Consider the following 57,671-nt stretch of genomic DNA (forward strand, 5'->3'; position numbering starts at 1 on the left):
TACTAACTACTAACTACTAACTACCACCACACCACGAAAAATTTTTCAAATTCAGTATTTGTTTTTTTCATCCATAGCATGGGGGCATTTTGGTTCAGGGTTCGTAGGTTTACGTCCATCAAAGTTTCAAAATGAGATGAATATCTTACATTTTTGTGTGGAGTAACGACCCATTCGGATTTGCTGGGTATATAGTATTTGTACTTTTTATAATCACCATTTTCAAAGTCCTCGAACCTTAACCAATAGCCGTAGATGCAATCTCTATTTAGAGGAGTAATGTCTACATGGGCATTAGTATGGGGCATAAAGAGTTGGGCTTTGTAACAGGCTTGGTGCGTTATATCGTCATGGTTAATTTGATTTTCGGATAACGTTCTAATTCCATTTGTAGAGTGCAAAAGAGGAAACTGCTTGTCCCTGATTTTTTCCATTTTGGTAAAGAACATATCCCTACGGTTGGGACCTATTAACCGGTGTATGGGTTCTGATATGCTTGGGTCAATGATATAGAACTTATAAGTCAATTCAACATGTAGGAGTCTTTCCGTTTCTCTATGCTTTAGTATAAAATCAATTTCACCAATGGTACGGTTTTCCTCTTTTACAGCTTTGTTATGAAGAACAAGGTCGTATGTGTTATTTCTGACGAGCAATTGGGTGAAAACATGTTCCATTTGGTGACCCAAACGTAATTTTTTTGAAATGGGTTTTGGTAGAAACCGTTTCATATGAAGCTCAGGGAAAACAAACTGTTCTATACCAAATTGTTCACCTGTCCACAGTGGTGGTGTTTCTAAAAAGCCAAGACATTGTTCTTTTATCATCTTACACGAAGGTATGATCTCTTTGTGGGTTGTCAAAAAAATAATGCATCATTGTAAGACTATGTTAATAGCAGAGGCGAGCGTGTTTAAGTTCCCTAAAACTTCTTTATATTGTAGTTTCATTTCAACAACAACTCACAAAACAAACACAAATGAATTCCAACAGAAGAAACTTCCTAAAAAAAACGTCATTGGTAGGAGCTGGTATTGCCCTAACCCCAAATATTTCAAAAGCTAACTTTTTAGGAACGGAACGGCCTTTTTCTGCACAATATATGGGAGGTTTTAAAGCTCCTAAATTGGATAAGGTACGTTTCGCGTTTATAGGTGTAGGGGCAAGAGGTTCAGGTCATGTGGCACAAATTGCCGCGATTGAAGGCACTGAAGTGGTTGCCATTTCAGATCTTTATGAAGATTGGGCCAAAAAATCTGCAGATGTCTGTAAAGAGGCAGGAAAGGGACAGCGACACAAAAAAGTAAAACTGTATACCAATGGGGAGAACGATTGGAAAAAAATGCTAGAAGAACAAAAACCGGACGCAGTTATTATAGCAACACCTTGGGGTTTGCATGCGCCAATGGCCATTGCAGCCATGAATGCCGGTAGCCACGCCTTTGTAGAAGTCCCATTGGCCTTGACTTTAAAAGAAATGTGGGATATAGTTGACACTTCCGAAAAGACAAAGAAGCATTGTATGATGATGGAGAATGTTAACTACGGTAGAGATGAACTATTGTACTTGAACATGTGTCGCGAAGGGGCTATAGGCGAACTTTTACACGGAGAGGCAGCTTATATTCACGAGTTACGTTTTCAAATGAATGAGGTAGACCGTGGTACGGGTTCTTGGAGAACACCGCATTATGCACACAGAAACGGAAACCTTTACCCAACGCATGGTTTAGGGCCTGTGGCGCAATACATGAATATTGGTCGGACTGATGATAACTTTAAATTCATCAATGCTTTTTCATCGCCTACCAAAGGAAGGCAATTATATGCTGAAAAGAACTTTCCTGTAGACCACAAATGGAACAAACTGGATTATAAAGGAGGAGATATCAATACATCCATTATAAAAACGGATTTAGGTAGAACTATTATGGTGCAATGGGATGAAACTAGTCCACGACCATACACCCGCCATAACATGATTCAAGGAACAAAAGGTACTTTGGCAGGTTTCCCAACCCGTGTGGCCTTGGAAGGTGGGGTTGAAGGTGCTACGGAAGACCACCATCATTGGGCACAAGGTGATGCCTTGGCAAAAATCTATGAAAAATACGAACATCCTTTGTACAAGCGAGTAGGTGATCTAGCCACTAAAATGGGCGGTCACGGCGGAATGGACTTTATGATGTTGTTCCGTATTGTAGAGTGTTTAAGAAATGGGGAGCCTTTAGACCAGAATGTGTACGAGGGTTGCTTATGGAGTGCGGTTTCTCCTTTAAGTGAGACTTCCGTTGCTGCAAATGGAGCACCACAGGAATTCCCGGATTTCACCCGCGGTGCTTGGAAGACTACGACGCCATTAGGAATCATCAGTTAAAAAGACCATTTCTTTACAAAATAGCAAAACAGCAATGCTTTGTGAAAGGCAATAGCCCATAACCGTTAACATTTCCTAAAAAGGGAGGTGTTGACGGTTTTATTAACTAATTTTATAGTATGGCTATGAACACAAGAAAAGGGTTTCGGTTTTCAACCTATGAAGCACCGGAACAAACTCCTTTTGAAAAACTTTTTGATATTTTTCAGGAACTCATTACCCATACATCGGGAGATTTTGATGAGGCCATTGATTGGTTGCGTGAACTGGATAAGGAGTATGAGCTAACAGATGATGAATATACGATTGATGATTTCATAGAGGAGTTAAAAGCAAAAGGATACATTCAAGAAGAATTTGACGATGATGCTGCAGGTGGAGAAGGGGAAGAAGGCGATGAAAACGGCAGAAAGGGAAATATTTCCATTACCGCTAAAATGGAACGCTTGATTCGCCAACGTGCGCTAGACCAGATTTTCGGTAAAATTAAACGTAGCGGCTCAGGTAACCACAAAACCGGAAAATCCGGTCAAGGAGATGAGCATACGGGTGATTTAAGAGAATACCGTTATGGTGATGGTTTAGAACATATTTCAATGACGGAGAGCCTTAAAAATGCCCAGATCAACCATGGTATGGGTAGCTTCACTTTAAACGAAGATGATTTAGTAGTTGAGGATACGCAACACAAGGCACAGATGAGTACGGTGTTAATGATAGACATTAGTCATAGTATGATTTTGTACGGCGAGGACCGTATTACACCAGCTAAAAAAGTAGCGATGGCACTAGCGGAGCTCATTACTACACGCTATCCAAAAGACACCTTGGATATTCTGGTTTTTGGTAACGATGCTTGGCCCATACCTATAAAGGACCTTCCGTATCTGAAAGTTGGACCCTATCATACTAACACGGTAGCGGGACTTCAATTGGCAATGGATATGCTACGCAGGAAGCGTAATACCAATAAACAGATTTTTATGATTACGGACGGAAAGCCTAGTTGCTTGCGGCTACCTGATGGAACATATTATAAGAATAGCGTAGGTCTGGATGACTATATTGTTGAGAAGTGCTATAATATGGCACGCCAGGCTAGAAAATTACATATTCCTATTACCACGTTTATGATAGCCCAAGATGCTTATTTAATGCAGTTTATTCGCCACTTTACGGAAGCGAACAAAGGCAAGGCATTTTTTACCGGGTTAAAAGGTTTGGGTGAAATGATTTTTGAAGATTACGAAGCGAATAGAAAAAAACGATTGAAATAAGATAGACCAATTCCTCTTCATTTCAGACGGACTTGATTTTAAAAGAAAAAGAGATTGCTATATATGAAATTAGATAACAAGAAAATAAAAACACTTGGCGAGTTAAAAGAAGCTTGCTATAAAGTAAAAAGTGTTAAGGACGAATTACGTGACAATCTTATTCAAAGGATAAAAAAAGGAGAAGAAACTTTTCCTGGAGTTTGGGGATATGAAGATTCCGTTATTCCAGAGTTGGAGCGAGCTATTTTATCTAGGCATAATATTAACTTACTAGGTTTACGGGGACAAGCTAAAACACGTTTGGCTCACTTAATGGTCAATCTTTTGGACGAGTATATCCCTGTGGTAGAAGGTTCGGAAATTAACGATGATCCGCTTAAGCCCATGTCAAGATACGCCATGGAATTGATAAAGGAAAAAGGGAATGATACCCCAATTTCTTGGTTGCACAGAGATGCTCGTTTTGCTGAAAAACTAGCAACACCAGATGTTACCGTAGCCGATTTAATTGGCGATGTAGACCCCATTAAAGCGGCAAACCTGAAGTTATCCTATGCAGATGACAGGGTTATTCATTTTGGAATGATCCCACGGGCCAACAGATGTATTTTTGTAATTAATGAATTACCGGATTTACAAGCTAGAATTCAAGTTTCACTTTTTAATATATTGGAGGAAGGAGATATACAGATTCGTGGGTTTAAATTGAGGCTGCCGTTGGATATTCAATTTGTGTTTACGGCAAACCCTGAAGATTATACCAATAGAGGAAGTATCGTTACCCCACTTAAGGATAGGATTGGCTCACAAATATTAACGCACTATCCGGATGATATTGAAACCGCTAGAAAAATTACTGAACAGGAGGCGAAATTAGATTCGCGCCAAACGGATTCAATTTATGTGCCGGACTTGGCCAAGGATCTTTTAGAGCAAATTATTTTTGAAGCAAGGGATAGCGAGTACGTAGATGCAAAAAGCGGTGTCAGTGCAAGAACAAGTATAACCGCGTTTGAAAATCTTTTGAGTACAGCGGAAAGAAGGGCCTTAGTAACTGATGCCGATAAAACCATGGTACGTTTGAGTGATTTTATGGGTATTATTCCGGCCATTACCGGTAAGATTGAATTGGTTTATGAGGGGGAGCAAGAAGGTGCTGATGGCGTAGCCGAAATATTGATAGATGATGCGGTAAAAAGTTTGTTCCCTAAATATTTCCCGGCCATAAACAAGTTGGAAAGAAAGGATGCAAAAACTCCTTATGATGATTTGTTAAGTTGGTTTTTTCAAGGAGAAGGTTTTGAACTTCTAGATGAATTTACAGATGAAGAATATAAAAGAACCTTAGATAGTATTCCTGAACTTAGCCAGTTGATAAAAGAACATCAACCTGATTTTCCTAAAGAAGATATGTACTTTTTAAAGGAATTGGTTTTATGGGGGTTGGTATCACATAAGAAACTTAGCAAAAACAGATTTGCAGAAGGATACCAATTCAAGGACCTTTACGGAAGTTATATAGACGGGTTGTAGAAATTCACAATCCTAATAAAAGTAAAAAGCCCCTGCATATTTTAAAGGGGCTTTTTCATTGTCATAAAATGTAGTTACTCAATGACCCAAATATCATTGTAATGAGTTCTACTTGAATCTTCTTTGTTAATATTCAATCCTCCAGAAATAAGTATTTTATTCTCAAAAACTACAGAGGCATGTCCCATTCTTGGTTGGTATAAGTCATTGGTAGTTAACTTATTCCATTCGCTACCGTTTTCGGAATACCAAACGTCTGCAAATGTGGTAAGCTCTTGCTCGGTAGTTTCTTCATTCGTTACCGCTTGCCAACCTCCAATGACCCACATTTTGTGGTCATAGATTAATGAGGAATGATTGGCACGAATTTCAAATACAGATTCTGTAGTTACTTCTGTCCAGTTTACACCGTCTGTAGACGTGTAAATGTCATTGTAAAACAGTGGTGAAAAACCCTTTACGGCAGTTCCTCCCATAACATACATCTTACCATCAAACACTACGGTAGTATGGTCTGTACGTGGAGAAAATTGAGCACTTTCGGTAGCTTGATTCCAAGTAGCTCCATCTTCGGAATACCACACGTCGTTCATTTGCTCAGAACCTTTGTTACCGCCAATTACCCAAAGCTTATCATCATAAACAACTGTTGTATGTCCTTCTCTAGAACCGAATGCACCAACATTTTCGTTTCGCACCCAGTCTTTTCCGTTCGTAGAAGACCAAATATCACTAAAACCACCACCTATTATCCAAAATTTTTCTTTGAATACAATAGCAGTGTGATTGTTTTTGCTAAAAAAGTCAAAAGGATTTTCTACTTCTAACAGCCAATTTTCACCATCAATAGAGGACCACACATCCTTGAAGCCAGACGAGTCGTTTCCTCCACCGATCATCCAAAGTTTCCCATTAAATTCAGTAATGCTATGATTTCTTCTGGAACTAAACCCGGCATTAGCAGTCAAAGCCGATTCGGAAAAAGATAGACCTTTAGTACTAAAGCTAAAAGTTTGTGCGCTTTCCGTTGCGCCTCCGTTAGTATCACTAGCAACAACTTTCCAGTAGTAAACCTTATTTTTTTCTAAACCTTCAACAATATTAAATTCTGGAGTTGTAAGGTTTTCTGCAAGAATACTTTGCGGTGTTTCTTCTTCGTCTAAAAGAAGAGTATATGTAATATCATCTCCATCAGAATCAATAGCTGCTGACCAAGATAGTGTAGGGTTTAGGCCAACATCGGCCGTGCCATCTTCTAACATGGTTAGACTAAAAGAATCCGGAGCGGCATTTTCAGGTTGTTGTTCTTCTTCCTTTGGCTGTTCTTCCTCTGATTGTTCTGTTTCCTTTTCGGGGATTTCTAACGGTAAATCGTCATCGGAACAGGCATTAAGGGCGACTAAGGAGATGCCGATTAAAAAGAAATTTTTAAAAGTCATAATAGGGGTTTTTAAGTTCAACAACATAACTGTGGTGGTATAGTAATATTGCAGTGGTTCAATGCGATTAGACCAAGTGTTCATTATTCTAGATTTAGGTCGTGTTTACAATCCAGAAGAAAATTTTAGCAAGTTAAAGTCTGTGATATTTCTATTTAATAAAGGCGATAGTCTGTAAATAATTTGTTTGGTATGATTAAATGATTATATTTGGTAAACCAGTTTGGTAAACCAATTGAAAATTGCAGCTTAACACTGTGCATTCTCAACAATGTAAAGTATCCAATTGAACTACATCTCAACACATCTGAATAATGAAAACTAACCTGATAATCATAAGTGCAGCGCTTTTATTTCTCTCTTTTTCACAACCCCCAAAACAAGAAGGGGCTTACGTAAAAGATATTATAGAACTCCATAAGGCAATAGGCAATGCAGGTCCTGGTGACGAAATTATCATGGCCAATGGAGATTGGAACAATGTTCAAATCCGTTTTGTGGGTTACGGAAAAGAAAATGCGCCAATTACCTTACGTGCCGAAACAGCAGGTAAAGTGGTTATTGGCGGAAAATCCGATTTAAAACTGGGCGGAGATTATCTCGTTGTTAGTGGTTTAAACTTTGTTAATGGTTCATCTCCTTCTGATGCGGTCATTGAATTTGCCATTAGTGAAGATACGGTGGCCAATCATTCTCGGGTTACAAATTCCGTGATTCTGGATTTTAATAAGTCCCAAAAAAACCAGACAGATCTCTGGGTTCTATTTAAAGGGAGACATAATGAGTTGGATCATTGTTATATAGCGGGTAAATCCAATAGAGGACCTACTGTACGGATTGATCTTGCAGGGAATAACAGTATAAAGAATTACCATAAGATACACCATAACTATTTTGGGCCTAGACCTCCTAAGGGTGGTCCTAGTGCAGAAACCATACAGCTTGGCAATAGTTTTACCTCCATGGCGCCTAGTTATACCCTTGTTGAAAACAATTTTTTTGATAAATGTAATGGTGAAGTAGAGATTATTTCCAGTAAATCAAATTTTAACGAGTTCAGGAATAATGTCTTCTATAAAAGTGAAGGCTCATTGGTAACGAGACACGGGAACTACTGTATTGTTGACGGCAACTACTTTATAGGTGATGCGGATTCTGAGCAAATTGGGGGCGTACGTTTAATTGGTACGGGACATTGGGTAACGAATAATTACTTCTACAACCTAAAAGGAAAAACATTTAGGAGTCCACTTGCTGTAATGAACGGTATTCCAAAATCACCACTTAACAGGTACATACAGGTAACCGATGTGGTAGTGGCCTATAATACTTGGGTAGATTGCGATTCACCATTACAGTTTGGGGTAGGTTCCAATATTGATCAGAAAGATATTTTGCCTGCTTCTGAAATAAGGTCCGAGAGGCCTATTAGGACCATTGTTGCCAATAACCTTATTTATAATAGCACGGGGGATGAACAGCCGGTCGTGGCCCATGACTCATTAGATGGAATAAATTTTAAAAGCAATCTTATAGATAATCAAGGGGTTTCGTTTAAGAAAATTCCTGGCATTAAAACTAAAGATTTTGCCGTTTCAGAATTAGAAAAAAACATATGGATTCCTAAAAGTGACTTAACCGATTCAGAACTTTATAATGGTTTTGAGTTCGATTTAATTAAGACCGACCTTTTTGGTAATTCTCGAAAGGAGGTAAACTCGGTAGGAGCCGTAGTTAAAGCACCTGCTGAAAAGCCAAATCTTATGGATGTATCTCAATATGGTCCAGATTGGTATCCAGCTAAATCTTCAAAAAAGGCTTCGCCTAAAACCTATTCAGTAAGTTCAACGGCCAAGTTGGTCAACGCCATTCAGAATGCGAAAAATGGAGACACCATAGTATTGACTTCCGCTAAGTACAAAGTGAAAACGTCTTTAAAGATTGATAAACTTCTCACGATAAAATCTACGGATGCCAATAAGAAAGCGACTATCCATTACGCGGGCGCACCGGAAACCCCGGCATTTGAGATGAATCCTAAAGGCGAATTGACTCTAAAAGGAGTGGTTCTAAAAGGAACAAAAACTCAATATGCTTTTGCCGGTTTAAAGAATAATATGTCCAGTTTGTACAACCTAACTATAGTTGATTCCGAAATATCTGATTTTGACTTTGTTTTAAAGGCTTACAAGCATTCTTTCTCGGAGTATATTCAACTGAAATCTACGGTTATCAAAAATTGTAATAACGGTTTGGAACTGTCCGAGGAAACAGATGATAAAGGTGAATACAGTGCAGAGAATATTGTTATTGCCAATTGCACGTTTAAAGGAGTGGATAAAAATGTAGTGGATTATTACAGAGGAGGATATGATGAATCTACTGTTGGGGGTAACCTTGTAGTCACCAATAACAGTTTTACTCAATGTGGAGCCAAAGAAGAAGATGGAATTTTATTGAATACTTACGGTATTATAAATGTGGAAATTTCAGGGAATACTTTTGCAGATAACCCGGTAAAGTTTGTTGCCCGCTTGTGGGGCGCCAAAAACAATACCCATTCCAACAACGATATTAAAAATTCAGGAGAGCTGATTGTAGAAGAAAACCTTCCGCTTAAACTCATGTATTAATTAATCTCAATTAGAAAAATATCAATTCATAAATGAAAAAATCAGTAATTACGGTAGTCATGGTTTTAGCGCTGATCGGGTGTAAAAACAACTCCAAGTCTACCTCTTCAAATAGTTTGGAGCCCACAGTTTCAACTGAAAATAAAATAAAATACCCGAGTGATGTAATACCGTTTATGGAAGAATGGAAAATTCTTTTAGGTGATGGCACTCGCTCCGAAGAACTTTTAAATTTTGAAAAAAAAGATTTTTTCTATGTTGAGAATGAAGGTGTAACGGATTGGGTAGTCTATAAAACCCCAAACTCTGGGGTAACTTCACGCACATCTAGCAATACACGAACTGAATTGGGACAAAAGAAACACTGGATTCCCGAGACAGGAGGTAAACTAACCGGAACGCTTAAAGTGCAACATGTTTCTACTTCAGGAGACGCTAGGGTTGCTGCGTCTTACTCCGTAGTAGTGGGGCAGATTCATAGTGATGAGGGTCATGAGAACGAGCCTATCAAAATCTTTTATAAGAAATTTCCGGGGCATACCAAGGGGTCCGTTTTTTGGAACTATGAAATAAACACCAAAGGAGATAATTCAAAACGATGGGATTATTCTACGGCAGTTTGGGGTAATGATATGTCCGTTGTTGGAGCTACGGCTACTTCATATCCAGAGGAGCCAAAAGACGGTATTGCACTGGGCGAAGAATTCAGTTATGAAATAAACGTCTACAAAGGTATAATGTACCTTACTTTTTCCAGTGATGGGCATGAGACGGTAAAATTCACGAAAAACTTATTGGAATCCGATTTCACTAAAAAATCAGATATTCCCGAACAAATAAGAGCCTTGTACGCGTCTATTGGTAGGGACGGAGTAGAGCGCGAAAATGCTTATACCGGAGAAATACAGTATTTCAAACAAGGTGCTTACAACCAAACTAATGGTAAAAACCCTGAAGACAACATGGTTTGGAGTACCGGTTCCGAAACTTACGGAGGAGATATTGCCAAACAATATGAAAATGGCTGTTATGCAGAGGTTTGGTTCAAGGTAGCAACTGTGGGAGCAGGAACACCTCCCCAAAAAGAATAAACGGTAAAGCGCCAAAGTAAATTTTAAAACTCAGCTTAGACCGAAAAATAGAAGTAAAATCAAATCACAAGAAATGAATACAAAAAAAACAGTCTCTCTAACAACGTTTTTAGTCTTTAGTTTTTTTCTAATACTTAGCAGTTGTAAAACCGAAACAAAAAAGAAGGACACTGAAGGTGCACCTGATACGGGTAAAAAGGAAGAAACAAAGACAGTTTACGCAAGTGATGTGATTCCATTTTTTGATGATTGGAAATTGATTTTGGGTAATGGTTCAAATGTGGGACATGCCAACAACTTTGAGAATAAGGATTTCTTCTTTACTACAAATGATGGCACCAATGAATGGGTGGTTTTTAAAACACCCAATGGGGGCAACACCCATGGAACTTCAAACAACACCAGAACGGAATTGGCGCAAGTAAAAAAATGGTACCCCAAAACCGCAAATGATAAGCTGACCGCAACTTTAAAAGTAATGAATGTCTCTGCTACCGGTGATGCTAGAGTTGCGGCCACCCATGCTGTTGTGGTAGGTCAAATTCATAGTGCCGATGCACATGAGAACGAACCGCTCAAAATATTCTATAAGAAATTTCCGGGCCATACAAAAGGTTCTGTCTTTTGGCATTATGAAATAAATACGGCTGGAGAAGACAATTCAACTAGGTGGGACTATTCAACTGCCGTTTGGGGCAATGATTTTTCCGTTGTGGGCACAGATGCAAGTACTTATCCTGAAGAACCTAAGGAGGGTATTGCTTTGGGAGAGGAGTTTAGCTATGAAGTTGAAGTTGTTAACGGTATCATGAACTTAACCTTTACAAGTAAGGGCCATGAAACCAAAACATTTACCAAAAACTTAATCGAATCCGAATATACAACCACTGCGGATATACCGGAGCAAACTCAAAAATTATTTGTGCCAATTGGCCAAGATGGGGTGGAACGTAAAGAAGCGTATACAGGCGAAGGTTGTTTCTTTAAACTAGGCGCTTACAATCAGACTAATGGAAAGTCTCCCGAGGTGAACAAAAACTGGTGTTCTGGAGCAGAAACTCATGGTGGTGATGTCCAAAAACAATATGCGGACGGTAACTATGCCGAGGTGTGGTTTAAAACTGCAAGTATAACTGTAAGTGACAATGCTGTTTCTAATGAAGGCTACTTTGCCAAAAACGATAAAATCAAATAGTAAAAAATAGAATGGGGAAGAATACAAAATTAACCGGTAAGAATGTGCTGATAACAGCTGGTGCACAAGGAATAGGAGAATCCATAACCCAACACTTTATTGATAGTGGCGCCAATGTTGCCATTCATTATTTTTCTAGTGCTGATACCGCCAATAAGTTGGTTGAATACGCAACTGCGAAAGGCCAAAAAGCAGTGGCTATATCAGGAGATTTAACTAAGGAGGCCGATGCAAATACTCTTGTTGGGAAAACGGTAGAAGTACTTGGCGGTCTTGATATATTGGTCAATAATGCCGGCTCACTTGTAGCACGTAAAATGCTGGGTGAAATGGAGGCCGAATTTTGGAACGAGGTAATGGATATTAACCTTACATCTATGATGTTCGTAACGAGGGCTGCAGCACCATATCTTGCTAAAAACGATAACAGTAGCATTGTTAATTTGGCTTCGCTCGCAGGACGAAAAGGAGGGCATCCGGGGTCATTAGTCTATTCAACAAGTAAGGGAGCAATTTTAACTTTTACCCGTGCATTATCTTCGGAATTAGGCCCACAAGGCATTCGGGTCAATGCGGTGGCTCCTGGGCTTATTTTAGGAACTTCCTTTCACAATACCCATACGACCAAAGAGTCGGCAGCAGAAACCGTTGCCGGTATTCCAATTCAACGCGCCGGTAATGCCGCTGATGTAGCACGGGCGGTTACCTATTTAGCATCTGAGTACGATGGTTTTATAACCGGAGCAACACTGGATATTAATGGAGGGGTATACAATATGTAGGCCCTATTAACTACGGATTATATATTCATGAAAGCAATTTCTTGAGCATTTGGGTTTTTGACCACTTTACTCAAGAAATTGCGATATGAATTTTTAGGTAATCGGTTAAGAGTTAAACCTGATAAGCAGGAAGATTGAAGATAAAAGAACTTCCTTCTTTTGGTTTACTCAAAACGGTGATGGTAGTATCATGCAGATCCATGATTTTTTTAACGATTGCCAAACCAAGTCCATATCCTTGCTTTTTGGCGCTTTTGTCTACCTGTTTGTAACGGTCAAATATAAAAGGCTGCTCGTTTACGGCAATTCCTGTACCAGTATCCGTAATATTTATCTCTACGTTTTTTCCTTTCTTTTGGAGTGATAAGGTCACTTTACCTTTGGCTTGAGTATATTTTAAGGCATTTTCTATTAAGTTCTGCAGAGCTCTTTCTACAAGGCTTACATCGGCATATACCATACAATTTTCTTCCGGATTGTCTAGTTGAAGGTCTATCTGTTTCTTTTCGGCCAAAACCTTGAACTTGGCTATCAGGTCATGGGAAAGTTCCGTAATGGAGAAGGGTTCTTTAACGGGAGTAACTTGCTCGGCTTCTAATTTAGAATACTCAAAAAGTTGGTTGATTAAGTTGGACAATTTATCTACGTTGTCATGCGTAATCTGCAGGTATTCTTGTTTTTGTTCCTCGGTTAAGGTTTCGTTTTTAATCTGTAGGGTTTCAATATACCCCTTTAGAATTGCCAAAGGTGTTCTAAGATCATGGGAAACATTGGCAATCAACTCCCTGCGCAATAAATCAACGGACTGCATTTTATCCATATTCCCAACAATACTATCTGCCATTTCATTAAATGATTTTGCAAAGACTTCAATATCCGAATTTTCAGGATTGGCAATTCTTGCCTGTAGATCTCCGTCATGAAATTTCCTGACCGTCTTTGTAATCAGGCGTAAATTCTTAGTTAAGAACCAAATGGCCAAAAGACCAATTATGAGCGAAAAAAGCATGGTGAGCATGGTAGCGCCAATGCCTAATTTGGTGAAATATTGACTCAAAAGGTTGTCGCTAACTTCTTGGAATTTTTTCCCGGCAAGTACAATATAGATATAGCCGTTCCTACCGTCTACGGAGTAGGGAGCTACGGAGAATATTTTTTTCTCTCCAGAATTCCTCGGGTCATCACCAAGTACAAAACGCTCTCCATTATTTTTAATGAAAAACTCTATTGGGGCCAATGAAACACTCTTTATGGAACTTTTATCTCCATGATCCAAAACCACGGAATACAGAACTTCGCCAGTTTCATTTAGCAGATAAACCTCAATGCCTTGGTTTACGGCCATCATGTCATGCATTAAGTCACCAAAAAGAGGTTTGTTAACGCTGCCATCTTCAAGAAACGGGGATGCGTCCTGAAATTTTTCGGCAATTACATGATGCGCAACATCTGCGTTAAGACGTTGTGTTGTTTCTTGGCTGTATTTATTGGCAAAGTAACCGGTAATGAATATGTAGGATGCCCCCATGAGTAATACAAGTAGGACAAAGGCCAACCAAAGTTTCTTGATCAGCTTGGGGGTCAAGGTTTTTTCTTTCTGGCTCATAATGAGATGTCTTCGTTAAATTTATAGCCTACGCCCCAAGTCGTAAGAATATAGGTAGGATTTGCCATATCTGATTCGATTTTGGCACGTAAACGGTTAATATGAGAATTCACCGTGTGTTCATAGCCCTCAAAGTTATAGCCCCAGATCATATTCAACAGTTCTGTCCTGGAATAGTTCCGTCCTGGGTTGGATGCCATAAGGACCAAAAGCTCAAATTCCTTGGGAGAGAGTTCAATTTTCTTGTCGTTCAACAGTACTTTTCTCTTATCGATATCTATAAAAAGGCCTTCGTACCCAATAGTTGCCGTATTCTCCTCTTTAACCTGTTGTGCATCTGTTCGCCGCATAACCGCTTTAATTCGCGCCAGCAACTCTCGTATACTAAATGGTTTTGTAATATAGTCATCCGCACCTATCTCTAGACCAAGTACACGGTCTATTTCTTCGGACTTGGCAGTAAGCATAATAACCGGAGTATTTTTTTCTGCTCTTAGTTTTTTACAGATTTCAACACCGTCCATGCTCGGGAGCGTAAGGTCTAGAAGTATTAGGTCATAATCATGTTTTAGGGCCATTAATAATCCTTGGGCACCATCCATGGCCTTGGAAGTCTTATAAATGAGATCGGTAAGGTGTATCTCTAACAATTTGATGATTTCTGGATCATCTTCTATAATCAATATTTCTTTCATAATTCAGAGTACGAATGAAGTTAAAAAGTATCACACAGTTATCACAGGATATTTAAAATAGATAAACGGTAAGGAAAAGCCCATAATCGTCTTTACAATCCTAATATTATTGATAACCTGAAGGTTAAGTCGTAAAAGTTCACAAAAGTATCACGGAATTAGAGAAAAAGTTTAGCATTTTGTGATTTCTCATATCAATATAACAATTAGTTTGGATACGAATTAAAAACACGTAATTATGGAAAGAAAATTACTTTTTTGTTTGAATGCGAACAACAGACCACGGGCATTGTCTTGGTCTGCACTTTTGCTAACGTTAGCAACTTTGTTGGTTGTACCTAATGTTTTAGCGAATGATATAGATACAGCATCTAATGGGGGAACAATTAGTGGAGGCCCGTTTGAATTCTGTGTAGGAGATGATTATCCGGACCATGTTTCTGGAGTTACGGTTAGCGAGAATAGTGGAGAAAATTCACAATGGGTAGTTACCGATGAAGCCGGGAAAATACTAGGACTTCCACCTAATCCCGAAGCTGTTAACTTTGATGTAGCTGGTGCTGGCACCTGTTTTATTTGGCATTTAAGTTATATGGATGGATTAAAAGGCCTGGAGGGCGGCATGAATGTTTCCGATTTAAAGGGTGATTATGATTTTTCCAATTCTATAGCTGTGTACCGAAACCAACCGGATGCAGGCACCTTAACAGGCGGACCTTTCGAATTCTATGTGGACGGTACCCCTGACATGGTCAGCGGGATAGCGGTCACGGGCAAGCGCTCGGGCAAGAACAGTACGTTCGTTATCACGGACGAGGAAGGCAAGATACTCGGCATTCCACCATCTTTAACGGCCGTAGAAGGAGTGGACTTCGATGGAGCGGGAGCGGGCACCTGTTACATCTGGCACTTGCGCTACGAGGACGGACTGCAAGGTGCAGAAATGGGGCTCAACGCCAATGACCTTGTTGGGTGCTACGACCTGTCCAACCCTATTGAAGTGGTGCGCAAGGAGAAAACGATGGTAGAAGCAGGCGAGCTTTCCGGGGGTCCTTTCTATTTCTGTGTAGACGGCACGGAGGATATGGTCTCGGGAATTACCTTGGGCGGCGATGCCATGGGAAGCAACAGTTCGTTCGTAATTACGGACGATACGGGCAAGATATTGGGACTTCCGCCAACACCGGAAGCAGTTGAAGGCGTAAACTTTGACGGTGCCGGGGCGGGTACCTGTTATATCTGGTACCTGAGATATGAGGACGGACTTGAAGGCGCCGAAATGGGTATGAACGCACACGAGCTGAAAGGCAACTTTGACCTGTCCAACCCCATTAAAGTAGTACGAACGGAAACGGATGCAGGCACCTTAACGGGCGGACCTTTCGAGTTCTATGTGGACGGTACCCCTGATATGGTCAGCGGAATAGCGGTCACGGGCAAGCGCTCGGGCAAGAACAGTACGTTCGTTATCACGGACGATGAAGGCAAGATACTCGGCATCCCACCATCCTTAACGGCCGTGGAGGGAGTGGACTTCGATGGAGCGGGAGCGGGCACCTGTTACATCTGGCATTTGCGCTACGAGGACGGACTGCAAGGTGCGGAAATGGGACTCAACACCAATGACCTTGTTGGGTGCTACGACCTATCCAACCCTATTGAAGTGGTGCGCAAGGAGAAAACGATGGTAGAAGCAGGCGAGCTTTCCGGGGGTCCTTTCTATTTCTGTGTAGACGGCACGGAGGACATGGTCTCGGGAATTACCCTGGGCGGCGATGCCATGGGAAGCAACAGTTCGTTCGTAATTACGGACGATACGGGCAAGATATTGGGACTTCCTCCAACACTGGAAGCTGTTGAAGGCGTAAACTTTGACGGTGCCGGAGCGGGTACCTGTTATATCTGGTACCTGAGATATGAGGACGGACTTGAAGGTGCCGAAATGGGTATGAACGCGCACGAGCTGAAAGGCAATTTTGACCTGTCCAACCCCATTAAGGTAGTACGCACGGAAACGGATGCGGGAACCTTAACTGGCGGACCTTTCGAGTTCTATGTGGACGGTACCCCCGACATGGTCAGCGGGATAGCGGTCACGGGCAAGCGCTCGGGCAAGAACAGTACGTTCGTTATCACGGACGAGGAAGGCAAGATACTCGGCATCCCACCCTCATTGAAAGCAGTGGAAGGAGTGGATTTCGATGGAGCGGGAGCGGGTACCTGTTACATCTGGCACTTGCGCTACGAGGACGGACTGCAAGGTGCGGAAATGGGACTCAACGCCAATGACCTTGTTGGGTGCTACGACCTATCCAACCCTATTGAAGTGGTGCGTAAGGAGGCTCCAATAGTTGAAACAACATCAAAAGCATACCCTATTCCTGCCTTAGATGTATTGAATGTTTCGTTACCGGATTTTACTTCTAGAAGCGTAGATGTTTCATTGTTCGATACGGCGGGAAACCCTGTTAAAAGAGGAGTAAGTCAAGTAGAGGATAAGAAAATAGCTTTTAATGTGCAATCGGTGCCGGGAGGTTTATACCTTCTACGAATTAGCCAGCCAAATGGTAAGACGTTTACAAAGAAGATTGTAATCAAATAACCATTATGATTGCCATTAAATTTTGAACACTTTAGAACTGTTCAGAAAAAAGAAACCCCGTTGAAAAACGGGGTTTTGTGTTTCTATAAAAATAGTTTGGTCGTTATTCCCAAGAATCTATGTGTTGGTTCATGTCGTCAAAAACGTATGGCCCCACCATATCCCTACGGTATTTAATAGCAAGTAAGGTAAGACCTAATAATAGTACGTGTAATAGAAAAATCAATATTCCAACCGGAAAAAAACTTGCAGGAATAATATGGTTTTCAAAATCAGAATAACTGGTAAGAATATATAAAGATTCAAAAGTCTTAAAAACGTATACGGCAAAAACAACATACAAAATGTATTCTATATTTCTCATTTGAGGGTCGGTCAGCTCGTCTTCTTTAATTTTAAACCACAGCACGTATAAAAAAGTAATGTGGGATAACGTCAACAACGGAAAAATGTAGTTATTGGGTTTAAAGAGGTGAAAAGTGTTGGTGTATAGGCCGTAAAAACTAAATATAATCAAGACAGCTATAACGGCAATAGAAATGTGAATTGTTCTTTTCCAGGGGAATATTCTTAAAATGAACTTCATAAAAAGTTGTTTTCCAGAGGTTGGGGGTTAAAAATAGGAGACTAAAAAACGTCTTTTTTCCTACTTTATTCAAAAAAATCGTTAAAACGCAGCATGCTTTGTTCATCTCAATAAAAACAACAGTTTTCAATTAAGCATTAAGGGGTTACAACCTGTAATTTACGAATGCTGTTCTGACGTAATTAACTCTTGCTTACAATATTATGAAATCCACCCTTTAGAAGCACTAGATTTTGCAAATAAATAAAGTGCGATACTTACAACAATAATCATTATTGGTAGGTATATGGCACTAGGCCCGTAAACTTCAAAAGTATTGCTCAAGAAAAACTGATACACATTTTGAGCCAGCACGCCAATTAACGAGAGTAGCAGAAAAGTTTTTGCCCATTTTTTTCGTAGCAATAGAGCTATACATCCTAGTGCACCCGCCCAAACGGCAATGGCATAAGCAGACGTAACCCATATGGGCCTTGACTCATAAAGTAGTCTTTGGTCTTGTGTTAGTTTTCCTAAGTCTTCTACACTCATAAATGCTTCCATTAAATAGGCGGAGACGCCCATTAGGTTCCACAAAAGAGCAATTACGCTGATTATCCAAAACCACGCCGGTGGTCTAATTTCTGTATTTAAAGTCATTTTTGGTGGTTTTAAAAGGTTGTTCATTACAAAATACAAAAAAAATAGTAGCTTGGTCTTAAAGAGAAAATTGCATGCAAGTTGCCCGTTATTGTTATTTGGTACGTCTACAATATTTAGGTTTCCGCTATAGCGGATGGCAAAAACAACCTGGTCAAAAAACAATAGAGGCCATGTTGACCAAAACCTTAAAGTTTGTATTACCTGCGCAAAAGTTTAAAATTTTAGGAGCTGGCCGTACGGATGCTAAAGTTTCGGCGCTGTCTATGGTCTTTGAGTTGTTCATAGAGGATGAGCCAATAGTTCATAAGGATGAGTTTTTGGAAATCTTTAATAGAAACCTACCACCGGACCTAAGGGTAATGACCATTACGGAAACGGATAGCTCCTTTAATATAATTCAGGATGCCAAAGTAAAGGAGTATGTGTACCTTTTTTCCCATGGGGAAAAAAACCACCCTTTCTGCGCTCCATTTTTGGCTAATATCTTGGATAAGTTGGATATTGATATAATGAAAAAGGGCGCGAAATTATTTGAAGGAAGTCACAATTTTAAAGTGTATACGGCAAGACTTCAGGAGAACACAAAAACCGAACGTACCATAATTTCTTGTGAGTTAAAAGAGAATGAACTGTTACAAGCCAATTTTTTTCCTGCCCAGAGCTATGCACTGAATGTAGAAGGAAAAGGCTTTATGCGTTACCAAATCCGTATGATGATGGGCGCGCTAATTCAGTTAGGTAGAGGGGATTTATCCTTAGCGGATATAAAAGATTCGTTGCAACCGGATAGCGGAATAAAACTTACGTATGTAGCACCGGGTTCGGGGCTGCTTTTGCACGATTTGCAGTTTTCAAATCATAAAATATAGTTGTACGCTTCTTAGTATATTTATAAAAATAAATCCGTTCATGGCGAAACGAAAAAGGTCAGGGAAAATACTTCCCAAGAAAACATCAAAATTTCAGAAGAAAATGGGCAAGGCCCCAGGAACTATTACCTATATGGGGCGTAGGGAAGGAGGAACCAGCGAAGTTAATATTTTGGAATACAATGAAAACGTCTATAATGAACATATTCCCGGAGATATTGATGCCATTGTAGCACAGAAAGAATTACCGGAAATTTCATGGATAGATATTGTAGGTATTAGTGACGAAGCATTTATTGATAGAGTAGGTAAACGTTTTGGGCTCAACCCCTTGGTTCTTGAGGATATTGTAAACACCCACCAGCGGCCCAAAATAGATGAATATGAAAATTACATCTTTGGAGTGTTCAAAATGCTTTATATCAATGACGAAAATCAAATTGTCTATGAACACGTTGCCATGGTGCTTTTAGACAATTGCGTTCTTGTTTTTCAAGAAATGCAGGACGATGTTTTTAAAGGAGTACGCCAGCGTATTACCAATAAGTCCGGAAGAATTAGAACGCGAGGAGCAGATTATCTATTCTTTGCACTTTTAGATGCCATAGTAGATAACTATTTCGTGGTTTTGGAGCACATGAACCACAGAATAGAGAGTTTAGAAGAAATCGTATACGATAATCCCACACCTGAAATAGCTCACGAAATCCAACAAATAAAGAAAGAAGTGCTAAAAATAAGACGCTGGATCTTTCCTGTAAAAGAATTGGTCAGTAGGTTGATCGATACTGAAAATCCTTTGATTACAAAAGATACAAAAGTATTCTTAAGGGATGCTTTGGACCATTCCTTAGAAATAAACGAGAGCATTCAGATTTATCGTGAGATGTCTATGAGCCTTATGGAAATGTACATGAGCAACATGAGTAATAAAATGAACGAAGTTATGAAGGTACTTACCATTATGGCTTCAATCTTCATTCCATTAACGTTCATTGCCGGTATTTATGGGATGAACTTTGACCATATGCCAGAACTACACTATAAAAACGGATATTACTACGTTTGGGGAGTTATGATTGTCCTCTTTATTGGTATGATGGTTTATTTTAAAAGGAAAAATTGGTTGTGATAGCGTTAACCACATTCAATTGCATATTTGTATTTTTCCAGAAATAAAAGGTAGTTATAAAAATTCTGTAGTTCATGCGAAGATTAAAAAAATGGGGCATTATACTTGTAATCGTATACGTTTTAATAGCCTTTTTGGCGTACACTTATCAAGAACGATTGGTTTTCTTCCCTTCTAAAATGCCTCTTAATCATACCTTCGATTTTTGTCAGGATTTTGAGGAATTCAATTTAACTACGGATGATGGTGCTAAACTGAATGCCGTTCATATTAAGCAAGATAGCAGTAAAGGTTTAATTCTTTACTTCCATGGAAACTCTGGAAATATATCGCATCTTATTCACGTAGCTAATCTCTTTTCAGCAAAGGGCTACGAATCCATTTTGGTAGATTACAGAACTTATGGTAAGAGCACGGGTAAGGTAAGTGAGCCGGCATTGTACAAAGATGCTCAGTTATTCTATGACTATGCCAAACAACGGTATCAAGAAAAGGAGATTATACTGTACGGGCGCTCTTTTGGTACGGGAATAGCCACATGGTTGGCTTCTGAAAACGAACCCGAAAAACTAGTTTTGGAATCTCCCTTTTATAGTGCGGTGGCACTGGGTAAGCATCGCTTTCCGTTTTTACCCATAGATTGGTTGTCAAACTTCAGGTTTCCGTCCAATGAATATATAAAACAGGTTGAATGTCCCATTTATATTTTCCATGGAAAAGAAGACAACGTAATTCCTTATGAGTCAGCGGAAAAACTCTTTGCCGCCATTCCAGGTAATAACAAAGAGTTTTTTAGTATAGCAAACGCGGGACATAATTATCTGCAAGACTTTAAAGTCTTTAAAGAAGGTATGAACAAGGTTTTGGATTAGTGTTCAATCCTGAATATCCTAATCAAATAAGTCCGAAGAAAGGTAGCGGTCTCCCCGATCACAGACAATAGAAACTATGACGCCACTGTCAAGTGTTTCGGCCAATCTTAATGCAGCTGCGGCTGCGCCGCCACTGCTCATACCTGAAAATATACCTTCTTCCTTAGCTAGTCTTACGGCCATTTGTTTGGCTTCTTCCTGACTCACCTCAATGGTTTGGTCTACCTTTTTTGCATCAAAAATTTTGGGTAAATATTCTTTCGGCCATTTTCTAATGCCCGGTATACTAGAGTTATCCGTAGGTTGAACGCCTACAATCTGAATATCCTTATTTTTTTCCTTCAAAAAAGTAGAAGTACCCATAATGGTTCCTGTAGTGCCCATAGCCGAAACAAAATGAGTGACTTTTGCATCCGTGTCTCTCCAAATTTCGGGACCGGTAGAATGGTAATGTGCCTTCCAGTTATCATTATTGGAAAACTGGTTGATCATTACATAACCTTCGTTCTTAACCTTGGCTTCGGCATAATCCCTAGCACCTTCAATACCAACATCGGCAGGGGTAAGGGTTACCTTTGCGCCATAGGCCTTCATGGTTTGTACGCGCTCAATGGTGCTTTTTTCCGGCATTACCAGCTCAATGTCCAGACCATAGATTCCTGCAATCATGGCAAGAGCAATGCCTGTATTACCACTGGTTGCTTCGATCAATTTGGAATTTTTATCAAAATCACCACGTTCAAGTCCGTTTTTTATCATGTTGTATGCAGCACGATCTTTAACGCTACCACCCGGGTTGTGCCCTTCCATTTTAAAATATAGCTTAACATTGGGGTTCTTGTTCAATACTTTCGATTCTACCAATGGGGTATTACCGATAAGATCTAGAATACTATGAGACATGCGGAAGTGTTTTTATTTTTATTTCAGGTGTGTGAAAAACAGTTGAATTAGGAGGTACCGATGCTGTTAACCAAGCATTACCCCCAATAATGGAATTCTCACCAATGATAGTTTCGCCGCCCAATATGGTGGCGTTTGCGTAAATGGTAACGTTATTTTCAATGGTCGGGTGTCTTTTTGTGCTTTGTAAGTGTTTGGCAACATAAAGACCGCCCAAGGTAACTCCTTGGTATATTTTTACGTGGTCTTTGATTATGGCCGTTTCGCCAATTACTACACCCGTGCCATGATCAATATGAAACGAATTACCTATTTGCGCCCCAGGATTGATATCTACACCGGTTTGTCTATGTGCATATTCTGTCATTAGTCTGGGAACCAAAGGAAAACCTTCGGAATATAGCTCATGTGCCAAACGATAGATGGCAATGGCATAAAACCCCGGATACGCCATATATACTTCCTCGACGGACAATGAAGCGGGATCACAATTAACGGTAGCTTCGGCATCAAGATTCAACCTTTGTAATATACTGGGCAACTTGGCTACATAGTTTTCCCAGACTTTTTTACAGGGTTTATTGGTATCCCAGCAGGCCAAATCCACAACATCGTCAAACAGGAGTTCTAGTTTGTCAAGATTTTTTTCCACGGGCGTATCAATGTCAAAGAGGGTGTAGAAGAGTAAATTTGTAAATTCTTCAACCTTCTCTTTAAGCTTGTACCTTAAATTGGGTTGTTTCTTGTGCTTGTTTATTTTATCAATAATAGAGGTATGGTCCATATGTTTTTGCTGAAAGGGCTAAATTACTCATAAATCTAAAAGACGATTTCCTAAAAAGGTTAACTTTATCTAAAATAACAACATTTAGGTCGTATGTTAGATCCCATAATTACGAAAGAAACACTTAGTTTTTTAATTGAGCTTAAAAATAATAATAACAGAGAATGGTTTACTGAAAATAAAGTAGAATTTAAACGTCATGAACAGAATGTAAAAGGTTTTTTTGATGCCGTAGCGGGTAAATTGGGTACTCATGATGAGATTGAAAGGGTAAAGATGTTCCGTATTTATAGGGATGTACGTTTTTCTAAGGACAAAACCCCTTACAAAGCCCACCTTGCAGGTTCTTTTTCACGTGCAGGAGCTCAGCGTCGTGGCGGCTATTATCTACATATAGAACCTGGCAAGTCTTTTCTGGCCACTGGTTTTTGGAACCCGAACAAGGAAGATTTACTCCGTATCCGGAAAGAATTGGAGCAAGACGCATCTGAGCTTAGGGAAATCATGGATCAGGAAGATTTTAAGACCATTTGGGGACAACTTGAAGGCGATGAATTAAAAACAGCGCCTAAAGGGTTTGATAAGGAGCATATGGACATCGACTTGATTAAGAAAAAACAATATATTTTCACCAAAAATTTTACGGATAAGCAAGTGCTCTCAGCAGGCTTTGCTGATGACGTTAATGAATCGTACAGGGCGATTAGGCCCTTTTTTGATTTCATGAGCGATGTGCTTACAACTAATTTAAATGGAGAATCGCTCTTAAATTAGAACGGGCTCTTCAAAAAGTTGTATTTGATCTTTTAGTCGATCAATCACCATGTTCATCATTCGTTTGTTCAAGGCAGAGGAGTTTTTAATGTAAATTTCATACTCTTCCACGGTAAAATGCCCGATTACAATTCCCTTTAATGAATTGCGGAACTTAATGTCTTTCTGAATGGCGTTTTCAATGAACTCAAAACGTTTTTCTAAAGAAAGCTCGTAAAAACTGTTCTTGTGCTTGGCTATGTAGTTCTTGAAAACGGCTATAAAAATGGCGTTCTGCAGTTTTAAAATAGGACGAAAAGTTAGGTTTTGAAACCTTTCGTTTTCGCTCATGTCATCTGTAATTTTTGCAGTGGGAATTTCGGGACGAATACGTAAAAGACTGTGAGATCGATCGCTCATAATACAGGTTTTTATAAAGGTAAGGATAAAGAGGTCTAGCCTTTTTTGTGTCAAAATTAGTTTTTAACGAGGTTATGAACAGTGGTGTAAATCTGTTATTTTGTAATTGAAGTTCATCTGAACAAAACACAAAGTAGATTTTAAAGAAAATAGATATAATGAAAGAGTCCATAAACCCATTTAACGGAGAGAAAATATATGAGTTTAATGAATTGTCTAGTAGTGAGTTAGACGATAAAATTAAAGTAGCGCATGAATGCTATGAAAATTGGAAGAATGTCACTTTTAAGGATAGGTCAAAATTAATGCGTAATGCTGCAAAGGAGTTAAAGAACAATAAGGACAAGTATGCTGAAATAATCACCAAGGAAATGGGGAAACCTATTTCTCAGGCTATTGCAGAAGTAGAAAAATGTGCGTGGGTATGTGATTACTATGCAGAGAATGCTGAAGACCAATTACAGGATGAAATCATAGAAACCGATGCAGAAACCAGTTTTGTTAAGTATCAGCCCTTGGGGGTTGTTTTGGCTGTAATGCCTTGGAACTACCCTTTTTGGCAAGTGTTTCGTTTTGCGGCGCCAAATCTTATGGCCGGTAACGTTGGTATTCTTAAACATGCTTCAAACGTTATGAAATCTGCGGAAATGATCCAAGAAGTGTTTGAAAATGCCGGGTTTCCAAAAGGATGTTTTCAAAATTTAATATTGAGTAGCGACAAAATCAAATCGGTAATTGAACATGAACTGGTACAAGCGGTAACCTTAACGGGAAGCAAACCTGCGGGGGCTTCCGTAGCCTCTATTGCAGGAGAAAATATTAAGAAATCGGTACTTGAACTTGGGGGGAGTAATGCACTGGTTGTTTTTGATGATGCCAATATGGAAGAAACTGTTGAAACCTGTGCTAATGCCCGTTTTCAAAATACGGGCCAGAGTTGCATTGCGGGCAAACGCCTATTGGTACATGAGAACATAGTTGATGAGTTTACCCAAAAGTATCTTGAAAAAGTTAAAAGCTTAAAGGTGGGAGATCCTATGGATAAGGAGACTTATATAGGTGTTATGGCTCGGGAAGATTTGGCAGAGGATTTAGAAAAACAAGTTCAAGGTTCTGTTAAGATGGGAGCAGAAGCTATTTTAGGAGGAAGTAGAAAACGAACCTTTTTTGAGCCTACCATACTTACAGGAGTTACCCAAGATATGCCAATTTTTAAAGAAGAAACATTTGGCCCCGCAATAGGAATAACCACTTTTAGTACGGATGAAGAGGCAGTAGAACTTTCCAATAATTCCATATTTGGGTTAGGGGTGAGTATGTTTACATCCTCTAAAGACCGAGTTAAAAACCTTGTTCCAAAATTTGATGAAGGCGCGGTTTTTGTGAACGAACTTGTAAAGAGTGATCCAAGGTTACCATTTGGAGGAATTAAAATTTCCGGATATGGCAGAGAGCTTTCTTCGCATGGTATCAAAGAGTTCGTGAATAAAAAAACGGTATTTATAAAACATTAACTATCAGTTTAAGTTTTGTTTTTAGTATTTTGATACATAGTTGTTTATGTGTTTATTTTTCATTGACGTTTACAGTTTGAAAAGGATGACTTTTCATAAAATTGATACAGTACACGAACATCTGTATTGACTTTAAAAACTCCAGTTTGTATTAAAAATAATGTTGGAAAAAAGAATAATGTTGTACATTTTTCAAACCTTCGTATCTTGTAAGAATATTAACCAATTAACTATATTCAGATGCGTAAGTTCGTAGTAATGGCATTATTGGTCGTATCGGCCAACTCTTTTGCCCAAAAAATGAAAGTAAGTAAAGGCGACATTAAAAACCTAAAAGATATCTCGGTCTATACTTTAGAATTTGATTACAGTAACCTTGAGATTCCTAAGTATGATTCCGAAGATGATTTCCTTGAGGATAAAATGGCAAAAAGGGAAGAAAAGGAAGCAGGTAAAGGCGAAGAGTTTAAAAAATCGTGGTTTGCAGACCGCCAAGATCGGTACGAGCCCAAATTCATTGAATCTTTCAATAAGCGTTTTGACGATGGAGAAGTGAGTGTTTCTATGGAAGACGCGGATTACACAATGAAGATTCATACCAACAAAATTTATGCAGGGTACAATGTGGGCGTAGTTCGCAAAAATGCAGAAATTGATGCTACTATTACAGTGTATGAAACAGCAAACCCTAGTAACGTGTTGTTGGAAGGCAAATACTCAGATGTTCAAGGTTACGGAGCCATGGGTAATGATTATAACAGCGGGTACCGTATTTCGGAATGTTACGCTAAACTAGCGAAGAACATGGCCGGTTTTATTATAAAGAAGGCGTTGAAGTAATTTTTAAGTTTAATGAGTGAAAAGCGACTATTAAAATAGCCGCTTTTTTGTTTTAATAAAGGCAGGGTATTCGCGTTATAGGAATAATTGCGTGACAAATGAAAATAATATTAGATGAAATTCGGAAAAGTAGAACACCCGGAACATGTTGATTTTACACTACCGGCCGACCATATAGATACAGCTGGTGTACTGGCCAAAAAGGCTAAAAGTCAACCTCTCAATATTTCTGTGGGTTGCGCCAAATGGAACCGTCAAGATTTAAAAAACTTCTATCCACGGGGAACAAAAGATGAGTTGGTGTATTATAGTTCCCAATTTAATAGTATTGAGCTGAATGCTACGTTTTATCGCATCTTTCCGGCGGAACAATATGAGAAGTGGTATGACAAGACTCCGGAAGGATTCAAATTTTACCCTAAGATTTCTAGGGACATAAGTCATTTAAGACGCCTAAACGAGGCTTCACTTCCCATAGTTGATAGATATTTAGAAGTTACTTCAAACCTCAAAGAAAAGTTAGGAACCATCTTTTTACAAATGCACGATAATTTTGGGCCTAAGAATTGGAATAGGGTGGTACGTTTTGTAGAATATTGGCCAAAAGAGTTTCCCCTAGCTATGGAGTTTAGGCATACAGATTGGTTTAATGATGAAAAAGTAAGTCAAGAGTTGTATCACCTTTTGCAAGAAAACAACATTGCCAACATTGTGGTAGATACGGCAGGAAGAAGGGATATGCTGCATATGAGGTTAACGAATAACGAGGCTTTTGTACGCTATGTTGGTGCAAACCACGTTACCGATTATGACCGTTTGGACGATTGGATCGAAAGATTGGATAGTTGGAAAAATCAGGGTCTTAAGAACATTAATTTCTTTGTGCATCAAAATATGGAATTGGAATCCCCTTTATTATCGGCACAATTTATTGCCAAATTGAATAAAAAATGGAGTACTCATCTTCAAATTCCAAAAACGTTACAAGATTCTACAGGTAAACTATTTTAGGGTTTCTTTCTTTCCTAATTTTATAAAAAATTCAACACACTTAAACTATAAACATCATGAGATTTCATTCTAGAAAATGGGTTAAACCCGGAGATTTGAATGCTAACGAGACCTTGTTCGGTGGGCGCGTACTGGCGTGGATAGATGAAGAGGCTGCACTGTACAGTATTATTCAGTTAGAGAACAAAAAGGTAGTTACCAAATACATGTCGGAAATCAACTTTATGAGTTCTGCCGTAAAGGGAGACATAGTAGAGATTGGTATTGAAGTAGTAAAGTTTGGAAAATCTTCGTTAACCTTAAATTGTGAAGTAAGGAACAAGATGACCCATGAGACCATTGTAACGGTAGATAACATCATCATGGTAAACCTAGATGATGAGGGTAAACCAAAACCACACGGAAAAACAAAAATTGAATATGTTGTAGACCGTTTGGCTTCCGAAGAGGATTAGGAAGTTTGCATGGTTTTAGCAATAGCTTCAACCTCATCTAGAACGCGTAATAGGTTTTCGCCCCAGAGTTTGGCAATTTCTTCTTCGGTGTAGCCACGTTTTACGAGTTCTAAGGTTACGTTGAAGGTTTCAGAGGCATCTGACCATCCTTTAATACCGCCACCTCCATCAAAATCAGAACTGATACCTACATGGTCGATTCCTATTAAATCGACCATGTAATCTATATGATCAACAAAATCTGATACATCTACCATAGGAGGCGCATCAGGAGATTTATCGGCAATGGAAATCCCTATTTTCTTAACCTTAGGATAGTTTTTTATAAAGGCTTCTTTCTGTGCATCGGTTAAAGAAGGAAATTGTTCTCTTGAATACCACTCGAGTCCCATGGAGTCTGCTACTTTCTTCAAAATGGTTTTAATATATGCGTTGTAAGCTTCGTCTTTCTCGGTATTCAAATACGAACTAAAAGCAACCGTCTGTACAACGCCGCCATTTTTTTTCATGAGTTTTAACTGTTCATCGTCTAGGTTTCTGCTATGGTCGCATAAGGCTCTGGCAGAAGAGTGAGAGGCAATTATAGGGGCTTTGGAAAGGGTAATCATCTGTTTCATAGCCTCTTTGGACGGATGGGAGACATCTACTATAATCCCTAATCTATTCATCTCTTTTACAGCTCCTTGGCCTAATTTACTTAAACCGTTATGTAGCCATACATTATCTTTTTCTCCGGTGTTGGAATCGCTAAACTGACTATGTCCGTTGTGGGATAATGAGATGTAACGGGCACCAAGGTCATAGTACTTTTTAAAATTTGCCAAATCCGTACCCATAGGATATGCATTTTCAACACCAATCATGGCTACCTTTTTCCCCGAAGCATGAATACGTCTTACATCTTTGGAATTTAGGGCCAGTTCAATATCGTTTGGTGCAATGTCTTCACATAAACGGTGTATGGCATCAAATTTTGAAATCGCATTTTTTTCGGCTTTGGCGTACCCTTTTTCTGTTAGGGAATCTTGCCCTGTATAAACTATAAGCCAGGTAACATCTAATCCCCCTTCATCCATTTTGGGCAAATTAATTTGTGTTTCTAGCCGTTGGGTATAGTTTATGCTGTCTGTGAAGTTGTTGATATTGATGTCGTTATGTGTATCTATCGTAATTATTTTTTCATGTATACGCATAGCCTTCTCCTGCAGGGTTTCCTCTGTTTTTTTCTTGCTTTCGGAACAGGAAACTATAGATAAAATGCTCAATAAATAGATAAAATGCCTCATAATAGGAAGAGTTAAACCTACAATTTATGCATTTTGACAACACTTTAGGCCCTGTAGGGAACATTTAGTTGTGTGCACTGTGCTAAAAAGGGAATTTTACAATGATCCGTATAAATATGTCAAATAAACAAACACTAGATAAATGTAACGAAACACCATAAATCAGTCCCACTCTTATTAACCTAAAACTACCTACATTGAAAACGAAAAACCTACTTTTCCAATTATCGGATTTAGAGTCGCACCTTAATAATTTTTCTACTGAGAAATTATCTACCGATGAGGCTTTCCATTTAAAAATATCTTTTCAGCATTTTAAAAAGAATCTTTTGGAGATGGTCTTCCTTACCGGGGAGAACATGAAAGAAACGGAAGGTGCGAAGGAAGATAAAAACTCCTCCGCAAAAATTAATGAGTTTGAAAAGGCCTATCCGGAATTGGACCTAGAGACCTACGAAGCCATTATAGAGCATCATAAATCTTACGGGAATGTTTTAAAAGAACTTCAAATTGATTCAGCTATGGATAAAAAAGACATTTTAATTCTCAAAGGAAAGACGAACAAAGGAAAAAATACCGATGTTGAAATAAATTTAAAGGTGGTATTGGACGAATGTATGGGTGAAATGAGCCTTTTACGAGAGTTAATAACCCTTTTTATTGGAAATGCCCTAGAGTTCATGGGAGCTGCCAAAATACATCTTCAAACCCAAGATTTTGATCAGTTGGATTTAGCTGCACACAAAATAAAAGCTGGTCTGGCTATGATGCGTACAGATGATTTGCATGAAATAGTTACCCAAATCCAAAAAGGCTGTAAACTAGACCAAGATCCTAAACACTTAGAGTTTCTTTGCAAGTGTTTTGGTGAAGAATTCCCAAAAGTTAAGAAGGCATTAGACCGCGCATATGTAGAGCTTACCAATAACTAAACACCTAACAATGGACAAAAAAAGACTATTGTTAGCAGAGGATGATGAGCTACTTGCTTCTTTGCTCAACTTTCGGTTAAAGAAAGGAGGATACGAAGTAAATCATAGCAGCAATGGAAAAGAGGTAAAGGAATTTCTTTCCAAAAACATGCCGGACATTATTGTGAGCGATATTATGATGCCCTATTTCTCGGGTATGGAACTTATAGCTTATGTGCGTAAAGAACTTAAATCCCAAGTGCCTATTATTATCATATCATCTGCAGGCAATGAGGAAAACGTTCTTAATGCATTTGAACTGGGAGCAAACGACTTTATATCCAAACCGGTGAGTCCGTCCGAACTTCTGGTACGCGTTGCCCGCGAGTTGAAAAAAACTTAATTTGTTAGAAACCTATAAAACATATCATGGGGCTGCTTTTATTACGCCGCCTAAAGTGGACACGAACATTCTCTGGGGATTATCCGTCTTGTTCGTTGTTCTTGCTGTGGTATATTTTATCTGTGTTTTCTTTTTTAGAAACAAAATATCCGCGACGGCTTCACGTACCAAGCAGCGAAAGAAAGAACTTTCTCCAATGATCAGTGAGTTCTTGTTTTATGAGGAAGATGCGGACAAGGGAGAAAAAACTAACTATATCTCCTTAAAAATAGAAATCAGGGAACTTCTTAAGGACGATTTCAATAGAAAGGTACTGGTGGAAGTATTGCTAGATCTTAGAAAGGATGTTTCTGGTGATACGCAAGAACGACTTTTTGCCCTTTACCAAGATTTAGGACTTGAAAAAGATGCTTTTGAAAAGTTGAAAAGCTGGCGCTGGGAGGTGATTTCTAAAGGCATTTTAGAACTCACTCAAATGCAAGTGGAGTCGGCCTATAGTTTTATCACCAAGTTTATCAATCATAAAAAGGGAACTATAAGAAAGCAGGCCGAGATTGCTACGGTTACCCTTAGACCGGAAGGAATAAATTATTTCCTGGATACTACTCGATATAAAATTTCTGAATGGCAACAGCTAAAGTTGTTGGATGTATTAAGAAATCAGGAAAATTACGAACCACCTAGGTTTAGTACGTGGTTGACATCAAAAAACAAGCATGTAGTGTTGTTTGCCTTAAGGCTTATTAAATATTACAACCAGAATGACGCCAACGCCTCATTGATAGAGTTGGTCAAACATAAAGATTATCAAATAAGGGAGGAGGCAATTGGCTGTATTAAAGAGTTTTATGTGGTTGAGTCTATACCTGCTCTTAAAGCGATATTTAGAAAATGCAATACGGATAGTAAGATTGTAGTGTTGGGAGCTATTTCAGAGTTAGGAAGCGCCAATGATATAGATTTCCTAAAATCAGTAGCAAAAAAAGAAAGCAACTTTTCTGTGTCCAGTAAAGCCTTAGCAGCAATAAATATGATTGCTCCGGAAACAGTTATGCCTACGGAGGGATTGGAAAAACCAAAACCATACAAAGAAGATATTGCCGAGGTAGAATTGATAAATGAAACTACTATTGAGACTGCATCACCACCGGTGACTCCTATACAGAGCGAAGAAGAAGTAGACCACATAGTTGAAGATTTGCCGTTGCCGGATACAAGTTTCAACCAATCTTCGCAAGAGAGCGAAGAGAATATTGTTGAGAACAGTCCGGTAGAGGAGACCGTTGATACTGAACTACAGGTCTTCACAGATGCCAAATCCGTAGGGACAGAAGAGTTTGTTAACAGCGATAGTACAATTTCAATTACTGAGACTCCAGAGGAAAAAGAAGTTAAGAAAGCAGTAAAAGAGCCTGTAGAACAAGTTGAAATAACAGAGCTACTTGTTATTGACCCAATTATCGTCTCAGGTTTTGTATCAAAAACCATAGAACCACAAGCCGAAATATTTTCCGAACCTTCATTACGATTTGATTTTTTACCAATTGTAATAGCCGATTCAATACCAACTAACCAACCCACTACAAAATATAGACCCATGGCCAATTCAGATAACCACAGCCCGGATATTAACAATATTGAAGTTGAGTATGTGGTAGTAAGTTCTACACTTCACAAAGGGGCTAATCCCGGAAAGCCATTTTTTGATATTGCTAATATTGATTTTCTCCCAATTGTAGTGGAGGATAAAGATTTAGAGGATTTAGAGTCCAATATAATAGATGAAGTTAATGAGCTGGATTTTCTTCCTATCGTTTTAGATAATGATGTGGAAATTGAGGAGGAGGTACATGACGAAACTACGGAAGAATTGGTTTTCCCAATTACGACTAGTCTGGACGGATTCACGTTATCGGATTTTGAAGTAGATTTTGCCAATGCCCAAGAAGTAACAACCTCTGAAGGTGATATAACTCCGGATAAAACTTTGCAAACCGATTTGGAAGGGCCAAAAGCCGCGGAATTGGAAAACGAAGATGTACTGTCCTGGTTAATGGCAGAGAATGAGTTAAGAGAGATAGAATTGGAATACGAGACTGTAAACTCAAACGAAACCACCAAGCCTTTTCTAGATTTGATTCCGGAGCCTGTTTACTATGATGAACATGAAACCTATATGATGGGCCTTCTAGATGATTTGGAGGAAATGGGAGACCATCGTGAGGTGCCTTTGTTGAAAGAACTTCTGGCAGAAGAGACTAGAGGCTTTATAAAAGACCGTATTAATAGTCTCATTGAGCAATTCTCCTCTTTTGGCAACATGATAAATAAAATTGGAGATAGAGCGCCTGAGGAGCCTATATTGGATATGCCTGCATTTAGTGTGTTTGCAGACTTGTTCAAAAATATAGGAACGGAGTCCAAACTAATTCTTTTGGATGAAATTGTTTCGGTTGGAGACGAAAAGGAAATCGATTTTTTAGATGGGCTTTTAGAGGATCCTGATTTACGAATACGGAAAAAGGCACAAAGTGCCCTTAAGTTGTTAGTGGAAAAAGTATCGAGAAAAAGCGACTTTGAAAAAGACCTTTTACCCAAACCTGTTGAGGAACTTCCTATTGACCTTTCCATTTTGGAACCCTTCACGCAATCAAAACCCAACAAAACGGACACAACAATAAAAAGCGCCGTAAATACGCAAGACAACCAAGAAATTATCAAGTTTGATTTTGAACTGGAAGATACGAGAGTACTTGATAAGAAGTACGATAAAAAAACATTGAGCATTGAGGTAGATGCTATTGAGGTATCTCCTAACGAGAGTTCGTTTTTTACTTCCATCATAGATTTCCCAAGAAAATTTATTGGAAAATTAAATGGATAGTACCTTTTTTAATATCCTCTTAGATTACATAAACATCGTTTTTCTGTTGTTTACGGTAATTCTATTCACTCTGTTTACTATTATGGGGGTATTATCTACTAGGAACTCTATTCACTACAGAAAGAAAAACAGTTTTGGCAGCCTTTCAAAAATTATGGCATCGCCTTTATCTCCAAGTATTACAATAATTGCCCCGGCTTATAATGAAGGTCTAACTATTGTTGAGAACATACGGTCATTAATGTCGCTTCGTTATGTAAACTATGAGGTCATGGTCGTTAACGATGGGAGTAAGGATGATACGCTCCAGAAAATGATAGATGCCTATGACCTTGTTAAAATAGATCAGAAAAAAGACCCCAACTGGAAAAATAAACCCATTAGGGGAATTTATAAATCGCCGCACAGGGCTTTTTCCAAGTTAACGGTGATAGACAAAGAAAACGGAGGCAAGTCAGATGCTCTAAATACGGGTATGGCCCTTTCCACCAACCGTTACGTTGGGTGTATAGATGTAGATTGCCTTTTACTCCCGGATGCATTGTTGCATGTGGTAAAATCATTCTATCAGCGTTCGGAAAAACGGGTAATTGCCGTTGGTGGTGTTATACGTGTGGCCAATTCTTGTGTCATAGAAGGCGGGCAGTTAGAGGAAATACGTTTACCTACAAATTGGTTGGCGAGGTTTCAACTGTTGGAATATACCCGTTCCTTTATTTTAGGTAGGATGGCTTGGGGAAGTATAGATAGTCTTCTTATCATCTCGGGAGCCTTTGGTTTTTTTGATCGTGAAATAGCACTTGCGGTAGGAGGTTATGATACGGGTACCGTAGGTGAGGACATGGAAATTGTCTTTAAGATGAGAAGGTACATGCACGACAGAAAGGAACCTTATACCATAGAATATATTCCTGACCCATTGTGCTGGACAGAAGTGCCTGAGGATTTAAAAATACTGGTAAACCAAAGAGATCGGTGGGCCAGGGGTAATCTGGAAACCCTGTTCAAACATAAGGACATGTTCTTTAATTCCAAATATGGGCGTTTAGGATTGTTGAGTTATCCGTATTGGTTTTTTTATGAGTGGCTAGCTCCACTCATGGAGTTTTTTGGCTTCTTCACCATTATCCTTTTTATATATCTGGGCATTTTAAATTGGGACTTTTTTATCGCCATAACGGCAATGGTCTACCTGTTCTCTATAATGTTCTCGTTTTATGCCATTCTATGGGATGTGTACAGCTATAATGAGTATAAGAAAACCAAGGATATCCTAACACTTATGCTGTGCGCCATTATAGAGCCGTTATTTTTTCACCCCATAGTGGTGTGGTCTGCGGTACGTGGGAATTATAAAAAACTATTCAAAATAAAATCGGGCTGGGGATCCCAGGTTCGTAAAGGCTTTGCCAAGGCCACTTAAAAAGTAAAATGAATACAAGTAAGATAGATAGATATTCTCTAAAGCATTACACCAGATTGATGATTTCTTTCTTTGGTAGTCTTTTGGTGCTTACTATTTATCAATATACAACGCTCTACTTCAAGGGGGTTGTAGATATCATATTCGGAACGAGTTTTCTTATAGCTGTGGTCCATCAAATTGGTTATACCTCTTTGGTGGGGGTCATTCTGGCGTTTCCATTTAATTTTTGGGAAAACCTTCGTCCGCGCTATGGTTTTAATTTAGTCTTTGTATTGCTTTTTATCCTATTGATCATAGAAGCTATGCTCATTAGCTATTTCTGTACGGCATTGGTACCCTTAGGTTCGGATTTATTAGGATATAGTTTTGAGGATATAAAAATGACGATTGCCAATTCCGGGGGTATTTCGTGGGTGCTTCCTTTAGGGCTTGTAATTATCATAGCCATGTTTTTTGGCTTTTATAAAGTAACCTCCAAGCACTATCATCACATTAATCGCATGTATCCGTTTACCATTATTTTGTTTAGCATGTTCATTGCTACGATGTTTATAGAAGGTAAACCGATCAACCATAACAAAACACAGTATCTAGCCCTTAATCTTTATGATACGTCTACAGAGGACACCTCCTATAATTCGGATATAGAATACCCTTTGATCAAATCAAAACCCATACAGAATGTTCTAGGTGAATATTTTGAGCTTAAAGACCAAAAGCCCAATATCGTTTTTATTATGGTAGAAGGGTTAGGTAGGGATTTTGTAGGAGCAGGGGCGGAGTATGGCGGCTTTACTCCTTTTTTGGATTCGCTTGCCACCAAATCTCTGTACTGGGAAAATTGTCTGAGCAATACGGGCCGTACGTTCGGGGTTTTACCGTCACTATTGGGCTCCTTACCCTTTGGTAAAAGCGGATTTATGGAACTAGAGAAGTATCCCAACAAGTTAACATTGTTCAGTATTCTGAAAAATAATGGATATCATACTTCATTCTACCAAGGAACAAATAGTTCTTTTGATAATGTAGATCGTTTTTTATCTAGTGAGAACCTTGACTTTGTATTGGATAAATCCGGGTTTGGAAACAAGTATAGGATGCAGGCAGAAGATGCTGCCGGTGCTTCTTGGGGCTATCCGGATAAGGAGCTTTTCAAAAAGAGCATGAGTTTGCCACGAGATGCGGAGCAGCCACGTATGGAGGTCTATATGACTATTAGTACGCATGAACCGTTTATACCGCCCAATCAGGAATTTTATGAAGATAAAGTGGCCAAATTGCTCTCACAGCGCGACTACGATAACAGGGTTGAGAATGTTATAGAAAAGAATGACAATGTATTTGCAACGCTACTGTATACGGATGATGCCCTAAAGTATGCTTTTCAGGAATACCAAAAGCAACCTAATTATGATAATACCATTTTCATAATAACAGGGGATCACAGATTAATTCCAATACCTCAGCGCAATAACCTCAGTCGTTTTCACGTACCATTGATTATGTATAGTCCGCTTTTGAAGAAGACCAAAAAAATGAGTGCCGTTAATTCACATTTTGATGTCACACCAACCTTGTTATCCCTTCTTGAAGCAAAGTATGAACTAAAAATGCCTAAAAAAGTGGCTTGGATGGGAAGCGCATTAGATATGGGTGAAGAATTTCGCTCCGTAAAGAACATTCCGCTTATGCGTAACAAAAACGAACTGAAAGAGTTTGTTGATGCTGAGAAAGTATATTCAAATGGTTCCATTTATAGTTTGGACAAAAATATGGATTTAGGTTCTTCCTTTGGAGGTTCAAAGACAGAGAGCAAGTTAAAGGCCTTTAAATCCATGAACGCCTATGTAACCAATAATGATAAAATTATTCCGGATAGTTTGGCCATTTTCTCGGTTAAGAAGGAAAAGTTCACAGACTCTGAAATTGTATGGATAAATAGTGTTTACAACGGACAGAATTTTGACAAGGTGTATATGATTGCTAGAGAGCTGGCTTTTGAACGGGAATATGAAAAGTCATTGTTGCTAAGCCGTTACATACTTTCCGAAGCACCAAGTCATATTGACACTAAGGTTTTAACCGGACGGGTAAATGTATGGATGGGCAATTATGAAAAATCCATTGAAATATTGAAAGCATGTATTAAGATGAATCCCAATTATATTGATTCTTATTCAGCTTTATTTGATGTCTATTTCTGGTCAGAGCGTTCAAAAGAAGGTTTGGAACTGGTAGAATTGGTAGAAGCAAATAGTTCTAGCGCCCATGAAATTAAGAACAAAATAGAAAGGGCTAAAAGACAGGCGCAAAAGAATAGAAGTACTGTGTACCTAGAAAAAATAAGAGACCCCCATACGGAGACCGCCGTAAATACGTTTGAAATAGAATGAGTACAAAAACTACATACCTATTTGCGTTCTGCCTTTTCATTGGCCTTTGGGTTAACGGACAAGATACGGACTATAATAATTTAGGTGATGTAAGTTTTGATACCGCTCGTAATTTAGCTTATGAAGGGGATTATAGGTCGGCCAACATAATGCTGACCAAATTGGTAAAACCGGACTCCAAAGATAATTCGGCTAGGTCGTTATTGGCCAGTACATATAGTTGGAACGGCGATTATGATAAAGCACGAGATGAGTTTAATATAATTCTTTCTTCGGATAAGGGAGATAGAAACACATGGATAGCAGCTGTTAAGAACGAGCTTTATGCCAAAAACAACGCAACGGCAATGGGCCTGGCAAATAAGGCTTTAGTCTATCTTAAAAGTGATGTTGAGGTTGAAAGATTAAGAACGATTGCAGAGGAAGGGTTAGCCCTAACAGAGTACCCTGAATCCGGATGGTTCAATCAGGATGACGGCATTGCTCCTCAAAAAGGAATAGCATCCACTAAGGAAGATAAGAAAACCATAGCTCCTAAAGTGGTAGATACGTTAGCAGCTAAAACGCCCGTTGCAGAAGAAGTGTTGAAGAATAGGGTCTCCGTAAGAAATTCAGCAACTATATACGATACAAGGTATGATCCTATGTTTTATTCCACTATTTCATACCAAAGGCAAACCTTGGCAGGAAGTATCATTCCAAAAATAAACTACAGCAACCGTTTAGGCACTTATGGTGTTCAATATGATTTGGATTTTTACCCCAAATTTTCAAAGCGTTTCTATGCGTATATGAACTACGGATTTTCCAATGCCTCAATTTATCCAAAACACAAACTAGGTGGAGACCTGTATGCCAATTTGCCCGGTGCATTTGAATTTTCTGCCGGTGGTAGGTATATTACTTATGACAACACCAATGTATCCGTTATCACCAATTCGCTGGGGCATTATCGTGGTAATTATTATTTCTCTTTACGTTCGTACATTACACCAATGCCGGATAATCTAACGCGTTTTTCAGGAAACTTGTTGGTTAGAAAATATCTGAAAGATGCGGAAAACTATTTGGGATTGAATGTGGGTATGGGGTATTCTCCGGAGCTGAGACAATTAACTTCGGGTGATGAGCTTTTGGCCGAAACACTTTTGTATGTGGAGTCTCAACGTTTAAGCTTGGAATATCAATTTACAGGTAAGAATAGCCCAAATATTTACAGGGCCAATGTTGGTGCTTCAAGGCAGGAATTAGCCTTTGCTTCCGGCAAGTTCTTTTATGGGGTTTCCGCAGGTATTACCTACGAGGTAAAATTTTAAGTTTACCCTTTCTTTATTTGCTGTCTTTGGGAGTATGGGTATCAAACACCCACTTATCTGCGTACATGCCATAAACAAGACCTATTTCGTTCTCTTGCACGTATTTTTCATCCTTGCCGGGGTCAAAGTTCACATTGTACACATAAACTTTAATGTCGTTATCTCTCAGTTGAAGCATTAATTTGTTTTGTGCGGAAAGTATTCTACGCGAGAGTGCAACATGTTTTACGTTGTTTATAGCTAACCATCTAAGCTTATCTCCTTTTATTTTCATTAAGGGCTCTTGAGATATCATAGCGGAAATGCCATGTTGAGATGCTTCTTCTATGGCCATAGGACTAAAGAGCTCCATGAGCAATCGTTTTTTGTCTACAAATTTATTGGCAAATCCTATTGGGTCGTTAATTTTATCGGTTACCAAGGTAGCATCGGGGTGGGCCTTGAACCATGCGTTTATTCCCTTAAGGTCCAAAGTAGTATAATCTCCATAAATCTTATGTTTCATGAATTCTGAATGGGAGGGAGGCAATTCACCTGTAAAATCCGTAAAACGCGCCCACATGGCCCAATCATGCGCTGCAACCAACTCTCCGTCCGAAGTTTCAATAATATCAAGCTCAAATAACCTAAATCCCTTTTTGTAATTCTCGTCAAGGGCATTTTTGGTGTTGGTAGATTTAATGCCGTTTATTTCACCACCTGCATGGGCGATATACCGGTTGTTGTTGGGTTCAAAATCATAGGTGATTCGTGGGAAATAAACGGTGCTATCTTTAATAAGTTTTGGAATATTTTCTGAAATTGTTGCAGAGTTATCGTTAACCTCTTCCGTTATAATGCCATTAAAGTTATGCATAGCATAAGCTTGACAACCTTTTAAAGTTGCTAGTTTTTCAAACCCCATTCCTGATAGTTCTGCAGATGGTTTAAGCGAACCATTTACTGCCGAATCATGTGCTAGGATGGCAAAAGTGGTTTTGTTGGCCTGCATTTTCTTTAAGAGGACCACCAATTTGGTTACTTCTTCAGGGCTGGAATATGTGTCAAAGGTCTTGAATTCGTAAGTGTCCGAAGAGTTAAAGTGTACTACAGTAAGTCCACGTTCAACATGTTCTGTTTGGCCCGCTATGGTAAAGCTGCTTTTTTGTTTGGCATTAAAACTATGGCTGCTCAGCTTTAAGGTCGTTTCGTTATTAGATTTAGTTATGATGGTAGGGGTGGTTTTTGCCAAACCTATTTCAGTAGATCCTAAACACAAAATAGCGCACAGGGAAACTAGACCGATGATTTTTATTTTCTTTTTCATTATATATGAAGAATATGAGATAACAAGAATTTAGAAGTCACTCTAGAGGCACAAAATTGTAAAAGAGTAACACTATATAATATAACGTTTTACGAACCGTGCTTATTGCTACAGTATTGTAGGAAGCTAAAATTGATTTTTTTTGGTTTAAGAGTAGAATTAGGATGCTTTAAAACATACACGACCTAATCTTTGGGAAAACAGGTGGCACAGGGTAGTATAAATGTCAGGGTTGCAATTAAAACCGTTGAAAACCCTTATAAACATTAGGGTTGATGAAGTGTAAATAATTGAGATACAGAGAGTGTTGGATGAAATGAGGCATTTTTACGATGAATTACACACCTATTTTGTTCAAGAAATGAGCAATTTTACAGGATTAACAGGTTTTACAACATTTTTCATTCGTTACACCACAATTTATTGTTTGAGGCTCTCTTTATGAATAAGTTTACATCATAATAATTAAGACACCAAATCAAAATATTAACTTAACCTATACAAATCATGCTTTACGATACCTACGGAGAAGAGTACTTATCATTCCTTCAAGACTTAAACGAAATCTTAAGTTTAAACGAATTAGTAGAATTAGATTATATGTAATCAGGATCCCAAATCCATCAACTTTTAATACCTACAACTATGGCAAATCAAAACCCAGACAACGCAGCTTACATGAATTTTATTGAAAATTTGAATGAAATTCTAAACAGTGAAGAAATTAACAAGTTAAATTTTTCTTAGTTATTTAGTGAATATTAGTTGTTCAAAAAAAAGCCCTGACGTTCAATCGTCAGGGCTTTTTTATAAGGTACTGTTTTCTATCTATCCTAGATATGTTTTCAGTAATTTACTTCTTGAATTATGGCGTAGCTTTCTAATCGCTTTTTCACGAATTTGACGAACCCTTTCCCGTGTAAGGTCAAAAGTTTGTCCAATTTCGGCCAAGGTCATAGACTGTTGGTCACCTATTCCGTAATATAATTTAACTACATCTGCCTCTCTGGGAGATAAAGTTTCCAATGCACGGTTAATTTCCGTATTCAATGATTGCTGCATTAAAATTTTATCCGGCTTTGGAGATTCTCCACTACGAAGTACATCATAAAGATTGGAGTCTTCCCCTTCTCTTAAAGGCGCATCCATAGAGACGTGTCTTCCTGAGTTTTTCATGGATTGTTTCACCTCGCTTACGGTCATCTCCAATTCCTTGGCAATTTCTTCCGCAGAAGGTGGCCTTTCATGAGCTTGCTCCAAATAAGAAAATGTCTTTTTAATCTTATTTATAGAACCAATTTTATTTAAGGGCAGGCGCACAACACGAGATTGTTCCGCTAGTGCCTGAAGAATGGATTGGCGAATCCACCACACGGCATAGGATATAAATTTAAAACCACGAGTCTCGTCAAAACGTTTTGCAGCTTTTACGAGCCCTAAGTTACCTTCGTTAATTAAATCCGGTAGTTTTAAACCCTGATTTTGATATTGTTTGGCCACGGAGACCACAAAGCGTAAGTTGGCTGTAGTTAATTTTTCTAGGGCTACTTGGTCCCCAGCTCGGATCCTTTGTGCGAGTTCTACTTCCTCAGACGCATTGATCAGATCAATTTTACTGATATCTTGCAAGTACTTATCCAATGATTTTGATTCACGATTCGTAACTTGCTTGATAATCTTTAGTTGCCTCATATATCTAGTATGTTTAGGATTACTACAAGAGTACAGTATACATTTTTATTATCGATTTTCCAAAGAGATGTCAGTATTCTTATACAAAATTTATGAGAAGTTTAAGATTTCAAGTACGAATCTAGGCGGATTCTATGGGTTCCGTTATTTTTGACCACAAATAAAGAGAAATGAGCAAGCGAAAGCTGAAAAAATACCTCTCCGAAATTGATAAAGATGCAATAGAAGAGCAACTTCTAGACCTCTATGAGCGGTTTCCGCAAGTAAAGGAGTATTACAATTTTATCTTTAACCCTAAAGAGGACAAGCTTGTTCAGGAGGCTAAGACCAAAATTAGTAACGAATACTTTCCTGTAAGACGAAAAAGACCTAGGGCACGCCGCTCCGTGGCACAGAAATTCATAAAGCACTTTATAAAATTAGGCGTAGACCCGCATCTCATAGCAGATGTAATGCTCTATAATTTAGAGATTGCACAGGTATTTGAAAAAGATAGGAATACACCTGATGCCTTTTATAAGAGTATGATGAACTCGTTTACGGAAGCAGTTCAGTTTATTTCTATAAATGGGTTATTGTCCGAGTATAAGGAGCGGATAGTTAAAATTTACACGATTACACAAGAACAGAATTGGCAATTTAGCGAGGGATTTTCCCGCGCATTAGATATTATAGATTAGGTATGGCAATAGTAATTATTAGACAGGATGATAAAATTGAGTTATGGAAAAAAGCACTTTTAGCACAGCAACCAGATTTGGAGGTCTACAGTTATTTGGAAAAGCATCCTAAAGAAAAAATAGACATGGCTTTGGTTTGGAAGCACCCCAACGGTGCATTGGCTCCTTACCCTAATTTAAAATTGATTGCCTCTAGTGGGGCAGGAGTGGATTTTATTTTTGAGGATGATACCGCTCCTAAAAACCTACCTATAACCCGTGTAGTAGATGATATGCTTGCCAAAGACATGAGTGAACATGTGCTAGCGGTAATTTTAAGTCACCTAAAGAATTTGGATCGGTACAGGGTTAATCAGTTAAAGGGAATCTGGCAACCTATGCAATATCATAGAATTTCAGATTTTACAATAGGTATTTTAGGATTAGGTGCACTTGGCAAGGAATTAGCGGGCGATTTGGTTAAATACGGGTTCAAGGTTCAGGGCTGGTCAAATTCACAGAAAAACATTCAGGGGGTAACCAGCTTTGTTGGCGAACCTGGTTTGGGTGAGTTTCTTAAGACTACTCAGATTTTGGTGTGTCTTTTGCCATTAACGGAAGCTACCACAGGGATTTTGAATAAGGAGCTTTTTAAACAACTGCCTAAAGGAGCTTTCGTAATAAACGTAGCTCGAGGAGGGCATTTAGTGGATGAAGATTTGCTCGAAATGCTAAATAACGGTCACCTTTCCGGCGCAGGGTTGGATGTCTATCATCAAGAGCCTTTGCCAAAAGAACATGCATTTTGGAATCATGAGAAGATTCAGATGACACCTCATTACGCAAGTGTATCCGATACGGATTCCGTAGTTCCTCAAATTTTAGAAAATCATAATAGGTTGTTGAACAACAAACCTTTACTGAACGAGGTAGTAATGGATAAAGGCTATTAAGGCTTTATCCATTTTCTATGCGAACCCCCAAAAACGTTATTGTTTTAAGGAAAAGGCAGGGCATTTCTTTTTTCTTTTTATCGATTTAACCAGAATAAATTTCAGATAAGTACAAATTTCCTTTAATTTTGTAAAATTGAGAATTTTAGGAACCCCACCTATTTACACTAATTGAACGCTAAATTTTAGACCCTACTTGGAGTTAAAAAAAGATACCACCGAAAAGCAACTGTACGATTATCAGGAAGAAGACCTGAATACCATTTTCAAGCATTTGGAAGATCCTGAAGAGAAGGGAAATTTGTTGTACCAGTTACCTACAGGTGGTGGTAAGACCGTTGTTTTTTCTGAGATTGCCCGTCGTTATATCCAAAAAACAGGCAAGAAGGTCGTGGTTTTAACACACCGTATTGAGCTAAGCACGCAAACTTCTAGAATGCTTAATAGTTTTGGTGTAAAGAACAAGATTATCAATAGCGAAGTAAAGGAACTTACCGATCAGGATAAGTTCATGTGTTTCGTTGCCATGGTAGAAACCCTAAATAATAGACTACAGGAAGAGAAAGTTGAAATTAACGATATTGGGCTCGTTATTATTGATGAGGCCCACTACAACTCGTTTAGGAAGCTTTTTAAATTCTTTAAGAAATCTACTATTCTAGGGGTGACCGCTACACCCTTGAGTTCAAATATAAAATTACCCATGAAAGACAACTATCAAAAGTTGATCGTGGGCGAATCTATTGGTTCTCTGATCAAGAAAAACTTCTTGGCCAAGGGAAACATGTATAATTATGATGTAAGTCTGCAGAGTCTTAAATTGGGTATTAGCGGTGATTATACGGTAAAATCATCTGATGAGCTCTACAGTAACCAGAGTATGTTGGGTAAATTACTTTCTGCATACAAAGAAATAGCCGAAGGTACCAAAACGTTAATTTTCAACAATGGTATTAATACGTCTCGTTACGTATATGAAACGTTTAAGAAGGCCGGCTATAATATTCGTCATTTAGATAATAAGAACACGGCAACGGAGCGTAAGGAGATTTTAGAGTGGTTCTCCAACACACCGGATGCTATACTTACATCAGTCAGTATTCTTACTACTGGTTTTGATGAACCATCCGTAGAAACCATAATATTGAACAGGGCTACACGATCACTTACATTATATTTTCAGATGATTGGTCGTGGGTCACGTATTTTACCTAATAAAAGTGAATTTACCGTAGTTGATTTAGGGAATAACGTTGCACGTTTTGGTCTTTGGGATGCGCCTATAGATTGGCAGGAGATTTTCCATTTTCCGGATTTCTACCTGGAAAACATCAAGAATGATGAAGAAATTGAGAAGGAGTTCGTTTATGAAATGCCTGCTGCCCTTAGAGAAAAATTCAAAAACTCTACCAATATTGAGTTTAATATAAAAGAGGAATACAAGAAGGTCTTTGCACAAGGATTACGGTCCAAGATTGTGTTGGAGCGTAGTATTGATCAACACGCACAAATTTGTGTGGAAAACTCCGAAGATGTTTTTGATGCACGTATTTTGGCTAAAGAACTTAAAGAGGAGATTAAGTATCGTGTAAGACAGTATTCTTATTGTATTATGAACAATACCAAAAACTACAAAGAGTGGTTGGAAGAGGATTACGAACGTAAGTTACGCTCAAGTATTTCTCGTATGTTCGCTGCTAAGATGTAACGTGCTCCGCTTCTAAAAGGAGCTGATTAGGAAAGCAATATATTCACAGAATAGAAAAATAGTTAAGGGTGAAGCAAAGTGTCCTTTTGGTAATAGGATTTACCTGGCCTGAACCCGCATCTACGGCTGCGGGAAACCGTATGTTGCAGCTTCTTCTTTTTTTTAAGAGTAAAGGGTACAAAATAATCTTTACAAGCGCTGCGTCTAGAACAGAACTCTCACTTGATTTGGAGGAACTTCAAATAGAAACAAAGTCCATTGCACTTAATGATTCCACTTTTGATGCAGTTTTAAAGGAAATAGACCCGAACATAGTTCTTTTTGACCGCTTTTTAACTGAGGAACAATTTGGTTGGCGGGTATCCGAAAATGTGCCCCAGGCACTAAAAGTGCTTGATACAGAAGATTTGCATTCCCTTAGAAAAGTGAGGGAACTTGCACATAAAAAAGGAATTCCTTTTGCAGTTAAGGATTGGGTAAAAGATGATATAACCAAGCGTGAAGTAGCAAGTATGCTAAGGTGCGATCTTTCATTAATGGTTTCTTCATTTGAAATGGAATTATTGACTAAAACTCTAAGGATTGATAAAAGCTTACTCTTGCACCTTCCTTTTCTCTTGGAGCTCATAACACCGGAAACGCAAGAAGTTTGGCCAAAATTTAATGAGCGGAGTAATTTTGTTTGTATGGGCAACGGAAAACATGCTCCAAACGTAGATGCCGTTAAATGGTTGTACCATGATATATGGCCTTTAATACGAAAAGCGCTACCAGAAGCTCAAGTGGCCATTTACGGAGCATATATGCCGCAACAAATAACCCAATTGCACAAACCGGACATGGGTTTTTTTATAAAGGGATGGGCAGAAGATGTGATAACCGTACTTAAGCAAGCAAGAATAAACCTTGCTCCATTACGCTTTGGAGCGGGTATTAAAGGGAAACTTACCACGGCAATGCAAAGTGGAACCCCAAGTATAACCACAACTATTGGGGCAGAAGGCATGCGCGAAGGTTTGAACTGGAGCGGTGCAATTGCCGAAACTCCCCAGGAATTGGCCAGTGAGGCTGTACGACTTTATACTTCGGAGAAAAATTGGCAAGAAGCACAGCAAAATGGGGTAACTCTAATAAATGAACTTTATAATCAAGAGAAATTAGGTGAGCGATTAGCTACTTCATTACATACTATTCAGGAAAAGCTTAAAGAACACCGCGAGCAAAACTTTATGGGTAGTTTGCTTCAACACCAAAGTATGCAAAGTACCAAGTACCTTTCTAAATGGATAGAAGAGAAGAATAAGAAGGTTTTGTGACTTAGAATTGAATACTAAAAGTAGTGCCCTCGTTTACCTTGCTCGCTATTGATATGGTTCCTCCCATAGCTTCAATTTGAGTTTTGGTCATAAACAGACCAATTCCCTTAGCTTCTGGATGCTTATGGAAAACTTTATTCAGCCCGAATATTTTATGTCCATGCTTATTAAGGTCTATGCCCAAACCGTTGTCCTTGAAGTTCAAAATAACATTGCCATTGTTTAGTTCTGAGGTAATTTCTATACGGGGTATTCTGTCTTGGGATTTGTATTTTAATGAGTTGCCTATCAAATTTTGAAAAATACTTTCCAAATATATTTTGGGATATTTTATAGTGTCCGCTTTGGTGAAGTCACTTGTAATTACTGCGTTGGTTCTAGTGATTTCGGCAGTGAGAATTTCTTGAGTTTTTATCAGGGTTTTACTAAAACTGATATCGCTTCGTGAAATGGCGGTGTTACTTTTAGCGGATAAAGCTTCAATTAAGGTGTTAAGGGTTAAGGTAAGGTGGTCTATTACCGTTTCAAATTTTTGAAACAGTTCTTTTCGTTCTTCTTCGTTGTCAACAAGTTTATATATATCTACGAGCGAATTTAAATTGCTCACGGGTGCGCGTAGGTTGTGAGATGTTATTTGGGTAAAATCCGCAAGCTGCAAATTCTGGGCGGTAAGCTCTTCGGTAAGTATCTCAAGTTCCTCTTTTGCCCTTAAAATTTTACGTTCGTAACGTTTTTCTGCGGTAATATCCCTTATGGCCATAGAAATAAGCAAACCTTCATCGGTCTCCAAAGGGCCTAGGGTTACCTCAACAGGAATCTCTTTTCCTGATTTATGAATCATATAGAAGTCTTCACCAAGATCAATTTTTTGGACTTTGGGATTGGCTAAGAATTTTTTACGATGTGGCGCTCTCTTTTTTTCAAATCTGGTAGGTATTAATAATTCAACGGATTTCCCTACTAATTCTTCAGGGGAATACCCAAAAAGGTTTTCGGCCTGTTTATTGATTATCTGTACCATATTACCGCTACCTATTATTAGCGTAGCACTAGGTGCGGAATCAACCAGTCCCTTAAATTTTATTGCTTGTTGTTGCTGTTCGGTTACATCTTGACAGGTGCCAACAAGCTTTGTAATCTCATTTTTTTCATCAACAATTACTTCCCCTAACAATAATATCCATTTTAGAGTGCCGTCTTTTAAAAGAATACGATGGATAATCTTATTGAACACCTTGTCCTCAATAGCATTATTAAAATGTACCGTTACAGCTTGCTGGTCTTTTGGATGCACGTAACCAAAATAAGTATCGAACTCTAGTTTGGAGTTTTCTTCTTGCTTAAAAAGATAATACAAGTTGGCAGACCAAAAAACTTCATCTGTTTTTATATTCCATTGCCAATGGCCTAATAATGCCTTTTGTTCCGCAAAAGCCAGAAGTTCATTCTTTTTGATTACCTCTAACTCAATTTTCTTATAAGCAGTAACATCTTGCGAAACACCAAGAATATTAATGATATTGTCATCTTTATCCAAATAAATATCTCCTGAAACTTCAATGGTTCTTATCTCTCCGTTATAGGTAACGAGTCTATGTGTAAAATTTTCAAAATACTTGTTTTTGAGGTTGCTTGCCAAGCGTTCCTTAACATATTCCTTATCGTCCGTATATATATTATTCAGAATAGTGTTTAGGGGAATTTGTGTATTAGTATCAAAGTCCAGTATACGGCACATATTTTCAGAACAGGTAAAAGTATCAGTTTTAAAATCCCAATTCCAATGGCCTAACCTTGCTTTTTGTTCGGCAAGATTTAATAATTGATTTTGCTGAAAAAGTTTATTCTCCCTATGGTTTATTTTGGTAATGTCCTGGAGTATACCCACAACTTCCGTACAAATGCCGTTTTCTAATTTTCGCATGGCCAAAATATGAAGCCACCTTTTGTTTTTTTTTGGTGTTGTGAACTCTAGTTCATAATCAAACGGGATGCCCAATTCTATTAGATTGTTTAAACCCTTTTCAATTTGTTCTGATGTTTTTTTAGGTCGGTCTAGTGGTCCATTTTGTCCTCGGTGTAATATGGTGCCATAGGGAATTTCTAGGATGTCATAGGCGGCATTATCAAAATCATAAGTATTGGTTTCCAAATGTAACTTCCAAGTGCCTATTCGGAGCAAAGCTCGAATTGCGCTGGCATTGTCTGGGCCAATAATATTTTTATGGTCTTTCATGCTCCGTATTTGGGGACTTAGGTCTATATCATCAAGTATAGATTTATAAGTTACGTTTAATTTGCGATATAACTCAAATGAATAATTCTCTCATGCTCTGGTAATTCTATTTAACGAGATATTTTTCTATTATAGCTTTAAGTTGTTCACTTTTTAAAGGCTTGGATAAATAATCTATAACAGATGTATAACTTTTGGCCTTTTCAATATCTTCTGGGTCTACAGAAGAGGAAACCATATAGATGGCAATTTTCTTGCTTATTTTGTCTTCAAGAGCTTGATAAGCTTTTAAAAACTGAAAACCATCCATTATGGGCATATCAATATCCAGTAGTATTAGGTGGGGTAAAGCCTCTACATTATTTTGATTTTCTGTTATATAATTTATAGCTTCTTCTCCATTGGGAAAGACCGAGGTCTTATGTTCGATTTTTAAGAATTTTGCGGACTGAATAATTGTAAACCTATAGATATCATCGTCATCAACAATACAAAGGTGAAAGGGGTTTTTCATATGTTTTAAAAAAAATTAATAATAAAGGTGGTGCCTTCGTTTACTTTACTTTCTATGGCTATAGTTCCTCCCATAGCTTCAATTTGAGTTTTGGTCATAAACAGACCAATACCTTTTGCTTCAGGATGATTATGGAAAACTTTGTTCAAACCAAAAATTTTATGACCGTGTTTATCAAGGTCTATACCCAAACCGTTATCCTTAAATTTTAAAATTACGTTGCCATCATTTATTTCCGAGGTAACTTCTATTTGTGGGATACGTTGTTTGGATTTGTATTTTAAAGAGTTGCCAATTAAATTTTGAAAAACACTATCTAGGTATATTTTGTGGCATTGTATAGTGTCTACTTCAGAAAAATCACTTTTTATTACGGCATTGCATTTTGAGATTTCAGCAGTAAATATCTCTTGTGTTCTCATAAGTACTTCGCTAAAAGAAACCTCGCTACGTTCTACGGAAGTATCATTTTTTGTACTCAATGCTTCAATGAGCGTATTAAGGGTTAGGGTGAGATGAGAAATTACAATTTCAAATTTTTCGAACAGCTCATTTCGTTCTTGCTCATTATCAATCAACTTATAAATATCTACAAGTGAATTTAGATTACTTACCGGTGCGCGTAAGTTATGAGATGTTATCTGGGTAAAATCTGCCAGTTGTAGATTTTGGGCCGTTAATTCTTCTGTGAGTACTTCTAGTTCTTCTTTAGCTTTTAAAATTTTATGCTGGTAATCTTTTTCTGCCGTTATATCTCTTACTACTACAGATAAAAGAAAGCCTCCCTCCAATTGTAGAGGTCCCAGAGTTACCTCAACGGGAATTTCATTTTTCTGTTTATCGTACATATAAAAATCATCACCAATATCATAAGTTTTTATTTCTGGATTGGCGTAAAAGGCATCTCTCAGAGGAGCGCGTCTTTCATCAAACCTAGATGGAATCAAAAGGTCTATGGATTGGCCTACCAGCTCCTGCGGCGTATAACCAAACAGACGTTCTGCCTGTAAGTTTATCATTTGTATAATGTTGTCCTTACCAAGAATAAGTGTTGCGTTAGGAGCGGATTCCAATAAAGCTTTAAACTTCATTTCCTCTGCCCGTTGTTCACTTACATCTTGCAAAGTACCCAGCATTTCAGTAACATTATCAGAACGGTCAATGTTTACAGTAGCTAATAATTCTACCGTTTTTATCTTACCATTTTTTAGTACAATCCGGTGTACAACTCCCTCAAATTTTTTGTGCTCTATTAATGCATCTATTTTGGTTGTAACCCTTTCTTTATCATCCGGGTGAATAAAACCAAAATAAGTATCAAAAAAAATGGGTGTTCCTTCGTCAACTTCAAAAATGCGGTAGAGATTAGCCGACCATTTTATGTGGTTAGTGGAAAAATCCCACTGCCAGTTACCAATTTTTGAAATTTGTTCAGCAAAACCTAAAAGTTGATTGTTACTTCTAAGCTCATTTTCAATAATTTTTTGGTCGGTTACATCTTGGGAAACTCCAAGAACATTTACAATCTCACCACTTGAATCTTTTATAACCTTCCCTTGTACTTTAACATAGATTAGTTTGTTATCTATTATGACGCGATGCGAAAAACCGTCAAAATATTTTTTCTCGATAATTTGTTTTAGACTGGTTCTTACGTGGTCTTCGTCTTCCGGATGTACATCTTTCAATAAAGTATCTAAAGTAAACTTTGAGTTTTCTTCTATTTTAAGAAGACGGGCCATATTCTCGGAGCCTATTATAGTATCACTTGCAACCTCCCATTGCCAATATCCAAATTTAGCTCGCTCTTGAGCAACTTTAAAGAGTTGGTTTTTTTCTAAAAGTTCATCTTCAAATTGTTTTATTTTGGTAATGTCTTGAGAGCTACATATAAAACCTTTTAAATCAGAATTCTCGTCTAAGATGGGTTCTCCCAAAACTTGAATAATTCTTTCAGAACCATCATCTAGTAAGAAACGATGAAAAAATGTTTCAAATTTCTTGTTTTTAATAGCATTATTGAGACAAGACCTAACGTCTTCAATATCTTCTGGATGGACGGCTTCCGTTAATTCATCAATTGTAATGCGTTTTCCATAAGGCACTTTTACGATTCGCGATATATTTTTGGAACAAGTAATTAGATTCGTTTCCAAATCCCATTTCCAATGGCCAATACTGGCTTTGTTTTCTTGGAAATTTAGAAGCTCGTTTTTTTCAATTAATTCGTTCTCCGAAACTTTACGGACCGTAATATCCTGTATCATTCCAGAAACTTTTATTCGCTCATCAGAGGATTTAATGCGTTTACCAATTAACAGTACCCAAATTGAAGTTCCGTTGGGAACTTCTAATTCAACTTCATGGTTAAAGGATGTGTTGGTTTTAGCGGAATTTGCTATAATTTTTTTAATAAATTCCCACTTGCTTTGATTCCTACAATACCCAGTAGTTTTTTCATCACGTAAATCAATGCCATTTGGCCATTGCAGTATTTCATAACAAACTTGGTCAAGATTATATGTGCCTGTTTCAATATCAAAAATCCAATAGCCTATTCTGGCTATAGCATTTAATTCTGCTATAGCGCTATCTAAATTTTGTATTTGAAAATTTTCAATATTCATATAACTAAGCTTGTACTTTTACAAGCAACTAAGGTTTAATTGAATAAAGTATTTCTGTTCGAAATTTTATAAAATTGATACCCAAGGTACATATTAACTAATTCGACATTAATTGAGCTAATTTATTGTATATTAATATAGTTAATATCTTACAATAAATGAATTTTTTATCACTTATACGTATTTTTTAAAATCTTTTCTCAAAACATTAAAAGACCGTAACAATTTTTTTGATAATGTGCATCTTAAACAACAATTTGATGCTTCAACAATACTAATTTGTTTTTTCAAATTGCTTTACTTTGCAAGAGCTTAAAAATTACCTCATGCAAAAACCAAGTTGGAAGACAGCAATTGAATTTGAAGATATAACCTATAAAAAATCTAATGGTGTGGCCCGCATAGCCTTTAATAGGCCAAATGTGCGTAATGCGTTTAGACCAAAGACTACAAGTGAACTTTACCAGGCTTTTTATGATGCTCAGGAAGACACCTCTATTGGAGTGGTTTTACTTTCGGCGGAAGGACCTTCGAGCAAAGATGGCGTATATGCTTTCTGTAGTGGTGGAGACCAAAAGGCTAGAGGAGAACAAGGATATGTAGGGGAGGACGGTATGCACCGTCTTAACATTTTAGAAGTACAGCGGCAGATACGTTTTATGCCCAAAGCGGTTATTGCGGTAGTACCGGGTTGGGCCGTAGGAGGCGGGCATAGTCTTCATGTAGTTTGTGATCTTACCTTGGCGAGTAAGGAGCATGCTATCTTTAAACAAACCGATGCCGATGTGACCAGCTTTGACGGTGGTTATGGGTCGGCTTATCTGGCAAAAATGGTAGGGCAGAAAAAAGCGCGTGAAATCTTTTTTCTAGGTCGTAATTACTCTGCTCAAGAGGCATATGAAATGGGAATGGTAAATGCTGTAATACCGCATGATGAACTTGAGGATACCGCTTATCAATGGGCTCAGGAAATACTTGAAAAATCGCCTACGTCCATTAAAATGCTAAAATTTGCAATGAACCTAACGGATGATGGTATGGTAGGTCAACAAGTTTTTGCAGGTGAGGCTACTCGTTTAGCGTATGGTACTGAAGAAGCAAAAGAGGGGAGAAATGCATTTTTAGAAAAGCGGAAACCTAATTTTGGAAAGAATAAATATATTCCATGATACTTTGGTGAAGCATTTTTTGATGTCTAACCATTGAAAATCAAACCTTTTAAAACCAGAAAAAGCCCATCCGGTAAGGAAAAGGCTCTTTCGTCGAGAACACTATATGAAAATGAAAAAATTTACTTTTTGTTTTTTGTAACACTGTAAACTTACGGCAAGGTTGTAGTTTATCTAAACTATTGTTGCGAGCCAAGGTAAAATTGTTGTGTAACGACGCAAAAAGGATATTTAAGTTTTTTCGTACGTGTTTCGTGAGCCAAAAATGATGGATTTATTTGATTGCGGCTAGTATATTTTTGAGGAAAAGGTTAATATCAAAATCGGGTTCTTCGGCAAGTCCGGTCCGTACCACTACCAAATCTTTTGATGGAATGATAAAAACACGTTGGCCCTGATAGCCATTAGCGGAATAAAGGTCCCTAGGTACATCTGGATATTTTCCGTTGGCATTAAGCCAGAAATGGCCGCCATAGGTACCGTCTGAGTGCAAAGTGGGTTTGGAAACGTAGTCCACCCAAGAAGCATCAAAAAGTTGTTCTCCGTTCCAGTTGCCCTTGTTAAGGTATAACAGGCCAAATTTTGCCCAATCCCGTGTTGTGGCCCATGCGTAGGATGATCCCACAAAATTTCCTTTCATATCGGTTTCAATGAGCATACTGCTCATACCAATTTTATCAATAAGGGCTTTGTAAGGAAAGTTAATGTACTCTTGATGCGTTTTAAACCTTTTCCTTAAAATGCCGGATAAGAGGTTAGAAGTGCCCGAGGAGTAGTTCCAGATTTCAGTTGGCGCAGCAATAGCTTCTTTCTCTCCTTGTGCCTTGGTCATGTCAGCATCCATAAAAAGCATGCGTGTAACATCGGATATAGCGGTATAATCCTCGTCCCAAGCAAGTCCGCTTTGCATACGTAACAAATGGTTCAAGGTAATATTCTTTCTGTTGTCCTTGTCCCAGTTCTTTAAAAGTACGGGCGTATTCAGGTCTATTTTTCCATTGTATTCTAAAATGCCATATAAGGTGGCCAATACGCTTTTGGTCATGCTCCAGCCCAATATGGGGGTGTCTTTGGTAAAACCTTCCAAATATTTTTCTCCTATGATGTGGTTCTTATGGGCTACGAGCGCCGTTCTGGTCTTTTGCACGTCATTGTTAGAGAAAGCATGGTCCAAAGCTTTCTGCACCTGGTCATAATCTACATTACTGAAAATGGTGTCTTTGGCTTCTTCATCCCCGTAAGGGAATTTTAAATTATTGTTTTGTTTTTCACGTTGCGGAGTGGGGATTATGGTATTTGGGTCATAATCATCGTTTACTAGCGTACAGCCCAAACCTTCATTACAGATGGCTTTTCGCTCCATAAGCCCAAAAACAGAGGCCGAGGCACTCTTGCCGTCCGTCTCAACATCGGCAAGTTTTATGAGGGGAACATCATTATCGTTAAGTTGAACGGATTCGGCACTACGGTCCGTAATAAAAACGGTTGAGGCCATATTTTTTGAGGCATAACCAGAAATGAAGTTTAGTTTGGGGAAATTGAAATATACGGCCACGGTAAGAAGTACAAATAAAATTAAAAGGATGCGTTTGAAAATTTTCATGGAATTTCTGGGATGTTGAGATGAAAAATACACCAAAAAAAGTGTAAAAGTAAATGAATTTGTAAAACAGTCTGTTAGATTTTATAAATTGCTTACCATGAAAATACTCGTACCTCTAAATATACCCGACAAAGGCATTGATTTGCTGAAAAGCGAAGGTCTTGAAGTAACTAAATGGACCAAGGACCGGCCCATGACCAAAGAAGAGCTCTATGAAGCAGTGGCAAAACACGATGCATTATTGAGCACTAGTAACTACAAGTTGGATGCCGATTTTTTAAATGCGAACAGTCATCTAAAAATCATATCGCAATATGCGGCAGGTTATGATAATATTGATGTTGAGGAGGCAAAAAAGCTCGGTATTCCTATTGCCAACGCCCCCAACTCTATGACCGATGCTACGGCAGATATGGCCTTTGCACTCGTTTTGGCCGTATCCCGAAAAATGTTCTATATGCACAAGACCATTGCTAAAGGTGAATGGCAACATTTTAGACCTCAAGCCAATTTGGGCATTGAGCTAAAGAATAAAACTGTTGGTGTTTTTGGATTGGGGCGAATCGGGTTGGAATTTGCCCACCGTTGTAAAGGAGCCTATGGAATGAACGTAATTTATTGCAATCGTTCTGCAAACAAAGAAGCGGAAGTGAAACTTTGGGCAACAAAAGTAGATTTTAACACACTTCTAGAGCAGAGTGATGTAATTTCTGTGCATTGTGCTCTTACTCCTGAAACAAAATTCAAGTTTGATGCCGAGGCATTTAAAAAAATGAAACTTACAGCAATTTTTGTTAATACCGCAAGGGGGCAGGTCCATAATGAGAAGGACTTGATTATTGCTTTGGAAAACAAGGAAATATGGGGTGCAGGGCTTGATGTTACCGATCCTGAACCTATGCAAGAAGACAATCCTTTATTGTCTATGGAGCAGGTAGCGGTTACACCACATATTGGTTCTGCCACTGTTGAAGCCCGTAATCAAATGTCAGTTTTTGCGGCACATAATATTTTGGCGTTTCATAGAGGGGAACCTATACCTTATCCTGTATTTTAAAAATTATGTAGCTTTAAAGGAAATCCTTTTAGCTATGTTCAGAAAGATAATAGTACTTCTATTGCTTCTTTTTCTGTACCAATCATGTACAGAAAAGGAGAATGAGTATATCTGGAAAACGAAGGAAGTGCATGTTTCCGCTTATAATTCCGTTCATTGGCAGACAGATGACCAGCCCAGTTTGGCAGCTTGGGGAGACACACTTTCACCGGGCATGAAAGCTATTGCCATTTCTAAGGATTTATTGGATTTGGGGCTGGAACGAGGTACCCATGTAAAAATTCCAGGTCTAGAGGGAGTTTATGTGGTGATGGATAAGATGAACAGCAGATGGAAAAATAAAATTGATGTTTATATGGGTTCTGATGTTGATAAAGCTAGGGTTTGGGGTAAAAAGAAACTTAAAATTAGATACCGTGTTAAGCGGGAAGCCGATATTAAAAAAGAATGATTAAAAAATTTAGAACACTTGCAGCGCTTTTATGCTGTGTAGTTTTTATGCACTGTAAGCCCGTAAAGGAAACAGTACGGTCTCCCAAAATTGTAGATAAGCCCATAATCTTTGATGAAACCCGCAGACAACTAAGCTTGGAGTATCTTAAAGATCGTTACGGGTTGGAGCAAAGCAAGCCCACTATCGATCCCAAAATGATTGTTTTGCACTGGACAGTAATACCAAGCCTAGAGGAGTCTTTTGAAGCTTTTAGCCCACCAACCTTACCCAATTGGCGACCTGATATTAAAAATGTAAGTGGTTTAAATGTGTCTTCTCAATTTATGGTAGACCGCGATGGTACCATTTACCAACTTTTACCGGAGACCACAATGGCCAGACATGTTATTGGTCTTAACCATTGTGCTATTGGAATAGAGAATGTTGGAGGTACGGAGGCCTTACCACTCACAGAAGCACAGCTCAAAGCCAATATTGAACTAGTTAAATATTTGGCTAATAAATATGCTATAGATTTTGTTATAGGGCATTATGAATATACTAATTTTGAAGGGCATCCTTTATGGCTGGAAAAAGACAAAGGTTACCGTACCGTAAAAACGGATCCCGGACAAGATTTTACGAACAAGGTAAGACAGGCCGTTAAATATCTTAATTTTGAACCCGTACCCCAAAAATAGATTACCCGATGAGAGTATTTTTTTCTGTATTATTTCTGCTGACAAGTTTGTATTCTACCGCGCAGCAGCAAGATTTGACCACCTCACTTTATGAAACTTACGAAACCTACAAAGAGCCTTTACTAGAAAAGCGACGCATTAAGCATAAGGATATACAGCCTTTGATAGAGAAGTGCAAAACCAATCCAAAATTTAAAGTGGCAAAAGTTGGTACTTCAATAGAAGGCCGTTCGTTATCATTGATTAGCATTGGAGAAGGCGAAACGGATGTTTTTTTGTGGTCACAAATGCATGGGGACGAGCCAACGGCAACACAGGCTATTTTTGATATTTTCAACTTTTTGAACAGTGATGACTTTTCTTCCGAAAAACAGGAAATTCTAGCCAATTGCACCTTACATTTTCTACCGATGTTAAATCCGGATGGAGCGGAAGTTTTTCAACGTAGAAACCGTTTGGGAATTGATATTAATCGTGATGCATTGCGATTGCAATCCCCCGAAGGGCAAACACTAAAACGAGTACGTGATAGTTTGGATGCCGATTTTGGTTTTAACCTGCATGACCAAAGCACGTACTACAATGCGGAAAGAACCGAAAAACCTGCTACCATTTCTTATTTGGCGCCGGCATACAACTATGAAAAGGAGATAAACGAAAAGCGGGGGAATGCCATGAAGGTCATTGTTTTTATGAACAATATCATTCAGAACTACGCTCCTGGGCAAGTTGGGCGTTACAATGATGACTTTGAACCAAGAGCGTTTGGTGATAACATACAGAAATGGGGTACAAGTACCATTTTAATTGAGTCTGGCGGATATTATAATGATGTTGAGAAGCAAGAAATCAGAAAATTGAATTATGTTTCTATCCTATCTGCTATCTATACGATTGCAAAAGAAAATTATAAGGATAATGCTATTTCCGAATATGACAAAATACCGGAAAATGACAGGAAACTTTTTGACCTTAAAATTGAAAATGCAACATATCCTCTTTTGGGAAAAGATTACATTTTAGATATTGGAATGAACCGTTTGGAGGTAGATAAAAAAGGGCATAAC

47 protein-coding genes (1 of these 47 cut by a window edge) are annotated in these 57,671 nt (G+C 38.4%); 31 read left to right on the plus strand and 16 right to left on the minus strand.

The window, feature by feature from the left end:
- Window positions 1–20 precede the first annotated feature (20 nt).
- Window positions 21–827 (minus strand): DUF1853 family protein, encoded by an 807-nt coding sequence (locus KO513_RS01250; RefSeq protein ID WP_215911938.1) that lies wholly within the window; start codon window positions 825–827, stop codon window positions 21–23.
- 152 nt (window positions 828–979) lie between these two features.
- Between KO513_RS01250 and KO513_RS01255 the strand changes: the two genes are divergently transcribed.
- The 3 genes from KO513_RS01255 to KO513_RS01265 all read left to right on the plus strand — a co-directional run bounded on the left by KO513_RS01255 (window position 980) and on the right by KO513_RS01265 (window position 5,187).
- Window positions 980–2,377 carry a Gfo/Idh/MocA family protein gene (locus KO513_RS01255; protein WP_215911939.1) on the plus strand — a complete coding sequence of 466 codons (1,398 nt, stop codon included), beginning with the start codon at window positions 980–982 and terminating at the stop codon, window positions 2,375–2,377.
- 119 nt (window positions 2,378–2,496) lie between these two features.
- The gene (locus KO513_RS01260; RefSeq protein WP_215911940.1) at window positions 2,497–3,654 is read left to right on the plus strand and encodes a vWA domain-containing protein; all 1,158 of its coding nucleotides are present in this window, start codon (window positions 2,497–2,499) and stop codon (window positions 3,652–3,654) included.
- A 63-nt stretch (window positions 3,655–3,717) separates the two neighbouring features.
- Entirely contained in the window at window positions 3,718–5,187 is a 1,470-nt protein-coding gene (locus KO513_RS01265) for an AAA family ATPase (RefSeq protein WP_215911941.1), read from the plus strand.
- 74 nt (window positions 5,188–5,261) lie between these two features.
- Here KO513_RS01265 and KO513_RS01270 read toward each other — a convergent pair whose 3' ends face one another.
- A complete protein-coding gene (locus KO513_RS01270; protein ID WP_215911942.1) occupies window positions 5,262–6,626 on the minus strand; it encodes a Kelch repeat-containing protein in 1,365 nt (454 codons plus the stop codon).
- Between the two features lie 314 nt (window positions 6,627–6,940).
- Between KO513_RS01270 and KO513_RS01275 the strand changes: the two genes are divergently transcribed.
- From KO513_RS01275 to KO513_RS01290, 4 genes are all read left to right on the plus strand, one after another.
- Window positions 6,941–9,259: a chondroitinase-B domain-containing protein gene (locus KO513_RS01275; protein WP_215911943.1), complete on the plus strand. Its 2,319-nt coding sequence runs from the start codon at window positions 6,941–6,943 to the stop codon at window positions 9,257–9,259.
- Window positions 9,260–9,291: 32 nt separating this feature from the next.
- Window positions 9,292–10,350 carry a polysaccharide lyase family 7 protein gene (locus KO513_RS01280; RefSeq protein WP_215911944.1) on the plus strand — a complete coding sequence of 353 codons (1,059 nt, stop codon included), beginning with the start codon at window positions 9,292–9,294 and terminating at the stop codon, window positions 10,348–10,350.
- 73 nt (window positions 10,351–10,423) lie between these two features.
- On the plus strand, window positions 10,424–11,545 hold the full coding sequence (locus tag KO513_RS01285; protein ID WP_215911945.1) for a polysaccharide lyase family 7 protein: 1,122 nt from the start codon (window positions 10,424–10,426) through the stop codon (window positions 11,543–11,545).
- A gap of 11 nt (window positions 11,546–11,556) precedes the next feature.
- A complete protein-coding gene (locus KO513_RS01290) occupies window positions 11,557–12,327 on the plus strand; it encodes an SDR family NAD(P)-dependent oxidoreductase (protein WP_215911946.1) in 771 nt (256 codons plus the stop codon).
- Window positions 12,328–12,439: 112 nt separating this feature from the next.
- On the opposite strand, the gene KO513_RS01295 is transcribed toward KO513_RS01290, so the two are convergent.
- Both KO513_RS01295 and KO513_RS01300 read right to left on the minus strand, forming a co-directional pair.
- Complete coding sequence (locus KO513_RS01295) at window positions 12,440–13,933, minus strand: sensor histidine kinase (RefSeq protein ID WP_215911947.1); 1,494 nt, start codon at window positions 13,931–13,933, stop codon at window positions 12,440–12,442.
- The gene (locus KO513_RS01300) at window positions 13,930–14,628 is read right to left on the minus strand and encodes a response regulator transcription factor (RefSeq protein WP_215911948.1); all 699 of its coding nucleotides are present in this window, start codon (window positions 14,626–14,628) and stop codon (window positions 13,930–13,932) included. Before KO513_RS01300 ends, KO513_RS01295 begins: the two co-directional genes overlap by 4 nt.
- 238 nt (window positions 14,629–14,866) lie before the next feature.
- Here KO513_RS01300 and KO513_RS01305 point away from each other — a divergent pair, with 238 nt between their 5' ends.
- Window positions 14,867–17,230, plus strand: a complete 2,364-nt coding sequence (locus KO513_RS01305) for a T9SS type A sorting domain-containing protein (protein ID WP_215911949.1) — start codon at window positions 14,867–14,869, stop codon at window positions 17,228–17,230.
- A gap of 103 nt (window positions 17,231–17,333) precedes the next feature.
- On the opposite strand, the gene KO513_RS01310 is transcribed toward KO513_RS01305, so the two are convergent.
- Together KO513_RS01310 and KO513_RS01315 are read right to left on the minus strand one after the other, a co-directional pair.
- Window positions 17,334–17,816 carry a hypothetical protein gene (locus KO513_RS01310; protein WP_215911950.1) on the minus strand — a complete coding sequence of 161 codons (483 nt, stop codon included), beginning with the start codon at window positions 17,814–17,816 and terminating at the stop codon, window positions 17,334–17,336.
- 201 nt (window positions 17,817–18,017) lie between these two features.
- Window positions 18,018–18,455, minus strand: a complete 438-nt coding sequence (locus KO513_RS01315; protein ID WP_215911951.1) for a hypothetical protein — start codon at window positions 18,453–18,455, stop codon at window positions 18,018–18,020.
- A gap of 74 nt (window positions 18,456–18,529) precedes the next feature.
- Between KO513_RS01315 and KO513_RS01320 the strand changes: the two genes are divergently transcribed.
- The 3 genes from KO513_RS01320 to KO513_RS01330 all read left to right on the plus strand — a co-directional run bounded on the left by KO513_RS01320 (window position 18,530) and on the right by KO513_RS01330 (window position 21,331).
- Window positions 18,530–19,327, plus strand: a complete 798-nt coding sequence (locus KO513_RS01320) for a tRNA pseudouridine synthase A (protein WP_215911952.1) — start codon at window positions 18,530–18,532, stop codon at window positions 19,325–19,327.
- 40 nt (window positions 19,328–19,367) lie between these two features.
- Window positions 19,368–20,459 (plus strand): magnesium/cobalt transporter CorA, encoded by a 1,092-nt coding sequence (corA, locus tag KO513_RS01325; protein ID WP_215440245.1) that lies wholly within the window; start codon window positions 19,368–19,370, stop codon window positions 20,457–20,459.
- 74 nt (window positions 20,460–20,533) lie between these two features.
- The gene (locus KO513_RS01330; protein ID WP_215911953.1) at window positions 20,534–21,331 is read left to right on the plus strand and encodes an alpha/beta hydrolase; all 798 of its coding nucleotides are present in this window, start codon (window positions 20,534–20,536) and stop codon (window positions 21,329–21,331) included.
- Window positions 21,332–21,349: 18 nt separating this feature from the next.
- On the opposite strand, the gene cysM is transcribed toward KO513_RS01330, so the two are convergent.
- Together cysM and epsC are read right to left on the minus strand one after the other, a co-directional pair.
- Window positions 21,350–22,234 carry a cysteine synthase CysM gene (gene cysM / locus KO513_RS01335; protein WP_215911954.1) on the minus strand — a complete coding sequence of 295 codons (885 nt, stop codon included), beginning with the start codon at window positions 22,232–22,234 and terminating at the stop codon, window positions 21,350–21,352.
- On the minus strand, window positions 22,224–23,018 hold the full coding sequence (epsC, locus tag KO513_RS01340; RefSeq protein ID WP_215440251.1) for a serine O-acetyltransferase EpsC: 795 nt from the start codon (window positions 23,016–23,018) through the stop codon (window positions 22,224–22,226). The genes cysM and epsC overlap by 11 nt, the downstream gene beginning before the upstream one ends.
- A 93-nt stretch (window positions 23,019–23,111) precedes the next feature.
- Between epsC and KO513_RS01345 the strand changes: the two genes are divergently transcribed.
- Entirely contained in the window at window positions 23,112–23,792 is a 681-nt protein-coding gene (locus KO513_RS01345) for a DUF2461 domain-containing protein (protein WP_215440252.1), read from the plus strand.
- Here KO513_RS01345 and KO513_RS01350 read toward each other — a convergent pair.
- A complete protein-coding gene (locus KO513_RS01350) occupies window positions 23,784–24,191 on the minus strand; it encodes a glyoxalase (protein WP_215911955.1) in 408 nt (135 codons plus the stop codon). The two genes, KO513_RS01345 and KO513_RS01350, sit on opposite strands and share 9 nt — an antisense overlap.
- 158 nt (window positions 24,192–24,349) lie before the next feature.
- Here KO513_RS01350 and KO513_RS01355 point away from each other — a divergent pair, with 158 nt between their 5' ends.
- The 4 genes from KO513_RS01355 to KO513_RS01370 all read left to right on the plus strand — a co-directional run bounded on the left by KO513_RS01355 (window position 24,350) and on the right by KO513_RS01370 (window position 28,011).
- Window positions 24,350–25,705, plus strand: coding sequence for an NAD-dependent succinate-semialdehyde dehydrogenase (locus KO513_RS01355; RefSeq protein ID WP_215911956.1), 1,356 nt, complete (start codon window positions 24,350–24,352; stop codon window positions 25,703–25,705).
- A 240-nt stretch (window positions 25,706–25,945) separates the two neighbouring features.
- A complete protein-coding gene (locus KO513_RS01360) occupies window positions 25,946–26,545 on the plus strand; it encodes a hypothetical protein (RefSeq protein WP_215911957.1) in 600 nt (199 codons plus the stop codon).
- Window positions 26,546–26,659: 114 nt separating this feature from the next.
- A complete protein-coding gene (locus KO513_RS01365) occupies window positions 26,660–27,556 on the plus strand; it encodes a DUF72 domain-containing protein (RefSeq protein ID WP_215911958.1) in 897 nt (298 codons plus the stop codon).
- A 56-nt stretch (window positions 27,557–27,612) separates the two neighbouring features.
- A complete protein-coding gene (locus KO513_RS01370; protein ID WP_215440262.1) occupies window positions 27,613–28,011 on the plus strand; it encodes an acyl-CoA thioesterase in 399 nt (132 codons plus the stop codon).
- On the opposite strand, the gene KO513_RS01375 is transcribed toward KO513_RS01370, so the two are convergent.
- Window positions 28,008–29,297, minus strand: a complete 1,290-nt coding sequence (locus tag KO513_RS01375) for a dipeptidase (RefSeq protein ID WP_215911959.1) — start codon at window positions 29,295–29,297, stop codon at window positions 28,008–28,010. The genes KO513_RS01370 and KO513_RS01375 overlap by 4 nt on opposite strands.
- Window positions 29,298–29,494: 197 nt before the next feature.
- Here KO513_RS01375 and KO513_RS01380 point away from each other — a divergent pair, with 197 nt between their 5' ends.
- From KO513_RS01380 to KO513_RS01405, 6 genes are read left to right on the plus strand one after another with little or no spacing between them, the layout of a single operon-like run.
- Entirely contained in the window at window positions 29,495–30,229 is a 735-nt protein-coding gene (locus tag KO513_RS01380) for an Hpt domain-containing protein (protein WP_215911960.1), read from the plus strand.
- A 10-nt stretch (window positions 30,230–30,239) separates the two neighbouring features.
- Window positions 30,240–30,611, plus strand: coding sequence for a response regulator transcription factor (locus KO513_RS01385; RefSeq protein WP_215911961.1), 372 nt, complete (start codon window positions 30,240–30,242; stop codon window positions 30,609–30,611).
- A gap of 1 nt (window position 30,612) precedes the next feature.
- The gene (locus KO513_RS01390; RefSeq protein ID WP_215911962.1) at window positions 30,613–33,495 is read left to right on the plus strand and encodes a HEAT repeat domain-containing protein; all 2,883 of its coding nucleotides are present in this window, start codon (window positions 30,613–30,615) and stop codon (window positions 33,493–33,495) included.
- Window positions 33,488–34,918: a glycosyltransferase family 2 protein gene (locus KO513_RS01395; RefSeq protein WP_215911963.1), complete on the plus strand. Its 1,431-nt coding sequence runs from the start codon at window positions 33,488–33,490 to the stop codon at window positions 34,916–34,918. The genes KO513_RS01390 and KO513_RS01395 overlap by 8 nt, the downstream gene beginning before the upstream one ends.
- An 8-nt stretch (window positions 34,919–34,926) precedes the next feature.
- Window positions 34,927–37,314 (plus strand): LTA synthase family protein, encoded by a 2,388-nt coding sequence (locus KO513_RS01400; RefSeq protein WP_215911964.1) that lies wholly within the window; start codon window positions 34,927–34,929, stop codon window positions 37,312–37,314.
- A complete protein-coding gene (locus KO513_RS01405) occupies window positions 37,311–38,630 on the plus strand; it encodes a YaiO family outer membrane beta-barrel protein (protein WP_215911965.1) in 1,320 nt (439 codons plus the stop codon). The genes KO513_RS01400 and KO513_RS01405 overlap by 4 nt, the downstream gene beginning before the upstream one ends.
- 13 nt (window positions 38,631–38,643) lie before the next feature.
- Here the strand turns inward: KO513_RS01405 and KO513_RS01410 are convergent, their stop codons facing one another.
- Window positions 38,644–39,936 (minus strand): hypothetical protein, encoded by a 1,293-nt coding sequence (locus KO513_RS01410; RefSeq protein WP_215911966.1) that lies wholly within the window; start codon window positions 39,934–39,936, stop codon window positions 38,644–38,646.
- A gap of 828 nt (window positions 39,937–40,764) precedes the next feature.
- Window positions 40,765–41,628, minus strand: coding sequence for a sigma-70 family RNA polymerase sigma factor (locus KO513_RS01415; protein WP_194527398.1), 864 nt, complete (start codon window positions 41,626–41,628; stop codon window positions 40,765–40,767).
- A gap of 170 nt (window positions 41,629–41,798) precedes the next feature.
- Between KO513_RS01415 and KO513_RS01420 the strand changes: the two genes are divergently transcribed.
- The 4 genes from KO513_RS01420 to KO513_RS01435 all read left to right on the plus strand — a co-directional run bounded on the left by KO513_RS01420 (window position 41,799) and on the right by KO513_RS01435 (window position 46,264).
- On the plus strand, window positions 41,799–42,308 hold the full coding sequence (locus KO513_RS01420) for a DUF6155 family protein (RefSeq protein WP_215440280.1): 510 nt from the start codon (window positions 41,799–41,801) through the stop codon (window positions 42,306–42,308).
- Window positions 42,309–42,310: 2 nt separating this feature from the next.
- A complete protein-coding gene (locus KO513_RS01425) occupies window positions 42,311–43,240 on the plus strand; it encodes a 2-hydroxyacid dehydrogenase (RefSeq protein WP_215911967.1) in 930 nt (309 codons plus the stop codon).
- A 196-nt stretch (window positions 43,241–43,436) separates the two neighbouring features.
- Window positions 43,437–44,948: a DEAD/DEAH box helicase gene (locus tag KO513_RS01430; protein ID WP_215440283.1), complete on the plus strand. Its 1,512-nt coding sequence runs from the start codon at window positions 43,437–43,439 to the stop codon at window positions 44,946–44,948.
- Window positions 44,949–45,016: 68 nt separating this feature from the next.
- Window positions 45,017–46,264, plus strand: a complete 1,248-nt coding sequence (locus KO513_RS01435; RefSeq protein ID WP_371735218.1) for a glycosyltransferase — start codon at window positions 45,017–45,019, stop codon at window positions 46,262–46,264.
- Between the two features lies 1 nt (window position 46,265).
- Here the strand turns inward: KO513_RS01435 and KO513_RS01440 are convergent, their stop codons facing one another.
- From KO513_RS01440 to KO513_RS01450, 3 genes are all read right to left on the minus strand, one after another.
- Window positions 46,266–48,500 carry a PAS domain S-box protein gene (locus tag KO513_RS01440; RefSeq protein WP_215911968.1) on the minus strand — a complete coding sequence of 745 codons (2,235 nt, stop codon included), beginning with the start codon at window positions 48,498–48,500 and terminating at the stop codon, window positions 46,266–46,268.
- Window positions 48,501–48,606: 106 nt separating this feature from the next.
- Complete coding sequence (locus KO513_RS01445; RefSeq protein ID WP_215911969.1) at window positions 48,607–49,014, minus strand: response regulator; 408 nt, start codon at window positions 49,012–49,014, stop codon at window positions 48,607–48,609.
- A gap of 5 nt (window positions 49,015–49,019) precedes the next feature.
- Window positions 49,020–51,641 carry a PAS domain-containing sensor histidine kinase gene (locus KO513_RS01450; RefSeq protein ID WP_215911970.1) on the minus strand — a complete coding sequence of 874 codons (2,622 nt, stop codon included), beginning with the start codon at window positions 51,639–51,641 and terminating at the stop codon, window positions 49,020–49,022.
- Between the two features lie 326 nt (window positions 51,642–51,967).
- Between KO513_RS01450 and KO513_RS01455 the strand changes: the two genes are divergently transcribed.
- The gene (locus KO513_RS01455; protein WP_215440291.1) at window positions 51,968–52,810 is read left to right on the plus strand and encodes a 1,4-dihydroxy-2-naphthoyl-CoA synthase; all 843 of its coding nucleotides are present in this window, start codon (window positions 51,968–51,970) and stop codon (window positions 52,808–52,810) included.
- Between the two features lie 274 nt (window positions 52,811–53,084).
- Here the strand turns inward: KO513_RS01455 and KO513_RS01460 are convergent, their stop codons facing one another.
- Entirely contained in the window at window positions 53,085–54,413 is a 1,329-nt protein-coding gene (locus KO513_RS01460; RefSeq protein WP_215911971.1) for a serine hydrolase domain-containing protein, read from the minus strand.
- Window positions 54,414–54,510: 97 nt separating this feature from the next.
- On the opposite strand from KO513_RS01460, the gene KO513_RS01465 reads away from it, so the two are divergent.
- The 4 genes in view from KO513_RS01465 to KO513_RS01480 are tightly spaced (at most 47 nt apart) and all read left to right on the plus strand, a layout consistent with a single transcriptional unit that may run on beyond the window.
- The gene (locus KO513_RS01465; RefSeq protein WP_215911972.1) at window positions 54,511–55,470 is read left to right on the plus strand and encodes a 2-hydroxyacid dehydrogenase; all 960 of its coding nucleotides are present in this window, start codon (window positions 54,511–54,513) and stop codon (window positions 55,468–55,470) included.
- 34 nt (window positions 55,471–55,504) lie between these two features.
- Complete coding sequence (locus KO513_RS01470; protein ID WP_215911973.1) at window positions 55,505–55,921, plus strand: 3D domain-containing protein; 417 nt, start codon at window positions 55,505–55,507, stop codon at window positions 55,919–55,921.
- Between the two features lie 47 nt (window positions 55,922–55,968).
- Window positions 55,969–56,604, plus strand: coding sequence for an N-acetylmuramoyl-L-alanine amidase (locus KO513_RS01475; protein WP_215912131.1), 636 nt, complete (start codon window positions 55,969–55,971; stop codon window positions 56,602–56,604).
- Between the two features lie 8 nt (window positions 56,605–56,612).
- A protein-coding gene (locus tag KO513_RS01480) for a M14 family metallopeptidase (protein ID WP_215911974.1) crosses the window boundary here: on the plus strand, window positions 56,613–57,671 show its 5' portion. 408 nt of this gene lie beyond the right edge of the window; 1,059 of the gene's 1,467 nt are visible here — the first part of the coding sequence; it begins with the start codon at window positions 56,613–56,615; its stop codon lies off the right edge, out of view.

This window comes from Zobellia sp. B3R18 (assembly GCF_018860715.1).
Classification (GTDB): Bacteria; Bacteroidota; Bacteroidia; order Flavobacteriales; family Flavobacteriaceae; genus Zobellia; species Zobellia russellii.

Coding starts and splice junctions, on each gene's coding strand:
- KO513_RS01250 (WP_215911938.1), bottom strand. CDS start 827: ATGATAAAAGAACAATGTCTTGGCTTTTTAGAAACACCACCACTGTGG.
- KO513_RS01255 (WP_215911939.1), top strand. CDS start 980: ATGAATTCCAACAGAAGAAACTTCCTAAAAAAAACGTCATTGGTAGGA.
- KO513_RS01260 (WP_215911940.1), top strand. CDS start 2,497: ATGGCTATGAACACAAGAAAAGGGTTTCGGTTTTCAACCTATGAAGCA.
- KO513_RS01265 (WP_215911941.1), top strand. CDS start 3,718: ATGAAATTAGATAACAAGAAAATAAAAACACTTGGCGAGTTAAAAGAA.
- KO513_RS01270 (WP_215911942.1), bottom strand. CDS start 6,626: ATGACTTTTAAAAATTTCTTTTTAATCGGCATCTCCTTAGTCGCCCTT.
- KO513_RS01275 (WP_215911943.1), top strand. CDS start 6,941: ATGAAAACTAACCTGATAATCATAAGTGCAGCGCTTTTATTTCTCTCT.
- KO513_RS01280 (WP_215911944.1), top strand. CDS start 9,292: ATGAAAAAATCAGTAATTACGGTAGTCATGGTTTTAGCGCTGATCGGG.
- KO513_RS01285 (WP_215911945.1), top strand. CDS start 10,424: ATGAATACAAAAAAAACAGTCTCTCTAACAACGTTTTTAGTCTTTAGT.
- KO513_RS01290 (WP_215911946.1), top strand. CDS start 11,557: ATGGGGAAGAATACAAAATTAACCGGTAAGAATGTGCTGATAACAGCT.
- KO513_RS01295 (WP_215911947.1), bottom strand. CDS start 13,933: ATGAGCCAGAAAGAAAAAACCTTGACCCCCAAGCTGATCAAGAAACTT.
- KO513_RS01300 (WP_215911948.1), bottom strand. CDS start 14,628: ATGAAAGAAATATTGATTATAGAAGATGATCCAGAAATCATCAAATTG.
- KO513_RS01305 (WP_215911949.1), top strand. CDS start 14,867: ATGGAAAGAAAATTACTTTTTTGTTTGAATGCGAACAACAGACCACGG.
- KO513_RS01310 (WP_215911950.1), bottom strand. CDS start 17,816: ATGAAGTTCATTTTAAGAATATTCCCCTGGAAAAGAACAATTCACATT.
- KO513_RS01315 (WP_215911951.1), bottom strand. CDS start 18,455: ATGACTTTAAATACAGAAATTAGACCACCGGCGTGGTTTTGGATAATC.
- KO513_RS01320 (WP_215911952.1), top strand. CDS start 18,530: ATGCAAGTTGCCCGTTATTGTTATTTGGTACGTCTACAATATTTAGGT.
- corA (WP_215440245.1), top strand. CDS start 19,368: ATGGCGAAACGAAAAAGGTCAGGGAAAATACTTCCCAAGAAAACATCA.
- KO513_RS01330 (WP_215911953.1), top strand. CDS start 20,534: ATGCGAAGATTAAAAAAATGGGGCATTATACTTGTAATCGTATACGTT.
- cysM (WP_215911954.1), bottom strand. CDS start 22,234: ATGTCTCATAGTATTCTAGATCTTATCGGTAATACCCCATTGGTAGAA.
- epsC (WP_215440251.1), bottom strand. CDS start 23,018: ATGGACCATACCTCTATTATTGATAAAATAAACAAGCACAAGAAACAA.
- KO513_RS01345 (WP_215440252.1), top strand. CDS start 23,112: ATGTTAGATCCCATAATTACGAAAGAAACACTTAGTTTTTTAATTGAG.
- KO513_RS01350 (WP_215911955.1), bottom strand. CDS start 24,191: ATGAGCGATCGATCTCACAGTCTTTTACGTATTCGTCCCGAAATTCCC.
- KO513_RS01355 (WP_215911956.1), top strand. CDS start 24,350: ATGAAAGAGTCCATAAACCCATTTAACGGAGAGAAAATATATGAGTTT.
- KO513_RS01360 (WP_215911957.1), top strand. CDS start 25,946: ATGCGTAAGTTCGTAGTAATGGCATTATTGGTCGTATCGGCCAACTCT.
- KO513_RS01365 (WP_215911958.1), top strand. CDS start 26,660: ATGAAATTCGGAAAAGTAGAACACCCGGAACATGTTGATTTTACACTA.
- KO513_RS01370 (WP_215440262.1), top strand. CDS start 27,613: ATGAGATTTCATTCTAGAAAATGGGTTAAACCCGGAGATTTGAATGCT.
- KO513_RS01375 (WP_215911959.1), bottom strand. CDS start 29,297: ATGAGGCATTTTATCTATTTATTGAGCATTTTATCTATAGTTTCCTGT.
- KO513_RS01385 (WP_215911961.1), top strand. CDS start 30,240: ATGGACAAAAAAAGACTATTGTTAGCAGAGGATGATGAGCTACTTGCT.
- KO513_RS01395 (WP_215911963.1), top strand. CDS start 33,488: ATGGATAGTACCTTTTTTAATATCCTCTTAGATTACATAAACATCGTT.
- KO513_RS01400 (WP_215911964.1), top strand. CDS start 34,927: ATGAATACAAGTAAGATAGATAGATATTCTCTAAAGCATTACACCAGA.
- KO513_RS01405 (WP_215911965.1), top strand. CDS start 37,311: ATGAGTACAAAAACTACATACCTATTTGCGTTCTGCCTTTTCATTGGC.
- KO513_RS01410 (WP_215911966.1), bottom strand. CDS start 39,936: ATGAAAAAGAAAATAAAAATCATCGGTCTAGTTTCCCTGTGCGCTATT.
- KO513_RS01415 (WP_194527398.1), bottom strand. CDS start 41,628: ATGAGGCAACTAAAGATTATCAAGCAAGTTACGAATCGTGAATCAAAA.
- KO513_RS01420 (WP_215440280.1), top strand. CDS start 41,799: ATGAGCAAGCGAAAGCTGAAAAAATACCTCTCCGAAATTGATAAAGAT.
- KO513_RS01425 (WP_215911967.1), top strand. CDS start 42,311: ATGGCAATAGTAATTATTAGACAGGATGATAAAATTGAGTTATGGAAA.
- KO513_RS01440 (WP_215911968.1), bottom strand. CDS start 48,500: ATGAAAGACCATAAAAATATTATTGGCCCAGACAATGCCAGCGCAATT.
- KO513_RS01445 (WP_215911969.1), bottom strand. CDS start 49,014: ATGAAAAACCCCTTTCACCTTTGTATTGTTGATGACGATGATATCTAT.
- KO513_RS01450 (WP_215911970.1), bottom strand. CDS start 51,641: ATGAATATTGAAAATTTTCAAATACAAAATTTAGATAGCGCTATAGCA.
- KO513_RS01455 (WP_215440291.1), top strand. CDS start 51,968: ATGCAAAAACCAAGTTGGAAGACAGCAATTGAATTTGAAGATATAACC.
- KO513_RS01460 (WP_215911971.1), bottom strand. CDS start 54,413: ATGAAAATTTTCAAACGCATCCTTTTAATTTTATTTGTACTTCTTACC.
- KO513_RS01465 (WP_215911972.1), top strand. CDS start 54,511: ATGAAAATACTCGTACCTCTAAATATACCCGACAAAGGCATTGATTTG.
- KO513_RS01470 (WP_215911973.1), top strand. CDS start 55,505: ATGTTCAGAAAGATAATAGTACTTCTATTGCTTCTTTTTCTGTACCAA.
- KO513_RS01475 (WP_215912131.1), top strand. CDS start 55,969: ATGCACTGTAAGCCCGTAAAGGAAACAGTACGGTCTCCCAAAATTGTA.